Origin of the sequence: Pseudoalteromonas sp. PS5, assembly GCF_004103255.1 — a bacterium.
GTDB classification, from domain to species: domain Bacteria; phylum Pseudomonadota; class Gammaproteobacteria; order Enterobacterales; family Alteromonadaceae; genus Pseudoalteromonas; species Pseudoalteromonas peptidolytica.
On record NZ_RCSQ01000037.1, the window covers coordinates 1 to 57,671 of the forward strand.

Consider the following 57,671-nt stretch of genomic DNA (forward strand, 5'->3'; position numbering starts at 1 on the left):
AGTATTAAGTCAAATTGGTATCCGCACGTTCTTACCCTCAGTCACTGAACATAAAAAAGGCCACCCATTTTGGTAGCCTCTTATAAGTCGCTCACTTTTACCCTCAAGTATTAAGCCGACTTTGGTATTGCAAGCGGATCCGAGGTTTACTCAGCCGCTTTCGATACCATCACCATAGCAGGACGCAATAAACGGCCATTTAGAGTGTAGCCTTTTTGCATCACGGCTAGCACTGTATTTGGCGAAACGTCGTTACTTGGCTGAATAGACATAGCTTGATGTAATTCGGGGTTGAACGCTTCACCTTGAGGGTTTACAGCCTCAACGCCAAACTTTGCCAACGCATCAGCAAAAGACTTAATCGTCATATCGATACCTTCCAACACAGGCTTAAGCGTGTCATTTTCTTTGTCAGAAAACTCAATCGCACGCTCTAGGTTATCAATGACGGGTAGCAATTCATTTGAGAATTTTTCAAGTGCGAACTTATGCGCTTTTTCAACATCTTGAGCTGCACGACGGCGTACATTTTCTAGCTCTGCTGCGGCGCGAACTACGCTGTCTTTTTGCGAGTCAATGGTCTGCTTAGCCGTTTCTAGCTGCGCATACAAGCCAGCAATTTCTTCTTCTGGGCTCAACTCACTCACATTTTCAGCTTGTTCTGATTGTTGCTCTTGTGCTTCAACCGTTTCTGCTTCCACTTGCGTTTGTTGTTGTTCAAGCTCTTGCTCTGTGGCTTTTGTCTGCTCAGACATGTGATTATTCTCCGATTCTTTACAACTGCGGTAATTATGGGGATTGAAATGAGAGTTTCAACCCTTTACTGAGGCAATTTTTTGAATTCAGTTAAGATTGCCTCAATCTTCGAGTCTGCGGGACAAATCGCGCAGAAACGACTTTGATATTGTCCTTTAGAAAAATAGGGCACACTTAGTACAACTACCCGACCTAAATCAAGCATACTCAGCTCCCCCCCCAATAATACCGATACGCCATCTTTAAATGCTAAGCGATCTTCAACCTGCTCTAAAAAACCAACGCCAATGTTAATTTCTTTATCCAGTTCTAGGCGGTTATATAAATAACGCTCGCCTACAACAATCGCGTTGTCAGAGCCCAGTTGCTGACTTAATTGCTTTGTCCACTGTGCCAAAATATGATGACAGCTTGGTGGCGCACTATGCGCCATCGCCCGCATCCGATGCAGTCCTTCAACCAAGTTCTGTTGGCTAAACACGGTATTCATCCACGCTGCAAACTGATAACGTAACGCGTCGGAGTCATCAACGGGTTTATCAATACAAATATTGTGAGACTGCCCAGCCCTGTCTATTAACAGCACCAACCAATTTTTGCGATCAAAATCGAGTACTTCTACACGAAACATCTGCTTGCTGCTAACTTGTGGTAAACCAACGCAGCAACAGACCTGAAAGTTTTGGCTTAGTAAATGGGCAAACGAAACAATCGCTGACTGGTCAGGTTGCCAATGTACAGCCACGTCAGTCAGTGGGAAAAACTCTTGTAACCAAAATTTTACCCCTTGATCCGTCGGTACGCGTCCAGCTGAAGTATGCGGTGAATATAATAAGCCCTTATTTTCAAGGCGTGCCATCGAATTGCGTACAGTAGCAGAGCAAATAGAAAGCCCATCTTGCTGTGCAATTTTGCTTGATGCAACAGGTTGGCCATCACCATTACAGTAATGACGCATAACCGCGCACAGAATTTGTTCATCTCTAGGATTCAGTTTCATAAATATTTTAATATGGGTGTCAATTGTCAGTTTCAAGCACTACGCTTTTAAGATAATCTTGCTATAAAAATATCAAGGACAAATGACTGAATGACGACCACGTTTAACACTATCGGCTTAATTGGCAAACCCAACCATGAGGGTGCGGGAACGACCTTACAACGACTTTATACTTTTTTGCAAGCATTAGGATATGAAGTACTCGTTGAAGATCGTGTCGCTGATCAGATTAAAACCCTAGATGAAACGTGTGTTGTCGAATTAGTTGAATTAGGAAAACGCTGCGATTTGGCAATTGTTGTAGGTGGCGACGGTAATATGTTAGGTGCAGCAAGGGTACTTGCTCGCTTTGATGTTGCTGTGATAGGGGTGAATAGAGGAAACCTCGGTTTTTTAACTGATCTCAACCCCGAAGGGTTTGAAGCGCAGTTAGAGGCGGTACTAAGTGGTCAATTTATTGAAGAGTCCAGGTTTTTATTAGAAGTTTCCGTATACAGGCATGACCAACTCAAAAGTGCAAATTTAGCAATGAATGAGGCGGTGCTTCATGCTGACAAAGTCGCGCACATGATTGAGTTTGAAGCCTTCATCGACGATGATTTTGTGTTTTCTCAACGTTCCGATGGTCTGATAGTATCCACACCAACGGGGTCAACGGCTTACTCATTATCCGGTGGCGGGCCTATTTTGACACCCGAGCTTAATGCCATGTCATTGGTTCCCATGTTTCCCCATACACTGTCTAGCCGGCCACTTGTTGTTGATGCTGACAAAGAAGTTAAATTAAAGTTGAGCTTGGAAAATACCGATAGCTTACAGGTAAGTTGTGATAGCCATGTAGTACTTGCTGTCTTGCCCGGAGATGAAGTGGTTATAAAAAAAGCAGAGAAAAAGCTTAGACTTATCCATCCTAAGTGTTATTCCTACTACAATGTTCTTAGGCAGAAATTAAATTGGGGCAGTAGGCTTTACTAAGTACATAAAGTTACGCAAAATAACCTTGGTTAATTTTCTAAATTAGGTAAAAAATAATAAAATGGCTTACGTTGTATTTTTCACATTAGCGCTGCTTATCACTATACTCTCCGTATATTTAGTGATTGAAAACAATAGAAGAAAAGCCCGTGAAGCTGAAAAAAAGGCCTTTAATGACCGTCTTAAAGTAATAAGCAACCACTTTAAACAGAAAGTAGCAGAGTTTGTAGAAGCAAAGATCTTGCGGCCCAAATATGCCCCGCAGATCAATGCAATTGTCGGTAATTTTTTTGTTGTGCAACCGCACTCTGAGGAAAACCTCGCTCAACTCGAAAAAGTCAGTGAACTATTCATTTATTCAGTCACGAACGAGTTAAATAAGTGCAGACAAAACGGCAATATAGATTTACTTGCCGAACAGCTACAATATTTTGTTGCAGAGTTGCCAAACGCAGGGATCGCATATAATCGCGATTTTTATCGTGAGATTTTACCTGCACTCATTGCACGTATTCAAACACCAGACACCCCCACTACTTTGCAAGATGATGAAGCCGAAAACATCCAGAACCCAGCAGTGGAAGCGCCAGAACCACCGACGCAACAAAAACAATCAGCTCCGGCTATGAAAGAACGCGCACTCAGCTGAATACACTTAATAGTGTCGCTTAATATCTGAAAGAAATTTTATGATATAAGTTGCTAAACACCAAAATACTGTATAAATTAACAGTGATCATTTGTTAAGGTGTACAGTATGCTTTTGGCTCTGAATATTCAAAATTTTGCTATTGTTAGTGCGCTAAATATCGACTGGCATTGCGGTATGACCGCAATAACTGGTGAAACAGGCGCTGGTAAATCTATCGCTATTGATGCGCTTTCTCTTTGTCTTGGCGAGCGAGCTGATCCTGCAGCAATCCGTCCGGGCAGTGAAAAAGCCGATATATCAGCTCAGTTTGATGTGTCTCAGCTCCCAGAAGCTAAGCGTTTTCTTACCGAACATATGCTAGAAAATGAAGAAAATGAATGTATTCTTCGTAGAGTGATCAGTAAAAATGGGCGCAGTAAAAGCTATATCAACGGCTCACCTGTCACGGTTGGTCAACAAAAAGAGCTTGGGCAGCACCTAATTGCTATTCATGGGCAGCATGCTCATCAGTTGTTATTGAAGCCTGAATATCAGTTACAGTTACTAGATGCTTATGCTAATCACACCACGCTCTTGCAAGCAGTTAAGGGACAATATAGTCACTATCACAAGCTACAAAAAGAATATGTCGATCTTCAAAAGTCACAACAGGCACAAGCAGCAAAAAAACAACTTCTTGAATATCAAGTCGCTGAGCTTGATGAGTTTGCTTTACAAGAAGGTGAATATGAAGATATTGAGAGTGAACATTCACGCCTAAGTCATAGCCAAACAATTTTAGAACAGTGCCATCGCGAATTATCTCGTCTATATGAAAATGACGAGCAGACTGTATTATCGCAACTACAGCAAAGCGCTCAAGTATTTTCTGAACTTACCAGCTTTGATAAAACCCTTGAAAACATTGCGCAAGTGCTTGATGAAGCAGCAGTTCAAGTAGAAGAAGCCAGTAGAGAGATCCGCAGTTATTCCGACTCAGTCGAGCAAGATCCGATGCGACTACAGGAGCTAGAAGATAGACTTTCACAAGCCTTAGATTTGGCAAGAAAACATCAAGTTCAGCCTGAGTTGCTCTATCAACATCACCAAGCACTGCAACATGAACTTGAGTCTATTACCTCTGACTCCGCAAGACTCGATGCGCTAGAAGAAGAAATAGCTGAAGCGATTAACGCCTACAACCAAGCTGCTCATGGATTAAGCCAAAGTCGCCAGCAGGCCAGTGCATCTCTTAACGAGCGTATCTCTGCGAGTATGGAAGAACTTGCAATGGGCGATGGCCAGTTTGAGATCCAGTTAACACCTAACCTAGGTGGAAAGCCGAGTCCACTTGGATATGATCACATTGAGTTTTATGTCTCTACAAACCCTGGACAGCCTTTACAGCCTATGGGGAAAGTCGCCTCAGGTGGAGAGCTATCGCGGATCAGCCTAGCCATACAAGTTATTATCGCAACACGCGTCACCACCCCTACTTTGATTTTCGATGAGGTGGACGTCGGTATCTCTGGGCCGACAGCGGCAACAGTAGGTAAATTACTGCGCCAACTTGGCCAGTCTACACAAGTAATCTGCGTTACGCACTTACCACAAGTAGCGTGCAGTGGTCACAACCAATTTTTTGTCGCAAAGCGAGTTGAAAATGGTGAAACCTTTACCAAAATGACGCCGATGGCACATAACGAACGTATCGATGAGATCGCCAGATTAATCGGTGGCGATAGAATAAGTGATACAACAAGAGCGAGTGCAAAGGAACTATTACAAGTACAAAGTGCGTGAATGCCACTTTTGACTTGAACGATTTATCATAAAGATAACTGGAGAATAAGTGCAGCGGTAACTTTGCATTGTGTGGCATGACTAACGATATACGTAGTTATGCCACTCTGTATGTAAAAACTGAGTTGTGCATTTGGCTATGGCCTTTTCTAGGCTAAGTGGTGATTTACTTTGAGCCAATGCCTTTAGATAGCTTTGTCTTTGAGATATTTCGGTTAAAACTTGCTCCTCTCCAGAAATTGGATTTCCATGGGAGAGTAGTAACGTTAGCTCAGCGTAGCTTTTTAATTTTTCAAGAGAATCAAAATGTGCTTGTGCGCCACTAATATGAACAGCTGGCAAAAGTGCTTCAGATTTATTTGACGTCATAATGTCATCAGCTACGTGGATGTATTTATCATTGATGATGGTATACAAACCACACTCCACATGCCCAGAAATAAACTCAAATTTAAAATCGAACTCACCGAAATGCAAAACCGAGTTTTCATTAAGCTCGTTGAGCCCCTCAAAATAATGATGCTTAGTTTTATCTATATATTTATTTAGTGTATTTTTATAATGGTGATTTCCATATAGTTCTGGCATTGCAAGCGCTGGCAGACCAGAGATATGATCCGGGTGGAAATGAGAGAATAATACCTGCGTAATATTAATACCCTGACTGTTTAGATCTTCATGAACAGCTTTTCCATGTGCTTCAAATCCGGTATCAAGGAGCATAGCCGTGTTGTCTTCAATAAAAGCATAAATATTATAGCCAACATGATCCCCTTCAAATGGTGGAAATTGATAGAGGTACAAGTTTTTAGTTATTCTGAATTTTTGCATTTGTTATTTTTCATTCCTTTCTATTCTTTTTTGTACGGAGTATAGTATGAGCATTATAAAAAAACCATACTATAATACCAAATTAGCCTTAATACTTGCGCAGTTTTAAGGGAATAAGCCTGACGCTAGCTGTGTTGGAAACTTCTTATTTTAATAACTAAAGAGCAAAGGTTTTGTCTTGTCTCCATGGATGTTGGTACTTCGAAGGTAGCAGGACTAGGTAGCAGTGCTATCGATAAGATTTTCTGGCCTAAAAATAGATTGATTAATTAACGTACTTGGTATTAATTCACTGATATTCATCTCTTAAATTACTGAGCTTTAGAGTAATAGCCTAATTAAAAAACGTAAATAAAAACCCCAGTTACAATGACTGTAAGTGGGGTTTATGAACGACAAAAGTTATTTCGTCAGCTATATCTATTTACTGAATTAAGTGTTCTATTTTAGGGTGAGAGCGCTTGGAACTAACTGGGTAAGAATTATACTGCTTAGTTGTTCTAAGAGAGCTTTGAACCGAGTTAGCCGCCAATTTACGCCTTCAGGTTGAGGCAGCGCCAAGACAAAATAGGTCTTATACTTCCAAGTAATCCAAAATACCTTCAGCGGCGTTTCTACCTTCAAAAATAGCAGTAACTACTAAATCAGAACCTCGAACAGCATCACCACCAGCAAAAATCTTTGGGTTACTTGTTTGATGAGTAAATGCACCTTTTTCTGGTGCCACAATACCACCCCAGTGATTTATTGCCACATCATATTGCGCTAACCAATCAAGGTCATGAGGTTTAAAACCAAATGCCATGATCACGGCATCAGCTTCCAGTATGTGCTCTGAACCCGCTACAATTTCGGCACGTCGTCGGCCATTGGCATCGGGTTCACCCAGCTGCGTATTGACCATTTTTACACCACTTACTTTACCAGTATCGTCAACTTCAATACCCACAGGTTGCAGGTTAAATTTAAACTCCACCCCTTCTTCTTTGGCGTTTTTCACCTCACGTACAGACCCTGGCATATTCTCTTCATCACGGCGGTATGCGCAAATGACAGATTGTGCGTTTTGCCTAACTGAAGTTCTCACACAGTCCATTGCCGTGTCACCGCCACCTAACACAACAACACGTTTACCAGCCATATTTACATAGCTATGCTGTGTTTCGTCATAGCCCATGACGCGATTGGTATTGCCAATCAAAAAAGGAAGCGCTTCATAAACACCATCGGCATCTTCATTTTCTAGATTGCCCTTCATGCTTTGGTATGTCCCGACTCCTAAAAATACGGCATCGTACTGTGACAATAGCTCGTCCATTGAGATATCTCGACCAACTTCAGTGTTGAGTTTAAACTCTACGCCCATTTCAGTGAAAATCTCACGGCGGTTTTCCATAACCGACTTTTCTAATTTAAATGACGGGATCCCAAAGGTTAGCAACCCCCCAATTTCAGGGTTACGGTCATAAACTACGGCTTTGACACCATTGCGAACCAAAATATCAGCACAACCGAGCCCAGCAGGCCCTGCCCCAATAATAGCTACTTTTTTGTCTGTCCAAGTGACGTAGGATAAGTCTGGTTTCCAGCCTTGTGCAAACGCTGTATCAGTAATGTACTTTTCAATATTACCGATAGTGACAGCCCCAAACTCTTCATTAAGTGTACATGACCCTTCACAAAGTCTATCTTGTGGACAAACTCGACCACATACCTCGGGCAAACTGTTGGTGCGATGAGATAACTCTGCAGCTTCAATAATCCGGCCTGTACGGATTAGTTTAAGCCATTGTGGAATGTAATTATGTACCGGACATTTCCACTCGCAGTAAGGGTTTCCGCAATCTAAACAACGGTCTGATTGTGAATGTACTTGTTGCTCTGAAAACGGCTCATAGATCTCAACAAAAGATTGCTTACGTGTAGAAATAGGCTTTTTTCGCGGATCTACACGTTGTACATCGATAAATTGGTAAACGTTCTCGCTCATTGCTCTCTCCTACTGCGCCTGAATTCGTAGCTCAGCGCTACTACGCGCTCGGTGGCCAAGTAAACTATTTAGATCGCTCGACTTTGGCTTTACCAGTTTAAACATTGGTAAATACAACTCAAAATTAGCTAAGATCTGCTCAGCTCGGGTTGAACTGGTTAAATCTAAATGCTCTGCAATTAAACCGCGTAGATGCTCTTGGTGCGATGCCAGCGCTTTGAGGTCGACCAACTCGACCAACTCAGGGTTGATGCGCTTATCAAAATCACTCTCTTCGTCAAGTACGTAGGCAAAACCACCGGTCATACCTGCCCCAAAGTTAACGCCAACTTGACCAAGCACACACACCACGCCTCCCGTCATGTATTCACAACCATTATCACCAAGGCCTTCGACGACGGCTTGTACACCTGAATTCCTCACCGCAAAGCGCTCTCCAGCGCGACCTGCTGCAAATAACTTACCGCCTGTTGCACCATACAAACAGGTATTACCGATAATTGCGGCTTGATGTGAAGCAAAACTAGAGCCAACCGGCGGGCGAATAACCAACTTACCACCAGCCATACCTTTGCCTACGTAGTCATTTGCATCTCCCACCAGCGTCATTTCAAGACCACCCGCATTCCAAACTCCAAAAGATTGTCCCGCAGTACCATGTAGCTCAATAGCTACCGGATCAGCGGCCATACCTTGATTACCATGTTTACTGGCTATATAGCCTGATAGCATCGCACCAATTGCTCTATCTGTATTGGAGATCCGGCTAACCAACGAGGTACCTGTCATATCATCTATTGCTGATTTCGCCTTCTCAAGCAAGCTTTCGTTTAATGCACCACTATAGTGTGACGGGTTAGTATGCGTGCAATATAAAGCTTCATTTGATGGATTATTTGGCTTCGCTAATAACGGAGTTAAATCTAACTTTTTCTGCTTCGCTGTATTTCCTTCAATCACATCAAGTAAATCTGTCCTTCCTATTAAGTCTGTTAATTTAGTAACACCAAGCGATGCCATAATTTCGCGCGCTTCTTGTGCAATAAACTTAAAGTAGTTCATCGCCATTTCAGGCAGGCCGTGATAATGTTTTTGACGCAACGTATCATCCTGTGTTGCAACACCCGTTGCACAATTATTGAGATGACAGATCCTGAGATATTTACAGCCGAGTGCAACCATAGGACCTGTACCAAAACCAAAGCTTTCTGCACCAAGAATAGCGGCCTTGATAATATCTAACCCTGTTTTTAGACCACCGTCGGTTTGCAGCCTGATTCGGTGACGTAAACCATTTTCAACCAATGCTTGTTGAGTCTCTGCAAGTCCCAGTTCCCAAGGACTACCTGCATACTTCACTGATGTCAGTGGGCTTGCCCCTGTGCCGCCATCATAGCCCGCTATGGTAATAAGGTCGGCATATGCCTTGGCAACACCAGTCGCAATGGTGCCGACACCTGGTTCTGAAACCAGCTTGACCGAGATCATCGCCTCTGGATTTACCTGCTTTAAGTCAAAAATCAGTTGTGCTAAGTCTTCAATAGAGTAAATATCGTGATGTGGTGGCGGCGAAATCAAAGTAACACCTGGAACTGAATAGCGAAGTTTCGCGATGTAAGGCGTCACCTTTTCACCTGGTAGCTGACCTCCCTCCCCCGGTTTTGCGCCTTGAGCCACTTTAATTTGAATAACATCAGCAGAGCGCAAATAATGCGGCGTCACGCCAAACCGCCCAGACGCAACTTGCTTGATACGGGAATTCTTTTCAGTGCCAAAACGGAGCTTGTCTTCGCCCCCCTCACCGGAATTTGAGCAGCCACCAAGATGATTCATAGCAATAGCCAGCGCTTCGTGCGCTTCAGGAGATAATGCACCGATACTCATTGCTGCGGAGTCAAAACGCTTATAAAGCTCTGTTGCTGGTTCCACTTCCTCAAGATCAATTGAGTTCTGTTCCGTTTTGAGCTTTAACATATCTCGTAAATTGGTGACGGGACGATTATTTACAAGCTCTGCATATTTTATATAGTCCTGATAATTCCCCGAACGCACCGCTGTTTGTAACGTTTGTACAACATCTGGATTGTAGGCATGGTACTCACCACCATGTACGTACTTTAATAGACCACCATGTGATAATAACTTGCGTCTACTAAACGCGAGTTTGTTTAGCTGTTGTTGTTCTAATGCAAAATCATCAAAACATGCACCTTTAATACGGTTTGCAACGCCGTTGAAGCACAACTCTACCACTTCATCAGACAAACCTACGGCTTCAAATAACATCGAGCAACGGTAGGATGCAATTGTACTGATCCCCATTTTCGACATGATTTTGTATAAACCTTTATTTATAGCGCCACGATATGACAGTGTAACTTCCCGATATGATTTTTGAATGACCTTCTTGTCACACATATCAACTAGTGTTTCATATGCTAAATAGGGATAAATTGCGGTGGCACCAAAGCCTAGTAATACAGCAAATTGGTGGGGATCTCGAACACTGCCGGTTTCAACAATGATATTTGCATCACAACGTAGGTTTTCATTCACCAAACGTTGTTGTATTGCCCCCACAGCCATAGCAGCTGGTATAATGTGTTTTCCAGCTGCTATGTCTCGGTCGGTTAAGATCAACATAACGCAACCACTACGTGCTTTTTCTGTTGCTTCCTTACAAACTCGTTCAATAGCTGCGCGCAAGGACTCCTCTGCATTATATATTAATGAAATTTTGCAAGCGCAATAATGGTCATCATCTGCATGCAGCAATTGCTGCATGTCAGAATACGTTAACACTGGAGAAGCAAATTGTAAGCGTTTAGCGTGACCTGTAGTCTCGTTAAAAACGTTTTGCTCTCGGCCAATACAGGTAGCCAAAGACATAACATGATTTTCACGCAGCGGATCTATGGGCGGGTTTGTGACTTGCGCAAATTTTTGTCTAAAGTAATCGAAGATTGAGCGGTGCCCCTCAGACAAAACAGCAAAAGGTGTATCATCTCCCATTGAGCCTGTTGCTTCTTGGCCATTTTCACCCATCACACGAATAACTTGATCTAGCTCTTCATTTGTGTAACCGAACTGCTTTTGGTACGTTACCAAGGTCTCATCATCTAGATCGCGTTTACCTGATGCTTGCTCATCTAACGCTTCAAATGGCGTTAACCGTTTTACATTCTGCTCAAGCCAAGTCTTATAGGGGTGTCTGGATTTCAGATCTTGATCAATTTCATCGGACTGCCAAATCTTGCCATGTAAAGTATCGACCACCAATAACTCACCTGGTCCTACACGGCCTTTTTCAATGACTTCGTCAGGTGCATAATCCCAAATGCCCACTTCAGATGCGAGGGTAATAAACCCGTCTTGAGTGATCACATAGCGCGCGGGTCTTAGGCCATTACGGTCGAGGTTGCAAGCAGCAAAACGACCATCTGACATCACTATCCCAGCGGGGCCATCCCATGGCTCCATGTGCATAGAATTAAAATCATAGAATGCGCGAAGATCTTCATCCATAGCGCGGTTTTTCTGCCATGCGGGAGGCACAAGCATACGCATTGCTCGAAACAGATCCATCCCACCCGCTAAAAACAGCTCTAACATGTTGTCTAAGCTAGAGGAATCAGATCCAGTCTCATTGACAAACGGCGCTGCCGTTTGTAAATCAGGTAATAGCGGTGAAGCAAACTTGTAGGCCCGAGCACGCGCCCACTGACGATTGCCTTGAATTGTATTGATCTCACCATTGTGTGCTAAATAGCGAAATGGTTGAGCCAAAGGCCATCGAGGCTGAGTATTGGTTGAGAAGCGTTGGTGAAATACGCAAATAGCACTCGTCATACGGATGTCAGCAAGATCAGAATAGAAGTTAGGTAAATCCACTGGCATCATCAAGCCTTTATAGATAGTCACCAAACCAGACAAACTGCAAATATAAAATTGCTCGTCCTGCTCCAAGCTTTTTTCAATCCGACGCCTCGCAATATAAAGGCGTCGCTCTAAATCTTTAGGACGCCAACCTTCTGGCGCACCGATAAAAACTTGCTTAAACTCAGGTAATTGTGCTTTGGCAATAGGGCCAAGCATGGATGGATCAGTTGGTACTTCACGCCAACCAATCACCGTCAGTGTTTCTTTTTCTAATTCTTCACAAATGACTTTTTCTGCCGCTGCTGCTAGCGCTTCATCTTGATTTAAAAATATCATGCCAACCGCATAGTTTTTACCTATGTGCCACTCATTTTCGGCAGCAATAGCTCGAAAGAAGCTATCTGGTTTTTGCAACAATAATCCACACCCATCACCTGTTTTGCCATCGGCAGAAATACCACCACGGTGCTGCATACGGTCTAAACCAGTTATGGCTGTTCGGATCAGTTTATGGCTCGGCTGTCCGCTCACATGCGCAATCAAACCAAACCCACAGTTATCTTTTTCTAATTTTGAGTCATATAGCATAGACTCCTCCCCTTGCTACAACGGCCAGCCCATGACGGTACGACGAAATGCTGGCAGATACTCAAAATTAGCCTTGATTGAAAGTAGAGTCAACACAAAAATGAATATATATTCATTAAGTTGAATATTTCTCATTGGTAATACAAGTTACCCAAATCAATCAAAATTTATCATTTTGAAAATATTGAATATAAATTTGCAAAATGACACCGGTATCAACAAGTGTGTAATGGCCACAAGATCCACACAAGTAAACGTTTACGTAAACGTTTACGTAAACATAACCAAAATTAAAACATGAATAAATATTCACACAATTACTATAAATCAAAGACTGGCTAACAAGCACCACATGAGAATGGCTATATAAATATGCAGCGGCAAACCTGTTTTAGTTGACGTACACGTCAACTAAATAAACAAAAGTTGGGTCGAAATTGAAACGCGTAATTGTCTAGTGAAGGGATCAGGCGATTAATAAACGAGTAAAAGTATAAAAAGGGAGGAAGTTAACCAAAAAAGTTAGGGCGGCAGAGCTTATGCTCTGCAGGTATGACATTATTCAGCCGCTGCATCATCTTTTTTATACTTAGCAGCTGTTTCTGAGATTAGTGGTTGAAGCTCACCTTTTTGGAACATCTCAATAATGATGTCACAACCACCAATCAGCTCACCTTCAACCCAAAGTTGTGGAAAGGTAGGCCAGTTTGCATAATGCGGTAGCTCTGCACGAATATCAGGGTTTAGTAGTATATCTACATACGCAAACTGCTCACCGCACGCCATCAAAGCCTGAGATGCTTGCGAAGAAAAACCACAGTTAGGGAGTTTAGGAGACCCTTTCATATAAAGAATAATTGGGTTTTCTTCGATCTGTTGTTTAATCTTATCAATAGTTTCCATTAGTTACCTCAAAATGACGTTTTTCCGATATTTATGTACAGCACGCTAATATCGGCACTTTAGCTTGCTACTCACTATTACAACACACATTAGTAAACCACTACGCCAGCCGCACGATAGGTTAGAAGCAACGGTATAGCGCCTAAACTGAGCTCATTTATTGCCCATGTGAAGGCTGCTATTCGGCATCGGTTCACAAAGAATATGTATTATAAGTCATTAAGTCACTGGCACGCATTGCTGTTTGCCAAAACTTGAGTAAAATAGTCAGGAATTATAGTATCACTATAAAAGCCAATGGTATAGAAAAGTGGGCTAATGTTAGCTTGCTTTCGTATGAGTTGTTGGCAAATCAACCAAAAAAATGGAGATTAATATGGCATTTGAACTACCGTCACTACCTTATGCACTAAACGCACTTGAGCCGCACATCTCTCAAGAGACGTTAGAATTCCACCACGGCAAACACCACAACACTTATGTTGTAAAGCTAAATGGTTTAATTGAAGGTACTGACTTCGAAGGTAAATCACTAGAAGAGATCGTTTGTAGCTCTGAAGGTGGTGTTTTCAACAATGCTGCTCAAATCTGGAACCATACGTTCTACTGGCACAGCTTAGCACCAAATGCAGGTGGCGAACCAACAGGTAAAGTTGCGGAGCTAATCAACGCGAAATGGGGCTCATTTGCTGCGTTCCAAGAAGCTTTTAATGACAAAGCGGTAAATAACTTTGGCTCAAGCTGGACTTGGTTAGTTCAACTTGCTGACGGCTCTTTAGATATCGTAAATACTTCAAACGCAGCTACGCCGCTGACTGAAGAAGGTGTTACACCAATTATCACAGTTGATCTTTGGGAACACGCTTACTATATCGACTACCGTAACGTCCGTCCTGAATACCTAAAGGGTTTCTGGGCACTTGTTAACTGGGACTTTGCAAACAGCAACCTAGCTTAACATCAACTATCATCATTGATGCAATAATGAGGGTGCTTAGGCACCCTTTTTTGCGCCTGTAATTCAACATTAATACATAAAAAATCTAGTTTTTTTTGGGTATTATTCATATCACGACTAAGCTTTAAGTAACCTTTCCTAATCTATGATCCGCAATCCATACAAGGTAGCTTACTGGAGGTCGTTATGACAATCTTTGAACATTATCAGGCCAGATATGAAGCCGCGCAAGAAGAAGAGTACACTATCGCGGAATTTCTTGAAATTTGTAAAAATGATAAATCAGCCTATGCCAGCGCCCCAGAGCGACTATTAATGGCGATTGGCGAACCGGAGATGATTGACACATCTAAAGATGCGAGGCTAAGTAGACTGTTTTCCAATAGAGTAATAGCAAGATACCCTGCATTTAACGAGTTTTATGGCATGGAAGACGCTATTGAACAGATAGTCTCTTATCTCAAACACGCAGCCCAAGGGCTTGAAGAGTGTAAGCAGGTGCTCTATTTACTCGGTCCTGTTGGTGGGGGTAAGTCTTCTATCGCCGAGAAATTAAAATATTTAATGCAAAAAGTACCGGTGTATTCGCTAAAAGGCTCACCAGTTAACGACCACCCACTTTGCCTGTTCAGTCCTCAAGAAGACGCTGACTTGTTAGAAAAAGAGTACGGGATCCCTACCCGCTATATTAAAACTATTATGTCGCCATGGGCTACCAAACGCTTACATGAGTACAACGGTGATATTACTAAATTCACTGTTGTAAAGCGGTATCCATCTATACTTGACCAAATAGCCATCGCTAAAACAGAGCCTGGCGATGAAAACAACCAAGACATCTCAGCGCTAGTGGGTAAAGTAGACATTCGTAAGCTTGAACACTTTGCTCAAAATGATCCTGATGCCTACGCATATTCAGGTGCACTTTGCCTTGCAAACCAGGGGTTAATGGAGTTTGTTGAGATGTTTAAAGCCCCCATCAAAGTGCTACACCCGTTATTAACTGCAACTCAGGAAGGAAACTATAACGGCACGGAGGGTATTTCTGCACTTCCCTTTAGTGGGCTGATCCTTGCGCACTCTAACGAATCTGAATGGCAAACCTTCAAAAACAACAAAAATAACGAAGCGTTTTTAGACCGCGTTTATATCGTTAAAGTGCCTTATTGCCTACGCGTATCAGAAGAAGTAAAAATCTACGAGAAGCTCATAGAAAATAGCGAATTGCGGCAAGCTCCATGTGCCCCTGGCACGCTAGAAACTTTAGCTAAATTTTCGGCACTGTCACGGATTAAAGAGCCTGAAAATTCAAGTATTTATTCCAAAATGCGAGTGTATGATGGAGAGAGTTTAAAAGATACAGATCCCAAAGCTAAGTCTTATCAAGAGTATCGTGACTATGCGGGAGTAGATGAGGGGATGAACGGTCTCTCCACTCGATTTGCCTTTAAAATACTTTCACGCGTCTTCAACTTTGACCACAGTGAAGTTGCAGCAAATCCAGTTCATTTGTTTTATGTATTAGAGCAACAAATAGAGCGAGAGCAATTTAACGCAGAAGTTCAGGAGCGTTACTTGAGCCACTTGAAAGGCTATCTTATTCCTCAATATGTTGAGTTTATTGGTAAGGAATTACAAACAGCATACCTAGAATCGTACTCTGAGTATGGACAAAATATATTTGACCGTTATGTAACCTATGCAGACTTTTGGATCCAAGATCAGGAGTACCGAGATCCAGACACTGGTCAGTTGTTTGACCGCGCAGCATTAAATGCAGAACTTGAGAAGATCGAAAAACCCGCGGGTATTTCAAATCCAAAAGATTTTCGAAATGAAATCGTCAATTTTGTCTTGAGAGCCAGAGCCCACCATAATGGTGATAATCCGGTATGGACTAGCTATGAAAAGCTAAGAACCGTTATTGAGAAAAAGATGTTTTCTAATACAGAGGACTTACTTCCTGTTATTTCATTTAATGCAAAAACCTCGGCTGAAGACCAGAAGAAGCATGAGGATTTCGTCAATCGCATGGTTGACAAAGGCTATACCCAAAAACAAGTTCGCTTACTCTCTGAATGGTATTTAAGAGTAAGAAAGTCTCAGTAACTTGTAAGCATTAAAGAGGGTGTTATATGGCGCATTTTATTGATCGCCGTCTTAACGGCAAAAATAAGAGCACTCTGAACCGCCAGCGTTTTATCCGCCGCTACAAAAAGCAGATAAAAAAGGCGGTATCAGAGGCGATTAACAAACGAAGTGTGACTGATGTCTCAAGTGGCGAAAGCATTTCTATTCCACAAAGAGACATTAGCGAACCTACTTTCCATCAAGGTAAGGGGGGAGATAGAGAGCTTATTCACCCTGGTAATGATCAATTTTCTACAGGTGACAAAATTCAGCGCCCGCCTTCCGGTCAGGGAGGTGGTGGTGGTGAGGGCGAGGCAAGTGACCAAGGGGAAGGCCAAGACGATTTTGTTTTCTCTATTTCTAAAGATGAATATTTAGATTTATTGTTTGAAGATTTAGAGCTGCCTAACCTGCAACAGAGTCAGTTGGATAAACTGATGCAAATGAAAACACATCGGGCGGGCTTTTGTAACGATGGTATGCCAAGCAACTTAGACATTGTACGAAGTCTAAAAGGCTCTATGGCACGACGCATAGCCATGACATCAAGCAAAAGGCGCGAATTAAAAGAGTTAGAAGAGGAATTAGCCAATTTGTTAGCTGAGCCGGTGCCTCCGCAACAAAAAATAATTGATATCGAGCAACGTATTGAAATATTGAGAGCACAAATTGCTGCGGTGCCTTTCATCGACAATTACGATCTGCGTTTTCGTAATTACGAGCGACGCCCCCACCCCACCAGCAAAGCGGTTATGTTTTGCTTGATGGACGTATCTGGTTCTATGGATCAAGCGACCAAAGATATGGCAAAGCGTTTTTATATTTTGCTATATCAGTTTTTAACCCGAACATATAAAGATATAGAGGTGGTATATATCCGCCACCATACTCAAGCCAAAGAGGTGGACGAGCAAGAGTTTTTCTATTCGCAAGAAACGGGGGGTACTATCGTCTCAAGTGCACTGAAGCTAATGGATGAGATTATTCAAGAACGCTACGCGCAGGGCGACTGGAATATATACGCAGCACAAGCTTCAGATGGCGACAATTGGGCAGACGATTCGCCGCAATGTACTCAAATACTTTCAAGTAAACTGCTCAAAACTGTACGGTATTATGCTTACATTGAAATAACGACCCGGGCGCATCAAAGCCTATGGCGAGAGTATCAAGGAGTAGCTAATGCCTTTGATAATTTTGCTATGCAACACATTCGAAGCGTAGAGGATATTTACCCTATCTTCAGAGAGCTGTTCAAAAAGAACAAAGATAAGCAAAGCGCTGCATAATTTTGGGAGGTTGTGCGATGACCTATAAGCCAATAGACGATGGTCCTGATTGGACTTTTGATTTACTTGATACTTATCATCAAGAAATTGCTCGTGTAGCAGAGCATTACAGACTAGATACCTACCCTAATCAAATTGAGGTGATCACGGCCGAACAAATGATGGATGCGTACTCCAGTGTCGGTATGCCTATTGGTTATGCGCATTGGTCCTATGGCAAAAAATTTATTCAAACAGAACAAACTTACAAACGCGGTCAAATGGGACTGGCGTATGAAATTGTGATCAATTCAGATCCCTGTATCGCTTACCTTATGGAAGAAAATACTTTGCCGATGCAGGCGCTGGTTATGGCACACGCTTGTTATGGGCATAACTCATTCTTCAAAGGTAATTATTTATTCAAGACATGGACGGACGCGTCGTCTATCATTGACTATTTAGTATTCGCAAAAAACTATGTCGCTAAATGCGAAGAAAAGTACGGCATAGACGAAGTAGAAAACCTGATTGACTCTTGCCATGCGCTGATGAACTACGGCGTTGACCGTTATAAGCGTCCACAACGTATATCTATGTTTGAGGAGCAGAAGCGCCAACAAGAGCGTGAAGACTATTTACAGTCTCAGGTTAATGAACTTTGGCGCACAATACCAAAAGGCGAAGATCAAGAAACACACGACCGTCCACGCTTCCCAACGGAGCCTCAAGAGAATATCTTATACTTTATTGAGAAAAATGCCCCACTACTTGAGTCATGGCAACGTGAAATAATACGTATTGTTCGTAAAGTATCACAGTATTTTTATCCTCAAAGACAAACCCAAGTTATGAACGAAGGCTGGGCAACATTTTGGCATTACACCATATTGAACCACCTATATGATGAGGGAAAATTAAGTGATTCCTTTATGTTGGAGTTCTTACAGAGCCATACCAATGTAGTTTACCAGCCCCCTTACAACAGTAAATTTTACTCTGGTATTAATCCGTACGCATTGGGCTTTAATATGATGGTAGATATTCGTCGTATTTGTGAAAACCCGACTCAGGAAGATAAACAATGGTTCCCTGAGTTTGCAGGAAGCAATTGGCTGGATACTCTGCACTTTGCGATGCAAAACTTTAAAGATGAGAGCTTTATTAGTCAATTTTTATCACCAAAGCTGATGCGTGACTTTAAACTTTTTACTATCGTTGACAAGCAAAAATCACCGCATCTAGAAGTTGGTGCTATCCATGATGAAATGGGCTATCAGCAACTCCGCAGCGCACTTTCTGCACAGTATAATTTGAGTAATCATGAACCAAATATTCAAGTCTACGATGTTGATATCAGAGGTGATAGATCGCTAACTCTTAGATACATCCCACAGGGTGGGATCCCACTTGCAGGGTCAAAGCAAGAGGTGATAAAGCACCTTTATCGCTTATGGGGGTTTAAAGTTCGCCTCGAGCAAGTTGATGAAACGGGTAAAGTAGAGCAAATCGCACAATGTCCAGAAACCGAAGGTGAATGATACTTGGCTTATCGATTTGTTCAATTAAGTGGTGTGTTTAAGGCGATAACACCACTTAATTTCACCTCCATAAAGAGAGCACTAGGTTTTATTAAAAACAAAGGTAAATAGGTAAGCAGCTGGCTTTATACTCCAAAGCCTGAGCATGTTGTGAACTTACTTGTTTTTTAAAGTTCGCCTTAAGCCTTAATCTTGCTCTAGCCTAAGGATGTTAACTGCCCTTTCCTTTTCACCTCACGACTCGATGCCAATAACGAAGAAGGCGCCATAGTCTTGGTTTTTATGGCAGCATCTCAGGTTAGGACTCGTCTTAGGACTCGCCGTCCATTTCCTCTGAATAAACGGTTACCTTATTCCTTCCACCTTCTTTTGAAACGTACAGTGCGCTATCAGCGGCTTCAATCCATTGCTCATGCTTTTCAAAAGTTTCTTTAAAAGCTGCAACGCCTAGGCTCACGGTAATTTTTATCTGTTGCTCATCGTAGTAAATAGACGAATTTTCTATTAGTGAACGCAGTCTTTCTGCAAATGTAACCGCACCTTTGACGTCAGTATCGAGTAAAGTAACCGCAAATTCTTCACCACCATAACGTCCTGCGGTGTCCGTTTCTCTGAGGGTTTTTCGCAACAGATCGGAAATGTGGCGAATAGCCTCATCCCCTCCGCTATGCCCATATTCATCATTGATGCGTTTAAAGTGGTCAATATCGAACATTAGCAATGCACTTTGACCTTGACTGCGCTTCAGCCTTTTAAACTCCTGCTTGAGAGTTTCTTCCCAAAACCCACGGTTATGCAACTGAGTTAGACTATCCGTGCGGCTGATCTTTTCTAACTGTTTATTTAATGACTCTAGCTCTAGTTTATTGATTGCTTCGTCAGTTACGTCGTAAATGATCACACAGATATGACCGACATCGCCAGTCACGGTTGTCAGTGGAATAAAGGTGGCATTTTGATACATATAGTCCGCTTTACCCGTAATTGGCCTATAGTTTCTAAAGCGAAATATGTAAGGTTGTTGCTCCCAAATGGTGAAAGAGCGATTTTTAAGTACAAAAACGGGCTCTGCTTTTGAACGAAACCATTGCTCATCAATACTTGGAAACAAGTCGAATATATCTTTGTCTTTTACAGCGCTTGGTAATAATCCTGAATGATTCTCCATAAAACCATTCCAGATACATACCTTGTAGTCACGGTCGAGCACCACGAGGCCAACATCTACGGTGTTAAACATATCCATTAACCAATGGATTTCATTCATGTCAAAATCGGCTGCTGGCATAGTTAATCATCCAATAAGTAGGCTACTTTATATTTTAGGGTTTTCAGCGAGTCTTCCGTGAATAATAGCATCAAATCGCAATTTATATTATGGTTTTCAATGCCATAACTTATCTCTATTGCTAACGTTCGTTGCCACCTTGCTTTGTTAGCCTTTACCAGCTCAGCAACATCACAATGCTGCCCGAGCACCACTGGATGCCCCTGACTAAATGGCATATCAAGCTGCTTTGATAAACCAGTAAGAATGGCACCAATCAAGATATTACTAATGTCCATCAACAGCTCTAACTCAACTTTTGTGTTCAACTCCCCATGGTAATTCATCAAAGAAGCGATTTCCTTAAAACTAGAGTCATTTAGCAATAGCAACGCCTCACCGGAAACACCGCCGCCAATAAAACCTTGGCAAACTCCAGATGTCGTTGCGCTAGCATCTATGGCTTGTAAGGCCATGTGAAGCTCGTTAACTTCTAACACGTTGACATTCGGAATAGGTAATTCAACAAAGACGTTGAGTAACCTCGCTAGCAAATCACCGGCTTGACCCATGGCGACATTCGTTAATTCTTGATAGATATCACGAATTTCAGGGTCTATCTGCTCGCCAAGCTTATGAACCAAACTTTCTCTGATTGCTTTGTCTTTTATACCATGGTGCTCAATGATTTCAGCAAGTTTGGCGGCATCACAGGGCTTACGGATAAAATCTATCGCCCCCAGCTCAATCACACGCTGATGCGCATTAGGCTGAATATCACCAGACACCACGACGGTAAGCACGGAGAGATCTTGTTCACTGATCGCTTGCAGCACTTCATAGCCATCCATTTGCGGCATGTTTAAATCTAAGAAGAGTATCTCCGGAGAAAGCGCTTCAATTTGTTTGATACAGTCAAGTCCATTCTCCGCAAATTCCACTTTAATATCCCAGTCATCTGGCAGCGAACGCGCCAACTGCCGACGGGCAAGTTTTGAATCGTCACAAATTAGGACTAATGTAGACATACAAGCTCTCTTTCTGTTTCCCATTGCATATCGGCAATGTGCAGGGAAGGTTTAATTATATTTATGAGATAAAAGCTTAAAATTGCGACACATGTTAATAAAACAACGTCATTTTTACAATCTAAATGTCACTTAAGCTTGGTTCCTTACTGTCAGTATAATACACTCAAATCAATTAAGTTAACTTCAAAAGGAATACTTTATGCTCAAAGCGTTAGTTTTGGCGAGTAGCCTGTTTAGTGTGGCATCTTTTGCCTATGATTTACCTGAAAATACTGTCGATATGGGCAAAGTAAAAGCGCAAGGTAAAGCCGTTGTTTTACTTGGTCGTGGGGTTGAAACCGGTCAAGCTGCACCTGATTTTAAAGTCGCTGATGCTGACTTTACTCCGGTCACATTGGCTGACTTTAGCAATCGTGCGGTATTAATTAGCGTCGTACCAAGCCTAGATACAGGTACATGCAGTTTACAAACTAAACATTTCAATGAAAAAGTAGCGAGTCAATTCCCTGATGTCGCCATGTTGACTATCAGCGCCGACCTCCCTTTTGCACAAAAGCGCTTTTGTAAAGCTGAAAATATCGACAAAGTAAAAACATTATCTGATGCTGTATGGCATTCATTTGGTGAGAATTATGGCTTGCTCATCAAAGATATGGGGTTACTTAGCCGTGCTATCTTTGTACTCGATAAAGAGCATAAAGTAGTTTACAAGCAACTAGTCGAAAACTTGGCGAAAGAGCCAAACTATGATGATGCGGTATCTGCGTTGCAAGCCCTTTAGCCTGCTACTTTATAATTACTGAGTTGTTGACATAAAAAAGGCCGGACACTATATCAAGATGTCCGGCCTTTTTCTTCAGTAAGCTGAGATGTTAGCATTCAGCTTAATTAAGTGGTCTATTTTTGTAGATCTAACATGAGTTTGTTCAAACGGCTAACGAAGCCTGCCGGGTCTTTCAGGCTGCCACGTTCAGCTAACATAGCTTGGTCTAGCAGTACTTCAGCCCACTGACCAAACTTGTCTTCGTCTTGCTCATTATTTAAGTGCTTAACTAATTGGTGTTCTGGGTTAAGCTCAAATACAGGCTTAGACTCAGGAACAGCTTGGCCCACTTGCTCCATTAGCTTTTGCATTTGCGAGCTCATGTCGTTGTCATCAGCTACCACACAAGCTGGAGAGTCTGTTAGACGATGCGTGAAGCGAACTTCTTTTACCTTATCACCAAGTACGGTTTTCACACGTTCAACTAGACCTTCAACTTCTTTTTCACTTTCCTCATGTGCCTTCTTAGTTTCTTCATCATCCATATCACCAAGGTCTAAGTCACCACGAGTAATTGATTGAAGTTGCTTCTCGTCAAACTCAGTCAAGTGGCTCATCATCCACTCATCAACACGGTCGCTCAATAGCAACACTTCAATCCCTTTCTTACGGAAGATTTCAAGGTGAGGAGAGCTTTTCGCTGCTTCAAAGCTGTCAGCCACAACATAGTAGATCTTGTCTTGGCCTTCTTTCATGCGCTCAATATACTGTTCAAGCGACACATTTTGCGTCTTTTCGTCTGTATGTGTAGAGCTAAAACGCAGTAATTTTGCAATGGCTTCTTTGTTTGCAAAATCTTCTGCTGGGCCTTCTTTAATTACATTACCAAACTCATTCCAGAATGTTTGATAGTCTTCTGGTTTGTTTTTGCCCATACGCTCAAGCATTTTGAGTACACGAGACGTACAGCCCTTACGAATAGCTTGCGTGATCTTGTTATCTTGTAGGATTTCACGAGATACGTTAAGTGGCAAATCGTTAGAATCTAATAAACCTTTAACGAAACGTAAGTAGCTTGGCATAAACTGTTCAGCGTCATCCATGATAAATACACGCTGTACATACAGTTTAAGACCGGCCTGACGTTCACGGTTGTATAAATCGAATGGCGCTTTTTTAGGGATATAAAGTAAGCTAGTGTACTCGGTTTTACCTTCTACTTTATTGTGAGCCCATGAAAGCGGTTCTTCCCAGTCATGACCAACGTGTTTGTAGAATTCTTTATACTCTTCTTCACTGATCTCAGATTTGTCACGTGTCCAAAGTGCTGTCGCTTTGTTAATTGCTTCCCACTCGCCAGGCTGCGCTTCGATTTTTTCACCGTCAGGACCTTCTGACTCAGGAACTGGGTCTTTGTAAAGTTCTACCGGAATAGAAATGTGGTCTGAGTATTTAGTCACAATACCGCGTAGACGATACGTTTCTAGGAACTCACTTTCTTCTTCACGTAGGTGTAGTGTGATTTCTGTACCACGTTCTACTTTTTCAACTTCAGCAATGGTAAAGTCACCTTCGCCTTGTGATTCCCACTCAACCGCTTGAGACTCGCCAGCTTTACGAGTACGTACAGTCACCTTATCAGCGACAATAAATGCTGAGTAAAAACCAACACCAAACTGGCCAATCAATTGTGAATCTTTTGCTTGATCGCCCGTTAGGTTTTTAAAGAAATCGGCTGTGCCTGATTTTGCAATAGTACCTAATGAACTGATCACTTCATCACGCGTCATACCAATCCCATTGTCTGAAATGGTGATGGTTTTAGCATCTTTATCAGCGCTAAGGCGAACACGTAGCTCTGCATCGCCTTCGTAAAGGTCGCCATTTTGCAATGCAAGGTAACGTAGTTTGTCAGCCGCATCTGAAGCGTTAGATACTAATTCGCGTAAAAAGATCTCTTTATTTGAGTATAAAGAGTGGATCATTAGGTTTAGTAATTGTTTGACTTCTGTTTGAAAGCCTAATGTTTCTTTTTGAGCTGCGGACATTGTTCTCTCCAATATAAGCAATTAGTGCAGTGTTCTAAATCATTATGCTAGCTATATGGGGGGAGAGAACAAACTTTCAAGAGACTAAATTAAATTTTTAACATGCAGCCCTGCTTTTTTGTGAGTTTGCTTAAAAACAGGACAATAAAAATAGTTTATAGCTTTTTACGACCGCTAAACGCGTGCATTAATGTCATCCCATCAACTAAATCAAGCTCACCACCAACCGGCATGCCATGAGCTATACGTGACGCATCAACACCATATTTGTGGCAAAGTTCTGAGATGTAATGTGCCGTTGCTTCGCCTTCAACCGTTGGATTGGTCGCTAAAATAACTTCGTTAATGTTGCCGTCATTCAGTTTGCACTCTAGCACATCTAAACCAATTTCATTTGGGCCAATACCATCAAGCGGTGATAAGTGACCCATTAATACGAAATATAAACCACTATATTGTCCTGTTTGCTCGATTGCTAGTACATCTGTTGGCGACTCAACGACACAAAGTAGACCTGTATCTTGGCGCTTTATACTCAGGCATATATCGCAAATATCAACCTCACTAAAGGTACGGCAGCTGTTACAGTGGCCAATAGCCTGCATCGCATGACTCAAACACTGTCCTAATTGCGAGCCACCTTCTCTATCTCGCTCCAATAAATGAAAAGCAATACGTTGAGCAGATTTAGGTCCAATGCCAGGTAAACAACGTAGCGCTTCGATAAGCGCGGTCAGACTAGGTGATAATTGCATAAATGAGCTTCTCGTAGCTTGTTCGGTGCACATGCACCTTTAATAATGCCGAGATGATAAGGGATATTCATACTGATTTAAAGCGCGGCACGAAAAGCAGCAACAGCAAAACCTCAATCCCAAGCAATTTTTGCTTTAATAAAATCATTCGCCTTGAATTAACCACCAATTCAGCTCAAATGCTTGCAGCTGAGACATAATCACCGGACAATGGTAGCATTCCCAAAAGTAGTAACATTTAGCTGCAAAAAGGGCTGACTTCTCGACATAATCATAGAGAGCTAATAATGAAAAAAACAATTATCGCAAGCACCATAGCTGCCATTATGCTAACAGCATGCTCGGAGCAAAAGGTATCAACAAGTCAATCAAATACACCAGCCGAAGCAACAATCACAACTGAAAAAGCAGAATTAGGCACGTTTGGCGTAGACTTAACAGCCCGTGATGAAAGCGTAAAGCCTGGCGATGACTTTTTTATGTACGCCAGTGGTACATGGTACAGTAACTATGAAATGCCAGCAGATAAGACACGCTACGGTGCCTTTACCGCGCTTGCTGAACGCAGTGAAAAGCAAGTCAATGCTATCATTGAAGATATTGTTTCTCGAGAAAACCTGAATGCTCAAGAGCAACTCATTGCCGACTTCTACAACGCATTTATGGATGTTGAAACGCTTAATAAGCTCGGAATCACGCCAATTCAAGGTTTATTAGATGAGATTAAAGCAATTGACAACACTGATGGCCTAACAAAAGCCTTTGGTCAAGCTTGGTTAACTGGTGCCAATTCACCAATTGGTGGTGGTATGTGGTTCAACCGCCTAGACCCTAACAAATATGAAATGTCGATGGGAGCTGGGGGTTTAGGTTTACCTGATCGCTCATATTATTTAGAGGATGCCCAGCGCTTTGTTAATACTCGCGCAGAGTACATTAACCACATTGCCACTATGCTTAAGTTTGCAGGTCTAGACAATACCACAGAGCGAGCACAAGCAATACTTGCTCTTGAAACTAAAATGGCAGAAAGCCACTGGCCACGTGAAAAGCGTCGTAACCGCGACCTCACCCTTAACCAAATTAAGCGTGAAGACTTAGCAAAAGAATATCCTGGGTTTAACTGGGATCTATACTTTGAGCAAACGGGTTACCAAGTACCACAACTCAACATGTCTCAGCCTGATCCGATCAAAGCAATGATTGATCTTGTCAACAAAGAAGATTTAGCGGTATGGAAAGACTACCTGACTTTTCACACCATCAGTGGAAATGCTGGATTGCTATCTGAAGAAATTTTTAATGCCAATTTTGAGTTTTTCGGTAAACATTTAAGCGGCCAACAAGAGCCTCGCCCTCGTTGGAAGCGTGCAGTAAGCCAAATGTCAGGCACACAGTCATTAGGCTTTGCAATTGGTAAAGTGTACGTAGATAAACACTTCCCTGAGTCATCAAAAGAGCAGATGTCTGAGCTAGTTGAAAACCTGCGTAAAGCACTAGGTGAGCGCATTGAAAATCTTGACTGGATGAGCGCAGAAACAAAAGTTAATGCACAAGCAAAACTCGCAGCATTCGTGCCTAAAATTGGTTACCCTGATGTATGGCAGTCATTTGAAGGGCTAACACTTAAGAATAATGATTTAGTTGGCAATGTTCAAAATCTACGTCAATTCTTCAGAAACGACAGTGTGGCAAAAGAGCTTGAAAAAACAGATCGCAACCGCTGGGGTATGACACCGCAACGCGTTAACGCCTATTACAATAGCTCATTCAATGAAATTGTTTTCCCTGCGGCAATCTTACAACCACCATTTTTCGACCCGAACGCCGATCCGGCAGTAAACTACGGCGGTATCGGTGCAGTGATCGGTCATGAAATGGGACATGGTTTTGACGACCAAGGTTCTAAGTCTGATGCAAAAGGTATTCAACGTAACTGGTGGACTGATGCTGACCGCGCTGCATTCGAAGCAAAAGCTGACAAGCTCGCTGCGCAATACAGCAAGTACGAACCTATCGAAGGCAACTTTGTAAATGGTCGTAACAGCCTTGGTGAAAACATCGGCGATGTTGGTGGCCTAGCCATGGCTTACCATGCGTACAAGCTTAGCCTCAATGGTAAAGAAGCGCCTATCATCGATGGCTTAACTGGTGATCAGCGCTTCTTCCTTGCTTGGGCACAAGTATGGAAAGAAAAGCGTACTGAACAAAGCATGTTAAACCAGCTGCGCGCAGGCACTCACGCTCCTGGCCGCTTCAGAGCGTTAGCACCTCGTAACCATGATGCTTGGTACAAAGCATTCGATGTGAAACCGGGTGATAAACTATATCTAGCACCAGAAGAGCGCGTCCGTATCTGGTAATTGGCCAAACTGAAACTTAATAACCTGCCGTCACAGGCAGGTTATATTAGACACGCTTGGGCTTGGTGATATAAGCCGCGAGGAGCCCACTTAAAAAACCAAAAATATGGCTAGAACTACTCGTTTGAGCAGAGAAGTCAAACAAGGTCGCTAAAAAACTTATATTGGCATAGTAAGTCAGCACCAACAGCGCTACAAAGCTCACGATCCCAAGAATGTCTCGATTAAACAGTGCAGCCCCTAGCAATAAGCCAAAGTAACCCATTACGATGCCTGATGCGCCAATGTGATTGGCATTTCCAGCAAACAGCCACACCAGCAGCCCTGTCGCAACCACAATAAAAAATGTTGAACGCTTGAACTTAGGTAATCTCGCAGCCAAATAACCACTGATACTTAGCCCCAGTAAATTACTCATCAAATGCCCCCAGCTACCGTGTACAAAAGGTGCGGTAAAGACACTACTTAAATGGTGAATATCATGAGGCACAATCCCAAATCGATAGACGGGGAAGCCAAAAAGACCACCTAACACCTGTACAACACACATCACCGCCATAGCGTACAAAACTAGCTTAAAATTGGGCGGAAAAATCAAGGCGTATTTACTCATCTTACTTCCGTAACAGACAAAAATAGCGCCCTATTAGGCGCTATTTCTGATTAATTTGCAAACTTAACCAATTGCGTTTACAGCCTTATACTCATCAAACGGCCGACTTATTATAATTAAGACTGTAGTGGTCAACTAATTCCGGACAGTGAATTAAGTTTTTCTTCTGCTACTGCTGGAGCTTGCATATTGTTATGACTATGAGGCCTTCTCCAGTTGTAATAGTTCATCAAGTAAAAGCTAACGTCTTGTTCAGCTTCTTTAAATGAGCTGTAGCCTGTACTTGGAAGCCATTCCGTTTTGAGACTTCTAAATAAACGCTCCATCGGGGCATTGTCCCAACAATTTCCTCTGCGGCTCATACTTTGTGTTATTTGATATCGCCATAGTCTCTGCCTAAATTTGATTGAGCTGTACTGACTGCCTTGGTCAGAATGGAACATAACTCCCCTAGGTTTGCCTCTTTGTTCATATTCTCTATCTAATGCCTTGATAGTTAATGCAGTATTTGGCTTTTCTGACATCGCCCAACCAACAACTCGCCGCGCGTATAAATCAATAACTTCTGCTAAGTATGACCACTTCTGACCAGTCCAAATATACGTAATATCTCCACACCACACTTGATTTAGATTTTGCACATCGAACTCTCGATTTAACAAGTTTGGTATATCAGGGCGTTCATTCACCGCTACTTTTTAAACGTGTGGTCCTGGTTGTTTCGACACAAGGTGCATATCACGCATTATCCGCCTGACCTTGAATAAACCCGCCTCAATCTCTAAATCTGCAAGCATTGCTAAGAGTGTACGACTACCCGAAGCGCCTCGACTGAGATTAAAGCAAGCGTTTAGTTGAGCTCTTAGCTTAATCTCATTGACATCAATGATGTTACGACGTCTTTTATAATCATAAAAACTTGAACGAGCAATATCAAAGACGTTACAGACCATTTCTACTGGTTCGTGCTCACTTAATTGGTCTATTAACGAATATTGTTCATTTCTTCTGACATTAAGAGAGCTGTAGCCTTTTTTAGTATTGATTTTTCTCGCTCTAAGCGATTGATCCGAGCTTCAAGCTCTTGAATCTTTTGCTGTTCAGGGGTCAACGCTTTAGACGTAGGTGTTTCACCGTTTCGTTCACGCTCAAGCTGCTGTACCCAGCGCCTTAAGGCGGTTTCACCAATATCCAAAGAGTGACATGCTTCTTGGAGGGAGTAGCCTTTATCTAAAACTAAACAAGCTGCTTCAAGTTTGAATTCTTTACTAAATGTTCGACGTTTTCTTGCCATTGGACACCTCTAGTTGAGTGGTAATGATACCACCTAAAATAGTGTCCGGATTTATTGAACCACAACACCTACAGCAGCTAACCTTAGTCGTACCTAACTGCTAAAAAATACTAATGCTATAAAAGTTTAAGCAACTTTTATTAGTCAAGTAATACTCATTCCTGGTATCATGCTCACTAAAAACATCTCCCGATTTCCATGAGAAAACAAGTTAAAATAATAGACCTATTTTCTGGTCCAGGCGGACTAGGCGAGGGATTTTCATCTTTTAAAGATGATAAAGGAAACTCTCCTTTTAAAATTGCAATTTCAATCGAAAAAGAAAGAAGCGCACACAGAACACTTATGCTTAGGGCTTTTTTCAGACAATTCGGGAACAAAGTTCCAGAAGAGTATTATGACTTTTTAAAGGGAAAGCTAGGAAAAACTCCTGAAGAGAGATTATACCAAATACCTAAATTCTCTAAACAAGTAGAAACAGCAAGTATTGAAGCCCAAAACCTTGAACTTGGAAAAGATAATAGGGTAATTAATAAGAAAATATCTTCAGCTATTAATGGTGAGGAATGTATCCTAATTGGTGGTCCGCCATGCCAAGCCTATTCCTTAGCTGGTGTTGCCAGAAATCGCAGTAATAAAGACTATGACGCCACTAAAGATCCAAGAAACTTCTTATATAAAGAATACTTAAAGGTTATTGCAAAGTTTCAACCAATAGCTTTTGTGATGGAAAATGTTAAAGGTATGCTTTCAGCTAAAGTAGATGGTGAATCTATCTACGAAACTATTTTTAGAGACCTGCACAACCCGTGTAAGGCGATAAAAATTAGACCCGAAAAAGGACGAACAAAGCATAATTATAAAGTTCTCTCTTTAGAGCTCCCTATTTCAGAAAATGAAAAGATTAAGCCGAAAGATTTTGTTGTGTATAGTGAATACCATGGTATTCCACAAAAAAGACACAGGGTAATTTTAGTGGGTATAAGAGAAGATTTATATCCAAACATGAAGTCTATTTGTCTAAAAAAACAAACCAATTTATGCGCTGTAGAGGATGTTTTATCCGATCTACCTCCCCTTAGGAGCGGTTTATCAAAGGATACTAACACTGATGATAATTGGGTGAAAAGCATTCAAAAGGATGCCAAAAAAACAATCGAATCATTGAGCAATAATGACCAGAACGAAATAGCTTCTGCCATAGAGTCTATTTACAAATCAATAGAAGCACCAGCCGATAAACAAGGAAAAGTTTTTGGTTTACGCAGAACTTCAAACATTAAGAAAAAAGAGTTGCGGGAATGGTATTACGATAAAAGGCTAGAGAGTTTTATAACTAATCATGAAACGAGAGGCCATTTAAATGCAGACCTACAAAGGTATTTGTTTTGTAGTGTTTGGGGCAGTTTAAGTAATCAACTCAAGTGGCCCACTCGAACACCAAAGTCAAAAGATTATCCTAGCTATCTTATTCCAAACCATAAAAATTTTAACAGCGGAAAGTTTGCAGACAGATTTAGAGTTCAACCGTGGGATTTACCGGCAACGACTATTACCTGTCATATTTCTAAAGATGGTCACTATTATATTCACCCTGATCCTCTTCAATGTAGAAGTTTAACCGTTCGTGAAGCAGCAAGAATACAAACATTCCCAGATAATTACTTTTTTGTCGGTAACCGCACTGAGCAATATGTGCAGGTTGGAAATGCCGTGCCTCCACTACTGGCCAAACAGATTGCAGCAAGTATTTACAACCTCATTAATTAGCTGTACATGTACACCATATAGCCCGTTATATGGTGTATGTACTAAAGATGGATAATGTAAATGCGGACTTCATTAACTCTTCGATTTCTTTGCAGTCTTTTATCGCTTCCCACAGTTCTGGTTTTTTAGAATATTCATTGTAGTCTTCACTTGCGGAATATTTCTTTATTAAGCCATTCATCAAAATCATAAACTCTTTTAGATACTCGTACAGATCATTGTCAATATTTTCATCTTTCCATATTTTTTCTAGATTAAAGGCTTTTCCAGATGCAGAGCCATCAGTGTGATTAAATAACACTGATAAAGTGTAAGGAATAACCGCAGCTCGTAATTGCCCTAAAGAGTTTTTTCCTTGACCATAAATTTTTTCCATTCGTCTAAATAAAATAATTTTAGCAATTAACTTTTCGTAAAACTCTCTATCAATACGAACTTTAGATTCTGTTTTTTCTTCGGGATCGATAACTTCGATGAAATGCCTAAATATCTTTTCACCACCTTTCTTTACTAAATGAGGGCAATCCCCCCAAGCAGAGTAGTACTTAGCTAGCTCCATATTTGTAAAGCGACGTTCTCTTGGAAACTCTTTTTTAAGGCGATTACCATTAGAGCCAGCATGCCTAACTTTAGTTAAAAACTCCCCTTTTGCTCGCTCAAAAAACCACTTCAGCCCACTTGGTGTAATGACGCTGTCACTTAAAGATTTTAAAGTTCTCAATTGTGGGCTTTTAGATCGTAAATCAACATTGGATACTCGAGATTGCGTATTGGAAAACTTACTAATATTAGAAATTAAGTTATCTAAATCACTCTCAGCAACGTCTTTAGCAATGTTAATCTTTGCCATGACTTTAACTTTACTAATATCTAACCCTTCTTTATGAGAAAAGTATATTGATGCAGTTGTTTGCCCCCCATTTACTATCTGAAAATCAGTCAGGGTTTCTAGATACAAAGATTTTTTATGAGGTTTAATTGTTGCGTTTGTTGCGGTTACAGTTAACCCATTATTAAACGCTATGAATTGTTCAGGTTTAGTTCTAATTGTTTCCTTAATCCCTTTATTTACACCTTTAAACTGTAAAAATGACCGTACATTCTTTTCAAGTAATCTACTACTGTATCGCTTATATAACCCGGATATAATCTCAGCATCTAAAACACATAAATACGAGGCAAAATTTCTTTCGTCTGCAGCTTGAATTACTTTAATTCGTTTATCGAAATCTCTCGTAAAGTTGATGGTCAAAGGTTCTCGATTTCCCCTTGACTCGATAACGCTAGCTAAAAAATTTAAATCAATAACTTTCTTTAAAACTAGGATATCTTTTGTCATCGATAGGGTATTTTTTTCATATTTGACTTTTAGAAAGCCATCTTCAAAATGAATCTTCCTTGGCTGCACCGATTCACCTTTATTTGAAACGGTCGCTGTCAATGTCAGTAGAAATATTTCGACTACATCAAATTGATCAAGCCCTTCATCTGAGTTTATTTTTGCAATGAGGGATTTAACTACACCGTCCGAATCTTGAACTTTGTCGCTTAGAGTACCTTTTACTGAAAGATTTAAAAATTTAACAGCTTTTTTAAACTGTTTATCATAGTCAGCCTTTAAAGAAACACATAGGTCTTGCTCAGTTGCGGTTTCATCTAAAGATGTCTCATCTATAATAAAAAGTTGTAACCTTTCTTTAGATTCATTAACTGAATACGCATTAATTTTTATGTTGTCGTGACCAGGTGAAAAATAAGACGAAGTAATATCTTCAGAATCGACAACTTTAGCATCTAACATATATGGCAAGAGCTCTGATAACACGGGTTCTTGCCCTATAAGTGAGTCTTCATCTTTAGACGCATCTAAAATATCTTGCCTGTATTTAAATAGCTCTTGAACTTCCATTTATAGCTCTCTTACTCGTAATATGAATTTCGACATTTCAGTTAAATTTAAATCGTATTTAACATTGCTTATATTTGATGGGAGATTCGCAGGTATTATCTTTGGAAAACCTTTTTCCAAACAGTTGTAATCAGTTATTGCCTCAGATTTAAATCGATAATTATCATAAGCAACAATATTTTGTAGTGTTAAACCTTTTTGGTGAAGAGCCTTTAAAACTATTGAAAAATCACCAAATCTTTCAAACGTTAACTCCTTTAACTCTTGGAGTAACATCTTCAATGAAGCACCATTAATCAAATCTTCAGTAACTGAGACAACTGACAAAATTAATTCTTTTCCGGCTTCAATTTCGAGTTGATGTTCACCGGAAATTCTAACCGAAACTTTCTTATGGTCTTTAGTCTTTACTTCAATATTTCTATCATCATAAACAAAGTCATGCCCTTGGTCATATGGCCCAACCCAACCTGATAATACGTCATTGATATCCTTATATTTCAGATATTTAACTAAGTATTTTAGAACAATCAACTCTCCAAAAATTCCCTTAACTATATCCTTAGGTAGCTTGTCAGAAAATTCAGGAGTAAAAAACAAAACCCACCGATGAAAAGTTTGTATAAAAACTTTTGAATAGACGGCAACATCTTCTATATCTTTAATAGCGTTGAAAAGTGATAAAATTAGATCATCAAATAAACCATTAAAGTCGCTATCTAATAATGTCATCACGACGTAACTTTTGTCAGCAAGATATTCCAACAAAATTTTGTCTTTTCTTATGACCTTGAATTTCAAGTCATGATCATTTGGCAGGCTTAGAATAAGACAATGATTGCCTTGCTCATTTATTGCTAAGTAAACGTCAGAATAGCAACTGGAAGTTATTCTTAAAGATTTATACCCTTTTACTGCATTAGACCCAGAGATCTGCTCCCATTTATCAGCCAACTGCTCTACTCTCATTAAGGAGCCTCCTCTTGGAAGTCTTCTGGCAGGGCAGAGTCATCAATCGAGTAGTCTTCTTCAAAAGGCTCATCTTCACTAATGTCGTAATCCCCTTTGACGTAATACCCTCCAGGATCATTTTGTATTGGTGGAAAACCAATAGCATAGCCAACCAAAGGTGTGTCTAAATCAATATTATTAGCATTAACATAATCCTGAAAAATAGGGTCTTCTTTGCCATCCTCTTGGTTAAAAGAATACTTAGAGTCAAAGAGGTAAATGATTAAAATGCCTTCATCTTCAGTCATTTTTTCTCTGTAAACTCGTTCAGGAATCGTTTTGATTTCCTTTCTCGCCTCAGTATTAGAAAGTGAAGGTTTTTTCTTTTGTATATCCCTCACCTTTTCATCGTAAAATTGATTTTCAGCTCGAGCTATTATCTGTTCGCTTAAACGCAGACTTAAGTCTTTTGAAGAGGAAATAATATTAGCGTTTTTCCCTGTCATATGGAATTTATGCTCTTCTAAAAAGCGTTTACGATAATGTTCTTGGCTTAGACTTTGATTAGGCCCACGCCTAATTGACAGCTCAACGTCGGATACTAAATTTGAATTAGCAGCTTTAATAACCCTTTTGCCTTTTAGGTCTTTTGCAGAGCCGGTGATCTTTAGTGCAATTGTCCAGTTATTCAGCTTATTGTTTTCAATACACAACCCAATAAATTGAGTCATTGTTGAAATATCTTCTAAAGAAAAGTTATTTTCACTTTCCAGAAGCTTTATCACGTCATATCCAGTCGCTTCATAAGATAAAAATCCAAGATGAGGCCCCTTTTTCAATTTTGGTGCTATATTCTCTTTAAAGTTACCCCATACTCGATCAATTTTACTTTTTGTGACATCAAACAACGTAGTCATTTCTAATTGATCTTGATAAGACCACTTAACATCAATGGTCCCTTTAAGTATGGAAGGCCTAGTTATTTTCAGTGCCCCAGGATGTTTTTTTACTCTCAAAACGAAGTTTTCAGGAGTACTGTCCTGTCGCGACATTTTCTTAAACTCATGTTCAAGCTCTTCTATACATCTAGTCGTTTGGTTATATTTTAAAATTGCATCTTCTGTCGTAAAGAGTTTGCAACAATCTAGATAACCCGGTCGATATCCAAACCAGCGCCCCATTTGAAGTAGAGTATCCGAATAATTGGTATTTCTTATAAAGTAATTAATGGTTAGCCCTTCAAGGGTAAACCCGCGAGACAAACGATTGCCCCCTATTGCAATATACTTTTTAGGAGAAGCTTTTGAGTACTCTAGCTTTTGCTTAGTGATGCTATTAATAGCTTTGACTTCAATACCTTTTACAGCCTCAGGCAAATATCTCTTAATAGAGTCAAATACCATCGGCGTTAGAAATTCATCAGAGTATTGAGAAGGTAGATAATTACGTATTGACTCAACAATTTCAGCATAATATTTGTACCAAACCTTTTCTATTTGAGCATATATAGACTTGTTAGAGGTTGGATTATCATTGAGTATTGCATCCGTTAGCTCGGATAAATACTTCTCTATTAATAAGCTTGTCGTATTTTGCCACAAGGTAAATCTTGAAATATGAATAAGCATCGTATGATGAGGTTGATACAAAGCAGAGCTTATCATCTCTGGTTTGCGCTGTTCTCTGATAGCAATTGATAAAATAAAACAAATCACAGATTCTTTTAATGATAGAGGTAAATTTTTCGGGAAATTGTCGTAAGACTTAGCTGCCCTTGTATTTGCTCTATATTCCGAATAACTTCCAAAATAAAAATCACTGCCTACCTTTTCGTCCCACTCCCTCTTGTTCGCATAATTTTCTATGCCAATTGGATCGTCTTCGTCCAATACTCTAGTCGGAAATTCAGAAATGTAATCATCCACAGGTGCCGCAATCAGCGGAATTTTTTCTCCTTCAGCTTTATTATCAATAACCTCTAGAGTTTCAAAAATTTGTTTAGCACCAATATAGTTGCTTGGGGAATTTAGTAAGTAAATAAAGTCATCTGGAAAAATATTATCCACCTGCTTTAAAAGCTTTTCTTTTTTTTCACCTTTCTCTTTGTATGTGATCGGCCATTCTTTTGTAGGCTGTTCATTTCGATCTTGGAGTACGTTGGCGAATGGTGTCGCTGTATAGCCTAAGTAAGACTTTTTGTGGAAGAGGCTTAAGAGAGCTCTAATGTGACCGTTTATCTTTGAAGCATATTCATGTCCTTTAGACCCCTCATTATTCAAAGAGGCATTGTCAGCCTCATCATCAATAATCAAAAAAGGAATGCTAAGTTTATCTTTCCCTTTTTCAACATAGTCACTCAGCCAAATAATGAGATTTTTGAGGACACTTACATTTTTCTTACAGACTAGAATATTAGTCTGATTTAACTGAAAGTCAGCATCTACGAGACTTTTTTTAAAGTCAGAGTTAACAGATGTAACAGAAACCACTTGGTTAATTTCAGAGTTTCCTAATTGACCAAACCTGGCAATATTGCCAACTCCCTTTTTACCTTTTTTTCCAGATTCTTCATCAAGGCCTTCACCAATTACGTCACTTTCTATCCTCTGCTGAGTTTGACTTCTTAAGTCCTCCATTATTCCCGACAAAATGATAATTAAGCCATAACCAGTATCTACAGCGCGGTTAATAACAGCATTAAAATTGCCTGTTTTACCAGACTGGACTTCTCCAACCACAAGTCCCTTTACATAAAATTCATCTGAAGAAGATGGATCTCCTAGTTTACTGACAATATCTTCACTCGAACGTTCTGTCTCACTAATTATTTTTCCTGAGCGGCCTGTATTTTTTAAATGCCTTAAATAGCGTTCTGTATAACTCCACTTGATATCATCTTTTCTTTTTGAAGTTAACCAAGATTTCTTTTTGGATTTACTCAACGAATCAGCGGGATCTATTTGAGTTGGATTAATAGACAAGTACTCTTTTCTAGCTAACTCAAAATAACTTCTTAAAGAAATATCATCTACGGTAGGCAAACCTATCATTGGCGCCATTATCGGTATATAGGCTTTTACTTTTTCAAATATTACTTCAAAGTCATTCAATGAAAGATTGTTGGCATCAGATAAATCAGCAGCCAAAGCGTTGATCATCTTTTTAATTTGTTCTACATATTCATGAGCAGACATTATTTAACTCCTTGTAATAATTCCAATACACTTACAGGCAAAGAATCCAAATTGAAACCAAGCTCTGGAATAATGAACTTTTTAATAACTTCTGGAGCAACATCTCGCGCAATAAGATCCTTAATATTAATAATCAGCTCTTCTTCACTAAGACTGGCTGCAACGGTAAAGTCTTGGCTTTCTTGGGTCTTTCTTATTTTATTTATACGGGTATTAACCATAGAAAAAAGCATATTAAGCTTTGCTGATTGCTGTTTATCTAAATCACAAAATAGGCTTTTGATTAGTTCAAACTCTTTATTAATTTCAAGGACTGGTCCCTTACTTGAGATCTTTCTCTCAAAAAGATGAGTATTAGTTCTCTCTTTTGGCTCATTAAACTGTCGAATACCGCGATTATAAAATTCTTTTTCCGCTTCTCGCTTCAGAGCATTTATGTAACCTTGAAAGGCATTTTTTAATTCATGGGGGATGATTACTTGTGATTTAGCAACGTTTAAATGAAGCAAGTGATCGGCATTATTTCCTATTTCTACCTGTAACCTAGCTAGCTGAAGACGAGGGGCTTTTTTTATTAAGCCATTCCAGCCACCAAAAAAAATCAATCTATTAGCTCTATATATGTATATGCCTTCCATGTCCATTAAGCTGCGATTTTTGGTGGTCCAAATAGACAACCCCTGCTTGTTTTCTTGGATACTTCTCGAAGGTAAGATAAAACCCTCTATCTTAATAGAGTCATCTCCAAATTTTCGTTTTCTGAACTCTAGTGACCTGAAGTCATTCTCTTTGATTGGAAACGGATTAAATGGCTTTAATAGTTGATTATTAATTCTGATTTGTAGTTTCTTGTCCTGCTTTTCCATAAAGCGATGAAACACTAAACTAAGATGTTCTGAAATAGTATCAATTTCTTTATATAGTACGTTTTCTCGGTTCTTTTCTTCTAAATATTGTTCGAACTTATAAAGCCCTTCCCAAACTATAATTGTGTTAGCGTCAAAATCAGGAAGTTCATTAATTCGAGAATGGCTTACATTGCTATACTGCTCTAGAGTGCTGGCAATATCTTGACTGGAGTTGATTAATAGATTCCATTCATTGTTTTTAAGCAGTTCTAAATCCCATGTTCTAGCAGAAAACTGAACTTCACCTTTAGACCTAGATATAGTAGTAAACTTTCTTGTTTGAGAGAAAGAGGCCGTTTTCATGCCTAGCCCAAACCTTCCAAGGTCGTCATCTAGCCTACTATTGTCTGGCGATTGGCTTGGAAACTTCATACAGTCCTTCAATTGACTCTCATTCATCCCACAACCATTGTCTGCTAAAAATAGTTTGAATGGCTCACTTTCTGTATCAATCAATATTTCTATTTTATCTGCGCCAGCAGAAATGGAGTTGTCAATCAAATCGGCTATGGCCGCTTCAAAGCTGTAACCTTGTTCTGAAATTGATTTGATAAGATATTCTGGGTTTGGGGTAACATCCTCAAAATTACCTTCCGTGGAGTATTGCGTCATAAGTATCTAACTTCTATAAGCTTTATGTTATATCGGACAATTTTCATTTTGACACAAAAAGAATTGATTCAGTATTAATTTGTGTCAAATCTTGTAGTGAAATTAGAAAGATAGTCAACTCATATCACTCTACTATCCCTAAATCTTCGAGCACAACCGACAATCTCACTAGAAATAAGCGGCTAAACATCAAATTAAAGTGTAACTCCCCCAAAAAATGAAACAGTTCATAAGTAGAATTTTCCATTAACTAAAGATATACCAAAATATACCAAGAAAATATACCAAGGACACCCACCTCTAATTTGTGCCTTTTTTAAAAGTCGGCTACGCTTTAATTCTGCACTCAAGGATTGAGAGAAACAAGCGATGGCGACTGCCCGTAAAAACCAAATCAGCTTAACAGATGCCAAATACTATCATTGCATCTCCCGCTGCGTTAGACGTGCGTATTTATGCGGTGAAGATAAACTAACTGGAAAATCCTATACACATAAGATAAACCAAGGACACCCACCACTAATTTGTGCCTTTTTTAAAAGTCGGCTACGCTCTAACTCTGCACTCAAGGATTGAGAGAAACAAGCGATGGCGACTGCCCGTAAAAACCAAATCAGCTTAACAGATACCAAATACTATCATTGCATCTCCCGCTGCGTTAGACGTGCGTATTTATGCGGTGAAGATAAACTAACTGGAAAATCCTATACACATCGCCGTGATTGGGTTGAAGAAAAGCTCCTGATGTTAGCTACCGTCTTTTGTATCGACGTCTGTGCGTATGCGGTGATGAGTAATCACACCCACATTGTATTGCATGTTGATGATAAAAGAGCAAAGCGCTTATCTGACAAGGCCATAGTGATACGCTGGCACAAGCTATTTAAAGGTAATTGGATAACGTGGAAGTTCGTTGAAGAAGAGCCACTATGTGAGTCGGAGCAATTGATACTCAGTGAATATATTGCCAAGTACAGACAGAGATTGGCAGATATTAGCTGGTTTATGCGGGTACTCAACGAGGATATTGCCCGCAGAGCAAATAAAGAGGATGAATGTACAGGCCGATTTTGGGAAGGCAGATTCAAATCTCAACCCTTGCTAGACGAAGCCGCATTAGCTGCTTGTATGGCATACGTCGACTTGAACCCCATTCGAGCCAAGTTAGCCCCAACGCCTGAAACCTCTGACTTTACCAGTATCAAAAAGCGCATCGACCATGCAAGGCGAGGGAAACAACCAAACAGCCTATTACGATTTGCAGGTAGCCCCCGAAAGAAGATGCCAAAAGGGCTGCCTTTCGAACTCAAGTCTTATCTAGAGTTAGTCGAGCTTACGGGGAATTATATTCGCACCGATAAAAAAGGCGCTATTTTTGAGGCTCAACCAATTTTGTCTCGACTAAACATTGAACCTGATAATTGGATGAAACTCACAACCCAATTTTCTCGGATTTTCCATGGTGCTGTTGGTCGAGAGCGAGTACTCACCGCTTACTGTGAAACACTCAAAAAGCGACGGCGCACAAATCTAGCAAATTGTGAACATTTGCTGGCTTAACCAAATAGATTCTTTAGCGATAACCCCTCAAGCTGCGTTAACCACAGTGCCTTTATGGTGTGCGATACACTGACTTTAGTGTCAGGAAATACGTAAACACTAACAGGAACCTTATTTTCTTAAGCACTTTTGATACGAGTAATAAACAATTTTTTGTGGTTCTAACTAGAAACTACCATAGGGTAGATACTAGTGGGTGTCAGTGTTGTTTTTTTTCAGTGTTGTTTTGTGTTGTTTTTTTATCTACTCTAATTTGCTTTGGTTTTCCGCGCCAAGCAATGATCTGTTTTAGTGTCCTAATCACTCTTTCAGCGGTTAAACTGGTATCCACTTCAATCGCTAATGCTTGTCGATTGAAGTCATCGAGTATATTCAATGTCCTAAAACGATGTCCGTAGCTTAGTGCATCACTCATAAAGTCCATTGACCAAGATTCATTATATTGCTGTGGGGCAGTTAATGGTTCTGGCGTTCTTGTTGGCACACGGCGCTTTCCTTTACGTCTCAAATTGAGTTTTAGCATGTTGTAAACTCGTTCAACACGTTTTTTATTCCAAGGTTTACCCTTATTACGAAGCCTTTTAAATAGTTTAGGCAGCCCCCATCTTTGGTGACGTTCGACCAATGCTAACAACGCGTCGATAACCTCATCATCTGATGGCCGCTTATGTTTGTAATAAAAAACTGAGCGGCTTAGCCCTGCCACTTCACAAGCAAATGCGACGCTGACGTTAAATTGGGATCTTAAATGTTCAACCCAAGCTCTGCGCCTACTTGTCTTTACAGCTTTTTTGCAATGATATCCTCAAGCATCGAGTGCTTTAAGCTCAGCGTTGCAAACATATCTTTTAGCTTACGATTTTCTTCTTCAAGCTCTTTGAGGCGCTTAACATCAGACGCTTCCATGCCACCATACTTTGAGCGCCATTTGTAAAATGTGCTTTGCCCGATACCATGTTTACGGCAAATTTCAGGGACTGGAATACCTGATCCAGCTTCTTTGATCATGCTGACAATTTGAGTTTCGGTAAACTTGCTTTTTCTCATCGTAAATTTTCCTATTTTAGTTAATGGAAAATTCTACTTATGAACTGTTTCATTTTTTGGGGGAGTTACAAAACACCTTCAAACGAAATGGCGTTAAAACAGTGGTTGTTTATTCAACCATGCCTGTAGGTAAAGTTGTCGGAGAGTTTAATATTGAAGATGTCATATCTGAACACCCAGACCTACTTTGGCGTCGAACGAATAAAGCTACGGGCATTTCTAAGCAGTTTTTCGATGAATACTATTTAGGTAGAGAAAGGGGTACAGCTATCAAGGTTGGAAATGTTGTCAAATATGATCGCCCCTTATGTTTAAGTGAGCTCGGTGAGAATATCACCGCCCCTCAATCATATAGATATTTACCCGCGTAACTCGCAAAAAGGAGAACATCAGTTCTCCTTTTTCATTTATATGCAACAGCTACATAATAGCGATTTAAAACAAAAAAAGCGCCAACCGGCGCTTTTTTATCAAGCTCTAAATTAGAACGGCATTTTGAAGCCTGGAGGCATTTGCATGCCGCCGGTAACTTCTGACATGCGCTTTTGTGTTTCTTCACCTACACGACGGACAGCGTCGTTTACCGCAGCGGCAAGTAGGTCTTCAATCATGTCTTTGTCGTCTTCCATAAGGCTCTCGTCGATCTCAACGCGACGTACGTTGTGGCTACCAAGCATAGTGACTTTTACCAAGCCTGCACCTGCTTCACCAGTGACTTCTAAACTTTTGATTTCTTCTTGGGCTTTTTCCATGCGCTCTTGCATTTGCTGCGCTTGTTTCATGATGTTGCCCATTCCGCCTTTAAACATATTCTGCTCTCTTATACTTCAATTTGGTTTACTGTGATAAAAGATAAGGGCTAACGCCCCTAATTACAATGCTTGGACGCTATTTTCATCCAGCATTGCGTCAAATTCTTGAACAAATGCGCTGACGAGTGGATCTTCGCGCATTGCTGTTTTTGCTTGCATCAATCTATGCTCATCAAGCTGCTGCTGCACTAAAAACGGAGTACTGCTTAGTGCTTCTATGTAATTAATTTCCAGCGATACTGGCTTCTCTAACAAAACACTGAGGCTTTCAGTTAATTTTTCTCTCAAAACTCCAGAGTCTAAGTGCTGTTGACTTGCATCTACTTGCAGTTGCACCTGCTCGCCTTCTTGCGTAAACACGCTGTGAAGTGCATATTGACGAATGCGCCCGCCTAGTTGCATTTTTTCAATCATATTTGCCCAATCATCACTTTGGTATGCAAATTTAATGTCGCTAATTGGGCTGACAAAGTTCTCCGGAGCTGGAATTTCAACTTGTGTCTTTTGCTCATTATCATCTTGTTTTACAGGTGATAACTGCTCAAGTAATTCCGGCGCTAGATTTTCTGCGATTGGTCGATGACGCGCCTGGAACGCCTCTTTCTTTGGCTTTTTTATTACCGGACGAGGCTCAACCGTTTGCGCTACCTGTGGCTCGACATGCACATTCTCCATAGCCGCAGGCTTTGGCATTTGCATGGGCGCACTCGGCGCCTCAGACTTTTTTACCTCACCATCGGCTCCCACCAATTTACCAGCACCTGAGATGTTGCGATTTTTCAAAATCCTCGCTATAGCAGACTGCGCTTGGCTTTGTTGCTCTGACACCGGGGTACTTGCAGGAGATGTTACTGACTCTACCGCATCATCTGATGATGACAATATCGCTTGTTCGCTTTGTTGTTCATCTGGTGCTGATGAAAAAGTACTACTTGCAGACTGATACTCTGGTTGTGGCGTTACAACCTGCTCTTGAAAACCTTGCGCTACGGCCTGTGACATCACGCTATCATATTGGCTTGCTATCTGTGTTTCGTCAGCTTCAGGTTGTGAGCTTGGCCCCACTGGTGCTGATGATATTGGCGCTTGGGGTGTGGCTGGTGGCAAAGTCGGTGCAGGTGCAACTGGTGCAGTACCCTGCTGGCTCTGTGGTGCGCTTGCAACCGAGGTATTTTCAGCCGTTGGCTTTTTTAAAAGTTCACGCAGGTTGCCTACTTTACTTGGCTTTGCCTCTTTCTGCGATGCAGACGGCATGTTGCTCATACTAACGTGACTTTCTTTTTCAAACGCCATGAGGCGTAACATCACCATTTCAAAGCCAAGTTTAGGTTCTGGTGCCCATTTTAGGTCTTTTTTACCATTTAACAGTAATTGGTACAGTAGTTGACCCTGTTGCGGCGCTAGCTGCTCTGCAAATAACTTGATATCGTTATTATCAAAATTTGATAGACGTGCAGCACTCGGCACTAGCTGCGCTAATTGAATAACGTGCAAAAGTGCGATCAAGTCGTCTAGCACACTGACAAAATTACCATTTTGTCGCGCTATTCTTTCTATACCGTCAAGTAATGCTTCGCCATCGTGGCACAACACCGCAGACAGAAGAATAATCGCATGTGCGCTGTCCATTAGACCAAGCATGGACTGTGCAGCTGGCAATGTTAAATTACCATTAGTTTGTGCTATACCTTGATCCGTGAGACTAAGAGCGTCACGCATACTACCGTCAGCGGCTTTTGCGAGCGTTTGTAACGCGCTAAGCTCAAACTCTATCTGCTCCATTGGCAGTATTTTTTGCAGCTGCTCAACAATTTGGTCTTGTGTCATCGCATTGAGGTTAAATTGCAAGCAGCGAGATAAAATCGTTACTGGTAGCTTTTGCGGATCTGTTGTGGCCAGCAAAAACTTTACGTGTTCGGGCGGCTCTTCTAACGTTTTTAGTAGCGCATTAAAACTATGCTTAGATAGCATATGCACTTCATCGATAAGGTAAACTTTAAATCGGCCACGAGTCGGTGCGTACTGTACGTTGTCTAAAATCTCTCTGGTATCTTCAACTTTGGTTCTAGACGCGGCATCAATCTCGATTAAATCGATAAACTTGCCACTTTCAATCTCAGTACACGCACTACACTGACCACAAGGCGTTGAAGTCACGCCTTGTTCGCAGTTTAAGCTTTTAGCGAAGATCCTAGCAATCGTTGTTTTGCCCACACCTCGTGTTCCTGTGAATAAATAGGCATGGTGTAGACGCTTTTCATTAAGTGCGTTTACTAGAGCTTGCTTTACATGCTCCTGCCCCATTAATTCGTGGAAATTTTGTGGACGCCATTTACGCGCCAGAACCTGATAGCTCATGCTTATTCGCCTTCGAACTCTACTAAAGAGAGAATGTTGATCCCAAGATCTTGGATTTTCTTTTCACCACCAAGCTCTGGTAACGAAATAACAAACGCCGCGTCAGTCGCTTCACCACCTAGACGCTTAACTAATTTTGCGGTTGCTTCAATAGTACCACCTGTTGCTAATAAGTCGTCAACTAATAGTACTTTATCACCCGCTTCAATGGCGTCAGCGTGTAGCTCTAGGATATCTTCGCCATACTCCAGTTGATAAGATTGGCTGATCACCTCGCGTGGCAATTTCCCTGGCTTACGTACTGGAATAAATGGAATGCCAAGCGCATAAGCAAGCGGCGCTCCAAAAATAAAGCCTCGTGACTCGGTACCAATTATCTTAGTAAATCCACCATCTTTATATGCAGCAATGAATGCGTCGATGGTTGCTTTAAATGCAGCTGGCTCTGCTAGCAGTGAAGTAACATCGCGGAACATGATCCCAGGTTTTGGATAGTTTGGAACCGTTGCGATACTATTTTTGATTAATGACATATTCTCTGTCGTCATAATTACTGTGCTTTAAGTTTATTACAAAAGAGCCAGATTATAACAATTTTCTATCAGGTTGAAACCGACTGATTGATTTTACAGGTGAGGATGAGGAAAAAGCGAACAATTTAGCGCCGAAAAGGCGATGATAATGTGATTAATGCTCTAAGTCGAGCAGCCAGGATGAATCATTTACACTCGTATATTAAGCGCCGAGAGTCAAAAAAGGCTGCGAGTGCAGCCTTATGAATTGCGTGATTAAACTACCGCTGTTGCCCAACCAAGAATAGCGTTTAGACAGCCAATTCCAGCAAAAACAGCAACAAATGCAATAAAGTATTTTGCATTAAACGGATCTTTAAAGTCACCTTTAGACATAGATACTACCTTTAATTTTATAACTCGCACCACCAGTTAATATAGATGGTATTGACCAGCGCCCTAGTCCGAGTTTAAGCACGACGAAAATCAGGCTGTATAATAGTCGATGTTACGCGTTGCTTAAAGGTTTTTCGTTTTGATAATGCCTAGTTTTGCCAATTCACCAAGGGTATGCAATGCTCCCTGAAATAGCTGCTCTTGACTAAATTGAGGTACTTGCTTGGCTATATCGCTAGTAATTTCAGAAAGTTGTGCCCCACCGCTTGATTCAATAACAGATAGCATTAGTGCCGTCATTGGATTTAATGCGATAAACTGTACATCGTCTTCGTCGTCACGATATAGCGCAAAGCTAAAGGTTTGACCCTCTACTTTGTCCGGTTTAAAGGTCTCGCTTATCTGATGTACTGGGTATTGATAATGGGCAATTCGAGTGGTACTTGCTAAATAGAGGTTGGCATGTCGCAGCGCATCGGCATCGAGTGAATATTCATCCTGTGATTCTACTGTTGTGGCAACATCAAGTTCCAACCATTCATAGTGCGCAAGTTCAAGCATAAACTCAGGATCTGTTGCTGTGGGTTCATATTCGCCTTGTAAAAACAGCAGAAATTCTTGACTGATCTCCAGAAAATACGGTGATTTACAATGGTGTTTGACAAAGAACTGCCTGACTAAGGCAAGCCATTGTGTTGCTGGATACAAGCTCTTAAGTACAGGAAACGCACTACTCACAAACCCTTCTATATTATTGAAAAACAGCTCTTGATATATTTTTAAACGACGAGATTCAATACCACTAGGCGCTGGCTGGTTGTCAGGATCGCGAATGTACGCCATAAAAGCTTGCTGTGTTTCGACAAATGACATGTTTATACCTTTTCTTCCACATTGAAATACTTAACTTGAATGGCTGATATTTGCCCTGCCTCAGCCAGTAATTCAGGCATAGGTGGAATATTAAAATCTCGTTCTAACAAAGTAGGAAATACGCCGTGTAGCTCATAGGCTCGATGCAGCAATTGCCATACAGGCGAAGATACTTCAGCACCATGAGTGTCTACCAATAAATCATCAGCTTCCACAAAATGCCCTGCAATATGTCCGTATGTGATGCGCTCGGTTGGCATCGCTGCCAAAAACTGCTCCGCATCATAACCATGATTAATAGAGTTAACGTAAATATTATTTACATCTAAAAGTAAGTCACAATCTGCTTCTTCTAATACCGCCAGCGTAAATTCTAACTCCGACATTTCTTGACCTGGAGCGGCATAGTAAGAAACATTTTCTACCGCGATACGACGCTCAAGTATATCTTGAACTTTTTTGATCCGCTTTGCGGTATGGCGAATAGCCTCCTCGGTAAACGGTATGGGCATAAGGTCATACATGTGACCGTCACCAGAGCAATAACTAAGATGTTCACTGTAGGTATGGATATTATGCTGCTTAAAAAATGTTTTAAGCTGTGATAGAAACTCGGTATCGAGCGGTGCAGGTGACCCCAAAGACAAGGATAAGCCATGGCAAATAAACGTGTGTGCTTGAGTTAGCGCTTGAAATTGCTTGGCTAACTTACCACCAAATTTTATCCAGTTTTCTGGTGCAACTTCAAAAAAGTCAATTTGCGCGGGAGGGTTGTTTAACACATCCTCAATCATTTCTCGACGTAGGCCAAGTCCTAAATTACCTAGCTTCGCTGCCATTTACTCTCACCTTAGTGATTACTGTTGACGGATATAATACTGAAAAGCTAAAACAATTTCTGTGGTGATGTTTTGCTTAGTCTGAGGTACATCATGGCACAGCTCATCAAAATCCACTGTGCCATAAGGTAGGGTTAAGTGTGTTTTATAACCAGTAATTAGTGGCTACCACCACATTTGCCTTCGCCACACTTACCTTCTTTTTTGCCTTTAGCGTCGCCGCCACATTTACCTTCGCCGCACTTACCTTCTTTTTTGCCTTTAGCGTCGCCGCCGCATTTACCTTCGCCGCACTTGCCTTCTTTTTTGCCTTTAGCATGACCACCGCATTTACCTTCGCCGCACTTGCCTTCTTTTTTGCCTTTAGCATCGCCGCCACATTTACCTTCGCCGCATTTGCCTTCTTTTTTGCCTTTAGCATCGCCGCCGCATTTACCTTCGCCGCACTTACCTTCTTTTTTGCCTTTAGCATCGCCGCCACATTTGCCTTCGCCGCACTTGCCTTCTTTTTTGCCTTTAGCATCGCCGCCGCATTTACCTTCGCCACACTTACCTTCACCAGCATCTAGTTGATAACCCGAGGTCATTGTTTCAAAGCTAAATGGATTGGCGTTTGCATCAGTAGCAGTAAGACCCGCAGTGCCTGCAACCACAGCGCTTAACGTAAGCGCGATAGAGTTATTTTTAATTGTATTCATACTGTATGCTCTCTCGAAAATAGTTGATTCAATTAGTAGACCAAGCTGGCTAGAGTTTTATTTCGCTATTTTTTAAAAATTTCATGTTTACCGTATCATGCTCAAGTATGCTTGGGATAACTATCCTTTACCGTCGCGGTGTTTGTATTAAATTCACCCTACTCCAGTCTAATAGTAATTAAAAAATTAACAAAGCTCTCCCTACAAATATTACACCTTTAGTCCAACTCCCTACTATTGATGACTTACATTGCACGATTAGCTAAAATGGCGCGCTTTGAAGGTGTCATCTGCTGCGGCACCATGTTGCTGTATCTGAGGTTGTTATATGAAGCTTGTCCTTGCGCCTATGGAAGGGGTCGTCGATTTTAAAATGCGTGAACTACTCACTGATATTGGAGGGTTTGATCTCTGTGTCACAGAGTTTATTCGTGTTGTTGACCTCACCTTTCCTCGCCGAGTTTTCGTCAGGTACTGCCCAGAGTTACTCAATGGCGGTTATACGAAGTCTGGAACTCCTGTTAGGATCCAACTGCTAGGACAAGTCCCACACGCCCTTGCTGCCAATGCAAGAAAAGCTGTAAAGCTCGGCTCTCACGGAGTTGACCTTAACTTTGGCTGTCCTGCAAAAACAGTCAATAAAAGCAGAGGCGGCGCCGTGTTACTAAAAGAACCGGAGCAAATATACCAAATTATTAAAGCGGTGCGAGAAGCGGTACCAACTGAGCAAGAGGTGAGTGCCAAGATTAGACTTGGTTTTGATGACGACACAAACAGCACTGAGATTGTCGATGCAGTTCAACAAGCCGGAGCCTCAAGCCTAGCTATTCATGCGCGAACAAAAAGAGATGGATATAAGCCGCCCGCATATTGGGAAAAAATACCGCCTTTATTATCAAGGTTAACCATTCCTGTTATCGCAAACGGTGAAATTTGGCAAGTTGAGGATGCACTACGTTGCCAGGAGCGCAGCCAGTGCCAAGATCTTATGTTGGGTCGCGGCGCGTTAGCTACGCCAGATTTAGCAGCTAAAATCAAAGCATACAAAGCAGATAAGCCCTACTCACCGCTTTCATGGGAAAATGTGGTCTATCACATATTGCATTCTTCAATGCACCAAGATGAAAATATGAGTGACAAATACTTTTCGTCTAGAACGAAACAGTGGTTAAGTTATCTAAAGCGTCAGTATAACGGTGCCCATCTTGTGTTTGACGAAATCAAAACACTGAAAAGCAAACAAGATGTCGTTAGAGTGCTTGAGAAATATGCAATATCTCCAGACCTTGATTCAAATCATAACAGCAAAGCTATACCCAAATGATAATGGGGCGTCGGATAGGAGAGCGCCCATGAATGAAAATGTAATAAACTACGAGCAAAGCCTTCAGGCTGAACTTACTGCACTGAGAAATGACTTTTTAGGTGAGTTGAAATCCTCACCCAATGAGTTTACACATAACCTTGCCAACACTTTAGAAGTTAATCCGCCAAATAAGTGGTTAGATATTGTGGTGGAAAAGATTAATCCGGAGCAGTTCCCACAATACGATCGGCTGATGAAAGTCGAGGCTGCACTTTGTCAAATGGAGATCGGCCAATTTGGTTACTGTTGCGATTGTGAACAAGCGATTGAGCCTGAGCTGCTAGAGCAAGACCCTGCAACTCAGCGCTGTATAAGTTGTAAAGCTAAGGCTGCAAGAAGTGTGGATATGCAGCAAAAATAGTTGCAGGAAAATACACGATATTAGCAATCAATTGTTGTGCTTGTTGTTCATTCAGCGCTAGTCTTGAGTTGAGCACAACAAATGCCTGCTGTTGTGACCACCCTTGGTAGTGCAAGCCCAAATCTACTTCCATTATTGTTAGCAATAACATCTTATGCTGTTTTCTTACTTGTTTACATTTGGCAACCGATGCTGGCAAATTAACAAAGCCGTCTCGCCAGTTCAGCCCAGTTAACCTTTTACAACTATCTGGTAGCAACTCTAAAATGTAAGGGCGATGTAGATTTGGCATCACCGGCAGTACTGTATTTGTATCATGTACAGCAAGCTTAGCTAAGTTAGCCAATACCGTGTTAGGTGAAGTCGTTATGGAACCATAAAAGTTTAGTTTAGATTGATACCACTCTTTACCATTGGGAAGCTGATGTAAACCAAGCATTGCTCTTGGCTTATAGCTGTTTAAGTAACTAATCAAGTCATCACGTGATTGGAGTGTTATATCAGCAGAAGTCAACTGTTCCAGTAATCCCTGGTGTTCGAGTCGGTTCAGCCTAATATTGCTTTCACTTGCCTCTACCAGCTTTGATTTGACGAATAAAAACCATTTATCAACTACTTCAGTACTCACCTTTTCTTGAATATACGCTATCACAGGTACATTACCAGGCCAGGGCAAGTAGCGCTCGGGGTAGCGCTGCTGAATTCTTAGATAATCTAATTCAGAATGTATAGCTACATTGGATGAGAGCAATTTATTTGAAAGGATTGAATGCCTACGCTCTAGATACGCTTCAGTAAACGGAAGCTCGTTGATCTCCAAGTCAGACTGTCTATACAGTGCGCTATTTAACGCGCGTAATTCTGAGCTAAACTCTTGCTCATTGAGGGAGAGGTTATTATCTCCACATGCAGTTAACGTGGAAAGTAGGATTGAGATTAACAAGGCTAAAGAATACTTTTTCATGGCTTAACTTCATATCTGAGAATCAAAAAAGCCCCTTTCGGGGCTTTTTTATTAAAGGCTGATGCCTTTGCGCTGTGCTTTGTCTTTAATGTAGGTTTCCCAACTCTTCGCAAACTTACGAGTACTCGGGTCATCCTGCGCCTTCACGATTGCTGCATGGGCTTGCTTAAATTTGCCCTGATAGAAGTAAGCTTCTGCAAGATCTGCATATGCACTACCTTTTTTATCAGTACCAAGTTCAAGCGCCTTATTCAGCCTTACTACCGCAGCACTATATTTTTGTGCTTGATGTAGCAAGCTACCTGCTCGGCGATAAAGATCGGCATCATTATCAATTTTCGCTGCTTCTTCATAGAATTTTGCAGCGTCAGTGATTTCTTTAGCTTGATGATAATAACTTGCAAGTGCTGTTAGGTTCTGCTTTGTACGTTCAATCTTGCCATCTTTGATGGCTTTTTCGAAAGTTTGAGCAGCGCGCCAAGGACTATCTGTTAAAGAGTATAAACTACCAAGAATTTTGTAGTCATTCTCTTTTGCAAAATAGCCTTTGTCATACGCAACCTTCATTACAGTCATACCTTTACTGTAATCTTCAGTTTGCAAATAAAAACCACCAAGTTGAGTCCACACTTTAGGGTCTTCTGGGAAAACTCTAACCAGTTCTTCACCAACTTTCACAGCATTTTTGAACTGCTTCAGTTCAAAATAAGCCGCTACTTTCATCAGATAGTACTGTTTATTAGGCTCTTCTACACCGGCAATTGCTTTATCAGCAGGAGCAATAACGTTTTTGAATTGCTTCAACTCATAATATGCCTGTGCAATACGGCCATATACTTTTCCATCAGTTTCACCTGTGAAATCCATCCAAGCTTCATAGGCTTTAATACCTTCTGCGTACTTTTCAGTACCCAATAAAAGGTCACCTAATAGCTTCATGATGTCCGCTTGATCTTTAAAATTAAGCGCGTCTGGTGCAATTGCTTGACGAGTATATTTAATGGCCTCGGCGTAATTTTCTTTTTGAGCATACAGCTGGCCCAGGTAGCGGTTAACCGTTGCTTTGTCAAACTCATCAGAAGGGTCTAGCTCACGAAGCATTGCTATTGCTTCATCCACTTTCTCTTCGTTATATAAGTCGAAAGCTTGGGCAACTTTTTTACCTACCCGCTCACCCATGATTTTAGTTTTTGCCGCTTTACGCTTTTCTATTTCTTCATAGTTCGGCGCAGCAGAAACTGATCCTGAGTACGTACCACCAGTCAGTGCGATAAGAAGAGCAAGAGCTGTAAATTTAGGTAAACTTTTCATATCCTGCCTCCTTAGTCTTGGTTCAATGTAAAATCAAGCTGAACAGTGATGCCCGGCTGTTTCTGTGGTTTACCATCAACAACCTTTGGACGGTATTTCCACTTACGAAGCGCACGTTTAGCTTCACGGTCAAATATACGCTTTGGTTCAGCTTCAATAACTTCGATGTCTTCAACACCACCAAGTTCATTGATTGTGAATGATAAGCGTACCCAACCTTCTTTGCCATCACGAGCAGCTTGCGGTGGATATTTAGGCTCAATTCGAACGATAGGTGTTGCATCACCATCGCGACCGAACTCACCTGGTCCAGATAAACCACCTGCTGTACCACCTAGATCAATACTAGGCATATTAAAGCCGATGTTACCACCAGTCGGATCAGCAACGTCAGGCTGAGGCGGCTGCGGCTTAGGCGGCTGTTTAGGCGGTGGCGGCGGCGGAGGCGGGACACGCTTCCGCTGCTGCACCTTCGATTCAGGTGGATTCGACATAATCTCGACTACGATCTGTTCTTTTTGAACATCTGCCCTATCCGCTCCGCCGGAGATAAGATATGACATAAAAAAGAACAAGCCGAGAGTTACTGCCCCACCTGCTAGAAGTGAAAACAGAAGTCGAATCATTACTGATCTCCAGCTATTGAAATCTTCAGGTTGTCGCCAGTCGCTTTGATCTGATCCATAACCTTCACTACTACGCCGTGTTTCGCGCCTTTGTCAGCTTGAATAATTATCACGTCTGTAGGTTGCTCGGCCATTAGACTTTCAAGGTTAGCACTTACACGCTCAACATCTACTTGACGCTTATCCATCCAAATCTCGCCGTTTTCACGGATTGCGATGAAGATGTTCGCGTTCTTAGTTTTTTGTGCTTGTGCCGCTTTTGGCTTGTTAACCTCAATACCAGCTTCTTTAACAAAAGAAGTGGTTACGATGAAGAAGATAAGCATGATGAATACGATGTCTAGCATCGGCGTCATATCTACTGCTGCATCTTCCTCTTCACGAAAACGTTGTTTACGTGCCATAGTTCAATCTCTCTCTAGTGATGAGGCAAGCTATCAACTAGCTTTTCTTTAGCCATTTTTGCGCGCGCTTCTAAACGCGTGCTAAAGAAAACACCTGATAGTGCCGCAACCATTCCAGCCATTGTTGGTACCGTAGCCATTGAAATGCCTGAAGCCATTAATCGTGCGTTACCCGTACCTTGAGTAGCCATTGTCTCGAATACTGTGATCATACCTGTCACTGTACCTAAAAGACCGATTAAAGGACACATTGCAACCAATGTTTTGATAATCAACATACGCTCATCTAATTTTTCAGACGCTTCAGAAATCCATGCATCGCGGATTCTGTGTGCGTACCAAGACGTAGTATCTTGGCGGGCGTCCCACTTAGTGACTATTTCCTTGTGTATTTTAGGAAATTCACCTAGTAGGAACCAATAGCGCTCAATCATTAAAACCCACATTAGAAAGAGTGCTATTGCGACCACGTATAATACATCGCCGCCTGTAGCAACAAAATCCCTGATAGATTCCCATATCTCCATCAGGACTAACATTAGGCTTTCTCCTTCTCCGCGTGAGCGGCAACAATACCTGCGCTTTGCTCATCTAGGATGTGTAGAACCGCTTTACTACGACCAGCAACAACAGCGTGAAGTAGAATTAGTGGTAGAGCTGCAATTAGACCTAGTGCTGTAGTTACTAGCGCTAGAGAGATGTTACCAGCCATGATCTTCGGATCACCAGTACCGTATAGCGTGATTGATTCAAACGTCATGATCATACCAACAACCGTACCTAGTAGACCTAGTAGTGGCGCGATAGCCGCTAGGATCTTGATGATATTTACACCCATCTCAATACGTGGAGTTTCACGTAAGATAGCTTCGTCAAGTTTAAGCTCTAGGTTTTCAACGTCTTGGTCTTTATTATCGTGGTAAACTTTCAAGATACGGCCAAGTGGGTTGTTTGTGTTCGGGTTATTCGCGTTTTTAATTTGCGCTTTGATTTTTCCGCTCACGATGAATAGGTCAAGCATACGGATAACCGCAATCAACGCACCTAAGATAAGTAGTGCAGTGATAATATAACCAACCGTGTCGCCTTGGTGCCAACGCTCTTCCATTGTTGCACGCTGAGTATTAAGTTGTAATAGTGAACCACGAGTTGGGTCAACTGCAAACTTAACGTATTGATCAGCAGATGCACCGATAAGGCTCGCAACACCGCCTAACTCACCACCTGGCTGCTTACCTAGTGGCACGATTTGCTTGTTCTCCGCATCATAGATAACATAACCGTCTTTTGTAACAAGGTTGAAGTTACCTACACGCGTTACTTCTTTAACGTTAATGTCACCACTTAGCTCTGCAACTTCAGCTTCAAATTTTGAAACTTTTGCAGACTCAGTCATTTCAGTCTGGAAAGCAATCCAAAGGTCTTCAAGTTCACGAGTAGTAGGAAGTTCTTTCGCTTCCGCTAGTGAACGAAGTACTTCAGCACGCCCAGGCTTTTCAGCACTTACAAGTGATGCTTCAATTGAGCCAATAGCATCAGCTGCTGAACGACGAACAACACCAAACATCTCACCTAGAGTACCTTTAGCGTTTTCTAGTTCAACTTCTTTTTCCGCAAGTGTGATTTCGTTTTGCTTAAACTGCTCGTTTAAACGATCGCCACGCGCTTTTTCAGCGGCTAAGTCACGTTTTGCTTTGTTCAATAAAGCTTGCTTGTCAGCACGGTCGTTTAAGAACTCTTGCTCACGTTGCTTGTTGATTTTACCTTCAGAAATACGGTTTTGCTTAACCTGCTCTAAAATTTTGTCTAAGGCTTCAGTGTTCGCGTGTGCATTCAGCGCGGCACCAGCAGAAACTGTTAACGCTGCAGCAACTGCAAAACCTTTAAATAGTTTCTTCATCATTAATTACTCCGCGCCAAAGATAGGTAGATCGATAAGTTCAGGAGCCGCTTGCTTACGAGCGATACGGATCATGCTCTTAACTGGCTTAAGATATTCTTCGCCAAGTTGTTCCCACTGCTTAGTACTGTTATTCCAAACCCAAGCGTGTTTTTGGTCAAACGACTGAGCAACGTATGCAATACGGCCAAGACGTGCGAAGTCAACATTGATGTTTTTACCGTTTTGTTCAAGTGAACCCTGGCTTGACACGATAGTTGTACTGTAGTCAGTTTCAATAGTATAAGCTTCAAGCACCTGACGGAACTTTTCAGAAGTCGTTACAGAAGAGTTCGTCATAATGCTACGAAGTCTCTCAACACGCTCTAGACGTGATTCTTGATTAAACGGAACGTCCGCTTTGATGAATTGCTCAAGCGTATCGATCATGCGATACATCAAAGGCACAACGTCCTGTTTTGTCTTATCAATAGTACCAATTTGACGCTCAAGAGACTCAATACCAGCATTCTGGTCTGCTACAAGGCGTGCAACGTGGTCGTTGTACACTTTTAGCAGTTCTGTTTCGTCGATAAGACCACGGTATTCAGCGATCATTTCTTGAGACTGACCATATAGGTTATCAATCTTTTCTTGAGACTTTTTAGCAGCCGTTTGAGTTTGTTGACCTACTTTTTGTATGTCATTCAAAGGATCTGCAATCACATTGCTGCTTGCAAAAGCTGTCGCGCCTAAAAGCGCCGTAGCTACAAGGCTCTTTCTGATTTTAACAGACATAGTTCCCAACCAATTAAGTAATGTTACTTTTATAATTTTTGCGCTCTTAATACGTAGTAAGAGCAACCCTGACATCATTTGACAGATATCAACCGTTCAATAATGCTAAATGCAACACGATGTGTCAACTTCGCTGTGAAAACATTTTTTGTCAATAAATAAGTAATAATTATATAGAAAACAAAAAATTAACATCAAAAACACAGCAAAAGATACAGAACTCTCGTAAAACCAACCTTTTGCATACGCTATTTACAATGCTTTACATCAGATTTATTCCAATAAGCTGAATAGATATTCCACATAAATATAATGAATAAACATAAAAAACAGCAAGATAAACAAAGTATGTCATTGTATTATGCGAAAATTATTTCATCGTCTGCAAATTAGCGCAAAATTTGTTTATCTATCCCAAATCTCTTGATCTATTTTTTCCTGTAAAATTCGTACGAATTCAGCGACGTGTAGACCATCCATTAACGCATGGTGTACCTCGATACAAAATGGCATGGTTCCATCTGCTTTGTTGTATTTTCCGAAAACAAATTTAGGAATGCCAAAGTCATCTCTACTGTGCCTTGCATGATTGAAACTAGAAAATGACAACCAGGGTAGAATTGACACATGGACACAATTTGGGGATAGACTTTCTGATAAAAACTGCTCACTAAGTAACGGCCCATCCAGTTGTTCAGCTTTACAGTGAAGATTCATACTAATGAAGCGCTTAAAGTCACGCTCGGGAGCCAACCTTACAAACCTAAATGTTTCATCATCACGCAGAAATACACTGCTAATTTCCACTTCATCGTACTCAACAACATCACTTGACTCAATACGATAACGGATTGGGGCGTATTGCTGTAATGCCAGTTGTAGAGCATACAAGCATGTTAGTGAGAAAGGCGTTTCAGTTCGCTTACTCAGCTCGTATAAGCGCCGCATTTGCAAAGTAACAGTCACAGAGAAAAACGGCTGTTCAAACTCATTGAAAAAAGCGTAGTGTTCTTTACGGGGCCAAGCTTCTAGAGAAATTTTCTTTTTCATACAAAAAAAGGGGCTTGTGCCCCTCTCTAAATCAGTTAAACGGCTCCACTATTATAGCCCGTTTTTAATGATCTCTTGTGCTAATTTGTCTGCAATTATATGCGTAGAAATTTGCTCTTGTTCAGATCGCTTGAAGATTTCTGTCAGCGTATCGTAAATACCTTCAACATGCTTAGTTGCTGCCGCTTCATCATAACCTTCAGGTTTCGTTTCATAATAAACGTTAATGATACCGCCAGCATTTATCACATAATCAGGGGCATACAAAACGCCCTTTTCGCGAATAATTTCACCATGGCGCGATTCAGCCAGCTGATTATTTGCACATCCAGCAATAATCTTCGCTTTTAAGCGAGGGATAGTGTCGTCATTAATGGTTGCACCTAACGCACACGGCGCATAAACATCAACGTCTAAGTCATAAATTTCATCGATACTGACAGCCGTTGCGTTAAAATCATTAACAACACGCTGTACTGACTCTTGGTTAATGTCGGTAACAAAAAGCTCTGCGCCTGCTTCGTGAAGGTATTTGCATAATGTGTATGCCACAGCGCCTAAACCTTGTACAGCAACTTTAACTCCAGCGAGATCTTCATGACCATGCTTATGTTGATATGCCGCTTTGATGCCAAGGAAAGTACCTAATGCGGTAAAAGGAGATGGGTTACCGCTTTTGCCCTCTAGCCCCATCACATAATTTGTTTCTTTGTGCATGGTCATTACATCACCAGTTGTGATGTTTACATCTTCGGCTGAGTAATAGCTGCCACCTAAACGTTCTAGATGTCTTCCGAATGCACGAAATAACGCTTCTGATTTTATTGTTTTCGCGTCACCAATGATCACCGATTTACCTCCACCAAAAGGCAGTCGTGCAACGGCATTTTTATATGTCATCCCTTTTGATAGACGTAAAACATCATACACAGCATCTTCATCTGACGCATAGTTCCATAATCGGCAGCCACCTACCGCTGGCCCCAACTTAGTATTGTGAACAGCAATGATAGCTTTTAAGCCAGACGCTTCGTCCGAGCAAAACACGACTTGCTCATGATTATCAAATTCAACTTGGTTAAATAC

At 41.2% G+C, this 57,671-nt stretch carries 46 protein-coding genes and 2 pseudogenes (1 of these 48 running past the window's edge); 15 read left to right on the forward strand and 33 right to left on the reverse strand.

All coding sequences use genetic code 11. The features are described 5' to 3' along the window. Positions 1-146: 146 nt before the first annotated feature. Positions 147-755: a nucleotide exchange factor GrpE gene (gene grpE / locus D9603_RS04825; RefSeq protein WP_128730479.1), complete on the reverse strand. Its 609-nt coding sequence runs from the start codon at positions 753-755 to the stop codon at positions 147-149. 65 nt (positions 756-820) lie between these two features. Next, complete coding sequence (locus D9603_RS04830) at positions 821-1,756, reverse strand: HrcA family transcriptional regulator (protein WP_194086950.1); 936 nt, start codon at positions 1,754-1,756, stop codon at positions 821-823. A 90-nt stretch (positions 1,757-1,846) separates the two neighbouring features. On the opposite strand from D9603_RS04830, the gene nadK reads away from it, so the two are divergent. The 3 genes from nadK (at position 1,847) to recN (ending at position 5,165) form a co-directional block, all read left to right on the forward strand. Beyond that, positions 1,847-2,731: an NAD(+) kinase gene (nadK, locus tag D9603_RS04835; RefSeq protein WP_125252470.1), complete on the forward strand. Its 885-nt coding sequence runs from the start codon at positions 1,847-1,849 to the stop codon at positions 2,729-2,731. A gap of 61 nt (positions 2,732-2,792) precedes the next feature. After that, the gene (locus D9603_RS04840; RefSeq protein WP_125252469.1) at positions 2,793-3,380 is read left to right on the forward strand and encodes a hypothetical protein; all 588 of its coding nucleotides are present in this window, start codon (positions 2,793-2,795) and stop codon (positions 3,378-3,380) included. A 108-nt stretch (positions 3,381-3,488) separates the two neighbouring features. Beyond that, entirely contained in the window at positions 3,489-5,165 is a 1,677-nt protein-coding gene (gene recN, locus D9603_RS04845) for a DNA repair protein RecN (protein ID WP_128730481.1), read from the forward strand. Positions 5,166-5,246: 81 nt separating this feature from the next. Here the strand turns inward: recN and D9603_RS04850 are convergent, their stop codons facing one another. The 4 genes from D9603_RS04850 to D9603_RS04865 form a co-directional block, all read right to left on the reverse strand. Further along, positions 5,247-5,996: an MBL fold metallo-hydrolase gene (locus D9603_RS04850; RefSeq protein ID WP_128730482.1), complete on the reverse strand. Its 750-nt coding sequence runs from the start codon at positions 5,994-5,996 to the stop codon at positions 5,247-5,249. Positions 5,997-6,570: 574 nt separating this feature from the next. Then, complete coding sequence (locus D9603_RS04855; protein WP_128730483.1) at positions 6,571-7,986, reverse strand: FAD-dependent oxidoreductase; 1,416 nt, start codon at positions 7,984-7,986, stop codon at positions 6,571-6,573. 9 nt (positions 7,987-7,995) lie between these two features. Continuing rightward, positions 7,996-12,453 (reverse strand): glutamate synthase large subunit, encoded by a 4,458-nt coding sequence (gene gltB, locus D9603_RS04860; RefSeq protein WP_128730484.1) that lies wholly within the window; start codon positions 12,451-12,453, stop codon positions 7,996-7,998. A gap of 558 nt (positions 12,454-13,011) precedes the next feature. Beyond that, positions 13,012-13,356 (reverse strand): Grx4 family monothiol glutaredoxin, encoded by a 345-nt coding sequence (locus tag D9603_RS04865; RefSeq protein WP_125252464.1) that lies wholly within the window; start codon positions 13,354-13,356, stop codon positions 13,012-13,014. Positions 13,357-13,732: 376 nt separating this feature from the next. Here D9603_RS04865 and D9603_RS04870 point away from each other — a divergent pair, with 376 nt between their 5' ends. The 4 genes from D9603_RS04870 (at position 13,733) to D9603_RS04885 (ending at position 19,253) form a co-directional block, all read left to right on the forward strand. Continuing rightward, entirely contained in the window at positions 13,733-14,314 is a 582-nt protein-coding gene (locus D9603_RS04870) for a Fe-Mn family superoxide dismutase (RefSeq protein WP_125252463.1), read from the forward strand. Positions 14,315-14,500: 186 nt separating this feature from the next. Further along, a complete protein-coding gene (locus D9603_RS04875; protein ID WP_125252462.1) occupies positions 14,501-16,423 on the forward strand; it encodes a PrkA family serine protein kinase in 1,923 nt (640 codons plus the stop codon). A gap of 26 nt (positions 16,424-16,449) precedes the next feature. Beyond that, positions 16,450-17,733, forward strand: coding sequence for a YeaH/YhbH family protein (locus D9603_RS04880; RefSeq protein ID WP_128730485.1), 1,284 nt, complete (start codon positions 16,450-16,452; stop codon positions 17,731-17,733). 17 nt (positions 17,734-17,750) lie between these two features. Then, positions 17,751-19,253, forward strand: a complete 1,503-nt coding sequence (locus D9603_RS04885; RefSeq protein WP_125252460.1) for a SpoVR family protein — start codon at positions 17,751-17,753, stop codon at positions 19,251-19,253. 310 nt (positions 19,254-19,563) lie between these two features. On the opposite strand, the gene D9603_RS04890 is transcribed toward D9603_RS04885, so the two are convergent. After that, the gene (locus D9603_RS04890; RefSeq protein WP_128730486.1) at positions 19,564-20,541 is read right to left on the reverse strand and encodes a diguanylate cyclase; all 978 of its coding nucleotides are present in this window, start codon (positions 20,539-20,541) and stop codon (positions 19,564-19,566) included. 2 nt (positions 20,542-20,543) lie between these two features. Next, a complete protein-coding gene (locus tag D9603_RS04895; RefSeq protein ID WP_128730487.1) occupies positions 20,544-21,548 on the reverse strand; it encodes a response regulator in 1,005 nt (334 codons plus the stop codon). A 202-nt stretch (positions 21,549-21,750) separates the two neighbouring features. Between D9603_RS04895 and tpx the strand changes: the two genes are divergently transcribed. Then, positions 21,751-22,332 (forward strand): thiol peroxidase, encoded by a 582-nt coding sequence (gene tpx / locus D9603_RS04900; protein WP_125252457.1) that lies wholly within the window; start codon positions 21,751-21,753, stop codon positions 22,330-22,332. A 116-nt stretch (positions 22,333-22,448) separates the two neighbouring features. On the opposite strand, the gene htpG is transcribed toward tpx, so the two are convergent. Both htpG and recR read right to left on the reverse strand, forming a co-directional pair. Beyond that, the gene (htpG, locus tag D9603_RS04905) at positions 22,449-24,362 is read right to left on the reverse strand and encodes a molecular chaperone HtpG (protein ID WP_128730488.1); all 1,914 of its coding nucleotides are present in this window, start codon (positions 24,360-24,362) and stop codon (positions 22,449-22,451) included. 155 nt (positions 24,363-24,517) lie between these two features. Continuing rightward, entirely contained in the window at positions 24,518-25,117 is a 600-nt protein-coding gene (gene recR, locus D9603_RS04910; RefSeq protein WP_128730489.1) for a recombination mediator RecR, read from the reverse strand. A gap of 287 nt (positions 25,118-25,404) precedes the next feature. Between recR and D9603_RS04915 the strand changes: the two genes are divergently transcribed. After that, positions 25,405-27,480, forward strand: a complete 2,076-nt coding sequence (locus tag D9603_RS04915; RefSeq protein ID WP_128730490.1) for a M13 family metallopeptidase — start codon at positions 25,405-25,407, stop codon at positions 27,478-27,480. Between the two features lie 46 nt (positions 27,481-27,526). Here the strand turns inward: D9603_RS04915 and D9603_RS04920 are convergent, their stop codons facing one another. Together D9603_RS04920 and D9603_RS04925 are read right to left on the reverse strand one after the other, a co-directional pair. Then, positions 27,527-28,093: a rhomboid family intramembrane serine protease gene (locus D9603_RS04920; protein ID WP_128730491.1), complete on the reverse strand. Its 567-nt coding sequence runs from the start codon at positions 28,091-28,093 to the stop codon at positions 27,527-27,529. A gap of 131 nt (positions 28,094-28,224) precedes the next feature. Continuing rightward, positions 28,225-29,387, reverse strand: a pseudogene (locus D9603_RS04925) (IS3 family transposase). Between the two features lie 198 nt (positions 29,388-29,585). Between D9603_RS04925 and D9603_RS04930 the strand changes: the two are divergent. Then, positions 29,586-31,157: a DNA cytosine methyltransferase gene (locus D9603_RS04930; RefSeq protein ID WP_128730492.1), complete on the forward strand. Its 1,572-nt coding sequence runs from the start codon at positions 29,586-29,588 to the stop codon at positions 31,155-31,157. Positions 31,158-31,182: 25 nt separating this feature from the next. Here D9603_RS04930 and D9603_RS04935 read toward each other — a convergent pair whose 3' ends face one another. The 4 genes from D9603_RS04935 to D9603_RS04950 are packed head-to-tail and all read right to left on the reverse strand — an operon-like array spanning position 31,183 to position 38,731. Further along, the gene (locus D9603_RS04935; RefSeq protein ID WP_241651585.1) at positions 31,183-33,066 is read right to left on the reverse strand and encodes an AIPR family protein; all 1,884 of its coding nucleotides are present in this window, start codon (positions 33,064-33,066) and stop codon (positions 31,183-31,185) included. Continuing rightward, entirely contained in the window at positions 33,067-34,035 is a 969-nt protein-coding gene (locus tag D9603_RS04940; protein WP_128730493.1) for a PD-(D/E)XK motif protein, read from the reverse strand. After that, positions 34,035-37,211, reverse strand: a complete 3,177-nt coding sequence (locus D9603_RS04945; protein ID WP_128730494.1) for a Z1 domain-containing protein — start codon at positions 37,209-37,211, stop codon at positions 34,035-34,037. The genes D9603_RS04940 and D9603_RS04945 overlap by 1 nt, the downstream gene beginning before the upstream one ends. Beyond that, positions 37,211-38,731, reverse strand: a complete 1,521-nt coding sequence (locus tag D9603_RS04950; protein WP_128730495.1) for an ATP-binding protein — start codon at positions 38,729-38,731, stop codon at positions 37,211-37,213. The genes D9603_RS04945 and D9603_RS04950 overlap by 1 nt, the downstream gene beginning before the upstream one ends. Before the next feature lie 369 nt (positions 38,732-39,100). On the opposite strand from D9603_RS04950, the pseudogene D9603_RS04955 reads away from it, so the two are divergent. Continuing rightward, a pseudogene (locus D9603_RS04955) lies at positions 39,101-39,229 on the forward strand (transposase); the annotation flags it as partial. A 90-nt stretch (positions 39,230-39,319) separates the two neighbouring features. Further along, positions 39,320-40,291 (forward strand): transposase, encoded by a 972-nt coding sequence (locus tag D9603_RS04960; RefSeq protein WP_128730496.1) that lies wholly within the window; start codon positions 39,320-39,322, stop codon positions 40,289-40,291. A 199-nt stretch (positions 40,292-40,490) separates the two neighbouring features. On the opposite strand, the gene D9603_RS04965 is transcribed toward D9603_RS04960, so the two are convergent. Both D9603_RS04965 and D9603_RS04970 read right to left on the reverse strand, forming a co-directional pair. Next, entirely contained in the window at positions 40,491-40,997 is a 507-nt protein-coding gene (locus tag D9603_RS04965) for a DDE-type integrase/transposase/recombinase (RefSeq protein ID WP_128730497.1), read from the reverse strand. A gap of 74 nt (positions 40,998-41,071) precedes the next feature. Then, positions 41,072-41,338, reverse strand: coding sequence for a transposase (locus tag D9603_RS04970; RefSeq protein ID WP_128730498.1), 267 nt, complete (start codon positions 41,336-41,338; stop codon positions 41,072-41,074). 23 nt (positions 41,339-41,361) lie between these two features. Between D9603_RS04970 and D9603_RS04975 the strand changes: the two genes are divergently transcribed. Further along, positions 41,362-41,709 (forward strand): hypothetical protein, encoded by a 348-nt coding sequence (locus tag D9603_RS04975; protein ID WP_206644486.1) that lies wholly within the window; start codon positions 41,362-41,364, stop codon positions 41,707-41,709. Between the two features lie 111 nt (positions 41,710-41,820). Here the strand turns inward: D9603_RS04975 and D9603_RS04980 are convergent, their stop codons facing one another. The 6 genes from D9603_RS04980 to D9603_RS05005 all read right to left on the reverse strand — a co-directional run bounded on the left by D9603_RS04980 (position 41,821) and on the right by D9603_RS05005 (position 47,826). Continuing rightward, the gene (locus D9603_RS04980; RefSeq protein WP_010368987.1) at positions 41,821-42,147 is read right to left on the reverse strand and encodes a YbaB/EbfC family nucleoid-associated protein; all 327 of its coding nucleotides are present in this window, start codon (positions 42,145-42,147) and stop codon (positions 41,821-41,823) included. Positions 42,148-42,210: 63 nt separating this feature from the next. Then, the gene (gene dnaX, locus D9603_RS04985; RefSeq protein WP_128730499.1) at positions 42,211-44,508 is read right to left on the reverse strand and encodes a DNA polymerase III subunit gamma/tau; all 2,298 of its coding nucleotides are present in this window, start codon (positions 44,506-44,508) and stop codon (positions 42,211-42,213) included. Positions 44,509-44,510: 2 nt separating this feature from the next. After that, a complete protein-coding gene (gene apt / locus D9603_RS04990; protein ID WP_128730500.1) occupies positions 44,511-45,056 on the reverse strand; it encodes an adenine phosphoribosyltransferase in 546 nt (181 codons plus the stop codon). A gap of 483 nt (positions 45,057-45,539) precedes the next feature. Beyond that, complete coding sequence (locus D9603_RS04995) at positions 45,540-46,289, reverse strand: putative DNA-binding domain-containing protein (RefSeq protein ID WP_128730501.1); 750 nt, start codon at positions 46,287-46,289, stop codon at positions 45,540-45,542. A 2-nt stretch (positions 46,290-46,291) separates the two neighbouring features. Next, entirely contained in the window at positions 46,292-47,128 is an 837-nt protein-coding gene (locus D9603_RS05000) for a DUF692 domain-containing protein (RefSeq protein WP_125252446.1), read from the reverse strand. Positions 47,129-47,286: 158 nt separating this feature from the next. Next, positions 47,287-47,826 (reverse strand): hypothetical protein, encoded by a 540-nt coding sequence (locus D9603_RS05005; protein ID WP_128730502.1) that lies wholly within the window; start codon positions 47,824-47,826, stop codon positions 47,287-47,289. A gap of 328 nt (positions 47,827-48,154) precedes the next feature. Here D9603_RS05005 and D9603_RS05010 point away from each other — a divergent pair, with 328 nt between their 5' ends. Both D9603_RS05010 and D9603_RS05015 read left to right on the forward strand, forming a co-directional pair. Beyond that, positions 48,155-49,150 (forward strand): tRNA-dihydrouridine synthase, encoded by a 996-nt coding sequence (locus D9603_RS05010; protein ID WP_128730503.1) that lies wholly within the window; start codon positions 48,155-48,157, stop codon positions 49,148-49,150. A 28-nt stretch (positions 49,151-49,178) separates the two neighbouring features. Further along, a complete protein-coding gene (locus D9603_RS05015) occupies positions 49,179-49,553 on the forward strand; it encodes a TraR/DksA C4-type zinc finger protein (protein ID WP_125252443.1) in 375 nt (124 codons plus the stop codon). On the opposite strand, the gene D9603_RS05020 is transcribed toward D9603_RS05015, so the two are convergent. From D9603_RS05020 to D9603_RS05060, 9 genes are all read right to left on the reverse strand, one after another. Then, a complete protein-coding gene (locus D9603_RS05020) occupies positions 49,516-50,517 on the reverse strand; it encodes a hypothetical protein (RefSeq protein WP_241651586.1) in 1,002 nt (333 codons plus the stop codon). The two genes, D9603_RS05015 and D9603_RS05020, sit on opposite strands and share 38 nt — an antisense overlap. Positions 50,518-50,568: 51 nt before the next feature. Beyond that, on the reverse strand, positions 50,569-51,828 hold the full coding sequence (locus tag D9603_RS05025) for a tetratricopeptide repeat protein (protein WP_128730504.1): 1,260 nt from the start codon (positions 51,826-51,828) through the stop codon (positions 50,569-50,571). Positions 51,829-51,839: 11 nt separating this feature from the next. Further along, positions 51,840-52,454: an energy transducer TonB gene (locus D9603_RS05030; RefSeq protein ID WP_125252441.1), complete on the reverse strand. Its 615-nt coding sequence runs from the start codon at positions 52,452-52,454 to the stop codon at positions 51,840-51,842. Beyond that, the gene (locus D9603_RS05035; RefSeq protein WP_010606404.1) at positions 52,454-52,858 is read right to left on the reverse strand and encodes a biopolymer transporter ExbD; all 405 of its coding nucleotides are present in this window, start codon (positions 52,856-52,858) and stop codon (positions 52,454-52,456) included. The genes D9603_RS05030 and D9603_RS05035 overlap by 1 nt, the downstream gene beginning before the upstream one ends. A 14-nt stretch (positions 52,859-52,872) precedes the next feature. Further along, on the reverse strand, positions 52,873-53,397 hold the full coding sequence (locus D9603_RS05040) for a MotA/TolQ/ExbB proton channel family protein (RefSeq protein ID WP_125252440.1): 525 nt from the start codon (positions 53,395-53,397) through the stop codon (positions 52,873-52,875). After that, entirely contained in the window at positions 53,397-54,758 is a 1,362-nt protein-coding gene (locus D9603_RS05045) for a MotA/TolQ/ExbB proton channel family protein (protein ID WP_128730527.1), read from the reverse strand. The genes D9603_RS05040 and D9603_RS05045 overlap by 1 nt, the downstream gene beginning before the upstream one ends. A gap of 6 nt (positions 54,759-54,764) precedes the next feature. After that, positions 54,765-55,535 carry a DUF3450 domain-containing protein gene (locus D9603_RS05050; RefSeq protein ID WP_125252439.1) on the reverse strand — a complete coding sequence of 257 codons (771 nt, stop codon included), beginning with the start codon at positions 55,533-55,535 and terminating at the stop codon, positions 54,765-54,767. 405 nt (positions 55,536-55,940) lie between these two features. Then, positions 55,941-56,585, reverse strand: a complete 645-nt coding sequence (locus tag D9603_RS05055; RefSeq protein ID WP_128730505.1) for a CatA-like O-acetyltransferase — start codon at positions 56,583-56,585, stop codon at positions 55,941-55,943. 51 nt (positions 56,586-56,636) lie between these two features. Then, positions 56,637-57,671, reverse strand: partial view of a Glu/Leu/Phe/Val dehydrogenase gene (locus D9603_RS05060; protein WP_128730506.1) — the 3' portion only. 6 nt of this gene lie beyond the right edge of the window; 1,035 of the gene's 1,041 nt are visible here — the last part of the coding sequence; the start codon falls outside the window, past its right edge; the stop codon is at positions 56,637-56,639.

What these genes read in the sequence shown, in the direction of transcription:
- recN (WP_128730481.1), top strand. Translation starts at nt 3,489, where the DNA reads ATGCTTTTGGCTCTGAATATTCAAAATTTTGCTATTGTTAGTGCGCTA.
- D9603_RS04880 (WP_128730485.1), top strand. Translation starts at nt 16,450, where the DNA reads ATGGCGCATTTTATTGATCGCCGTCTTAACGGCAAAAATAAGAGCACT.
- D9603_RS05030 (WP_125252441.1), bottom strand. Translation starts at nt 52,454, where the DNA reads ATGATTCGACTTCTGTTTTCACTTCTAGCAGGTGGGGCAGTAACTCTC.
- nadK (WP_125252470.1), top strand. Translation starts at nt 1,847, where the DNA reads ATGACGACCACGTTTAACACTATCGGCTTAATTGGCAAACCCAACCAT.
- D9603_RS04960 (WP_128730496.1), top strand. Translation starts at nt 39,320, where the DNA reads ATGGCGACTGCCCGTAAAAACCAAATCAGCTTAACAGATACCAAATAC.
- grpE (WP_128730479.1), bottom strand. Translation starts at nt 755, where the DNA reads ATGTCTGAGCAGACAAAAGCCACAGAGCAAGAGCTTGAACAACAACAA.
- D9603_RS04875 (WP_125252462.1), top strand. Translation starts at nt 14,501, where the DNA reads ATGACAATCTTTGAACATTATCAGGCCAGATATGAAGCCGCGCAAGAA.
- dnaX (WP_128730499.1), bottom strand. Translation starts at nt 44,508, where the DNA reads ATGAGCTATCAGGTTCTGGCGCGTAAATGGCGTCCACAAAATTTCCAC.
- D9603_RS04940 (WP_128730493.1), bottom strand. Translation starts at nt 34,035, where the DNA reads ATGAGAGTAGAGCAGTTGGCTGATAAATGGGAGCAGATCTCTGGGTCT.
- D9603_RS05010 (WP_128730503.1), top strand. Translation starts at nt 48,155, where the DNA reads ATGAAGCTTGTCCTTGCGCCTATGGAAGGGGTCGTCGATTTTAAAATG.
- D9603_RS05050 (WP_125252439.1), bottom strand. Translation starts at nt 55,535, where the DNA reads ATGTCTGTTAAAATCAGAAAGAGCCTTGTAGCTACGGCGCTTTTAGGC.
- D9603_RS04830 (WP_194086950.1), bottom strand. Translation starts at nt 1,756, where the DNA reads ATGAAACTGAATCCTAGAGATGAACAAATTCTGTGCGCGGTTATGCGT.
- D9603_RS05000 (WP_125252446.1), bottom strand. Translation starts at nt 47,128, where the DNA reads ATGGCAGCGAAGCTAGGTAATTTAGGACTTGGCCTACGTCGAGAAATG.
- D9603_RS04840 (WP_125252469.1), top strand. Translation starts at nt 2,793, where the DNA reads ATGGCTTACGTTGTATTTTTCACATTAGCGCTGCTTATCACTATACTC.
- gltB (WP_128730484.1), bottom strand. Translation starts at nt 12,453, where the DNA reads ATGCTATATGACTCAAAATTAGAAAAAGATAACTGTGGGTTTGGTTTG.
- D9603_RS04895 (WP_128730487.1), bottom strand. Translation starts at nt 21,548, where the DNA reads ATGTCTACATTAGTCCTAATTTGTGACGATTCAAAACTTGCCCGTCGG.
- D9603_RS04920 (WP_128730491.1), bottom strand. Translation starts at nt 28,093, where the DNA reads ATGAGTAAATACGCCTTGATTTTTCCGCCCAATTTTAAGCTAGTTTTG.
- D9603_RS04855 (WP_128730483.1), bottom strand. Translation starts at nt 7,986, where the DNA reads ATGAGCGAGAACGTTTACCAATTTATCGATGTACAACGTGTAGATCCG.
- D9603_RS04935 (WP_241651585.1), bottom strand. Translation starts at nt 33,066, where the DNA reads ATGGAAGTTCAAGAGCTATTTAAATACAGGCAAGATATTTTAGATGCG.
- D9603_RS05035 (WP_010606404.1), bottom strand. Translation starts at nt 52,858, where the DNA reads ATGGCACGTAAACAACGTTTTCGTGAAGAGGAAGATGCAGCAGTAGAT.
- D9603_RS05025 (WP_128730504.1), bottom strand. Translation starts at nt 51,828, where the DNA reads ATGAAAAGTTTACCTAAATTTACAGCTCTTGCTCTTCTTATCGCACTG.
- D9603_RS04865 (WP_125252464.1), bottom strand. Translation starts at nt 13,356, where the DNA reads ATGGAAACTATTGATAAGATTAAACAACAGATCGAAGAAAACCCAATT.
- D9603_RS05020 (WP_241651586.1), bottom strand. Translation starts at nt 50,517, where the DNA reads ATGAAAAAGTATTCTTTAGCCTTGTTAATCTCAATCCTACTTTCCACG.
- tpx (WP_125252457.1), top strand. Translation starts at nt 21,751, where the DNA reads ATGCTCAAAGCGTTAGTTTTGGCGAGTAGCCTGTTTAGTGTGGCATCT.
- apt (WP_128730500.1), bottom strand. Translation starts at nt 45,056, where the DNA reads ATGACGACAGAGAATATGTCATTAATCAAAAATAGTATCGCAACGGTT.
- D9603_RS04950 (WP_128730495.1), bottom strand. Translation starts at nt 38,731, where the DNA reads ATGACGCAATACTCCACGGAAGGTAATTTTGAGGATGTTACCCCAAAC.
- D9603_RS05040 (WP_125252440.1), bottom strand. Translation starts at nt 53,397, where the DNA reads ATGTTAGTCCTGATGGAGATATGGGAATCTATCAGGGATTTTGTTGCT.
- D9603_RS05005 (WP_128730502.1), bottom strand. Translation starts at nt 47,826, where the DNA reads ATGAATACAATTAAAAATAACTCTATCGCGCTTACGTTAAGCGCTGTG.
- htpG (WP_128730488.1), bottom strand. Translation starts at nt 24,362, where the DNA reads ATGTCCGCAGCTCAAAAAGAAACATTAGGCTTTCAAACAGAAGTCAAA.
- D9603_RS04890 (WP_128730486.1), bottom strand. Translation starts at nt 20,541, where the DNA reads ATGCCAGCAGCCGATTTTGACATGAATGAAATCCATTGGTTAATGGAT.
- D9603_RS04850 (WP_128730482.1), bottom strand. Translation starts at nt 5,996, where the DNA reads ATGCAAAAATTCAGAATAACTAAAAACTTGTACCTCTATCAATTTCCA.
- D9603_RS05015 (WP_125252443.1), top strand. Translation starts at nt 49,179, where the DNA reads ATGAATGAAAATGTAATAAACTACGAGCAAAGCCTTCAGGCTGAACTT.
- D9603_RS04915 (WP_128730490.1), top strand. Translation starts at nt 25,405, where the DNA reads ATGAAAAAAACAATTATCGCAAGCACCATAGCTGCCATTATGCTAACA.
- D9603_RS04885 (WP_125252460.1), top strand. Translation starts at nt 17,751, where the DNA reads ATGACCTATAAGCCAATAGACGATGGTCCTGATTGGACTTTTGATTTA.
- D9603_RS05055 (WP_128730505.1), bottom strand. Translation starts at nt 56,585, where the DNA reads ATGAAAAAGAAAATTTCTCTAGAAGCTTGGCCCCGTAAAGAACACTAC.
- D9603_RS04970 (WP_128730498.1), bottom strand. Translation starts at nt 41,338, where the DNA reads ATGAGAAAAAGCAAGTTTACCGAAACTCAAATTGTCAGCATGATCAAA.
- D9603_RS05045 (WP_128730527.1), bottom strand. Translation starts at nt 54,758, where the DNA reads ATGAAGAAACTATTTAAAGGTTTTGCAGTTGCTGCAGCGTTAACAGTT.
- D9603_RS04980 (WP_010368987.1), bottom strand. Translation starts at nt 42,147, where the DNA reads ATGTTTAAAGGCGGAATGGGCAACATCATGAAACAAGCGCAGCAAATG.
- D9603_RS04945 (WP_128730494.1), bottom strand. Translation starts at nt 37,211, where the DNA reads ATGTCTGCTCATGAATATGTAGAACAAATTAAAAAGATGATCAACGCT.
- D9603_RS04995 (WP_128730501.1), bottom strand. Translation starts at nt 46,289, where the DNA reads ATGTCATTTGTCGAAACACAGCAAGCTTTTATGGCGTACATTCGCGAT.
- D9603_RS04930 (WP_128730492.1), top strand. Translation starts at nt 29,586, where the DNA reads ATGAGAAAACAAGTTAAAATAATAGACCTATTTTCTGGTCCAGGCGGA.
- D9603_RS04975 (WP_206644486.1), top strand. Translation starts at nt 41,362, where the DNA reads ATGGAAAATTCTACTTATGAACTGTTTCATTTTTTGGGGGAGTTACAA.
- recR (WP_128730489.1), bottom strand. Translation starts at nt 25,117, where the DNA reads ATGCAATTATCACCTAGTCTGACCGCGCTTATCGAAGCGCTACGTTGT.
- D9603_RS04870 (WP_125252463.1), top strand. Translation starts at nt 13,733, where the DNA reads ATGGCATTTGAACTACCGTCACTACCTTATGCACTAAACGCACTTGAG.